Here is a 56,637-nt window from a genome sequence, read left to right on the forward strand (position 1 = left end):
GTACTTCTCGCGAAGTTCGGCCCGCTGATCAGCGCGCCCGGTCGGCCACCGGGCGCACGGCGTGCGTGGATTCGGCGTCCTCGTTCAGCCCGATCCACGCGTTGCCGAAGTTCACGGCATAGAAGTGCTGATCGGCCTCGCTGCCGGAGCCCGACCAGAACTTGATGGGCGGCGTATCGGGGAAGCGCGCCGCGTCGATGGTGGGAATGGTGGTTTCGCCTACGCACCAGCGTGGCAGGGTCACGGGAGACTGCTCGGGGCTCAGTGCGAGCGTGAAGCTCTCGTCCACCAGTCCGTGGTCGCAGCGCCGCAGGGCGGCCAGTTCCCCGATGGTCGGCAGCCGCCACTGGGTGATGCCCTCATGGCCTTGGGTATTGAGCGCGTGAACGCGTGCCTGGGCATCCATCAGGCCCAGCCTCTCGGGCTCGCCCACACAACGTTCGCCCTTCGAGGTCTGGCCCACGGCGCAGCGCAGCCATCGCAACCCGGTGGTGGCATCGGTGACGACAGCCGCCGACTCAGGGCGGGTCGTGGGTGAAACGGCTTGTTCGTTGCAACCGCCGAGCAGCAACAGGGTCATCAAAGCAGCCGCCGACGACCAAGGCTTCGCATCGCGCATTCAAAATCCTCCATGACATATAGGTTCTTGGCGGATTTTCCACTCTAGGAGGTGGCACCGGCTTCGCTCAGCCGCGCCCGGCCCGCAATTGCTTCGCCTGTCAGAGCAGCCGCGGAGAGCCGTCATCCGACTGTCATAGATACGAAACGTTAAAAACATAACATAAGTACACATCTATCCAGCAGGCGCCGTTTTCCATGCCCGAAACCTCCGAGTATTTGAGCGATTTCCGGCCGCGTTTTCGCCAGCCCAGCGCGGCGGATCTCTGCACGGAAGTGCCGTGCATGACGACCGAGGAGACGAACGAGAAGGTGATGGAGGTTTTCAACCGGCACCGCGACCTCGTCAGCCTGCCGGTGGTGGAGCAGAACCAGCCGATCGGCCTGATCAACCGGAACATCTTCCTGTCGCAGATGAGCAAGCCGTTCCGCGTCGAGCTGTATGGCCGCAAGAGTTGCATCGCCTTCATGGACAAGGACCCGCTGATCGTCGATGCGGCGCTGGACCTGGAAGCGTTGACCTTCAAGACCGTGGCGCACGGCGAGAAGGCCCTGTCCGACGGCTTCATCATCACGCGCGACGGCGAGTTCGCCGGCGTCGGCAACGGCTTGCAGCTCATGCGCCTGGTGGCGGACCTGCAGGTGTCGCGCAACCGCCAGATCATGCACAGCATCGAATACGCCAGCGTGATCCAGCGCTCCACCCTGCGCAGCTCGCTCGACGCCCTGTCGCGCGCCTGTCCCGAGGCCCACCTGGTGTGGGAGCCGCGCGACGTGGTCGGCGGCGATTTCTACCAGTTCAGCACCGCGGCGGACGGCTGGTTCGCCACCGTGGCCGACTGCACGGGGCACGGCGTTCCCGGCGCCTTCATGACGCTGATCGCCTCCACCAACCTGAATCAGGCCATCGAGCAGCACGGGCCGCGCGACCCCGCCCTCCTGCTGGGCAACGTGAATCGCAGTATCAAACATATGCTGGGCCAGATGGACGGGCAGGACGCAACGCCCGGCTCGGACGACGGCATGGACGCCGCGTGCTTCTGGTTCGAGCCCGCGCATGGCCGGCTGGTGTTTGCCGGCGCCCGGCTGTCGCTGTTCCTGCTGCGCCCCGGCGCCGATGCCGTGGAACTGGTCGAGGGGCAGCGCAAGGGCGTGGGCTACATGGACACCGAGTTCGACTTCGGCTGGACCAACCAGGAACTGCACCTGCCCCAGGGCAGCCTTGTCTTCGTGAGCACCGACGGGCTGATCGACCAGGTCGGCGGCCCCCGCGCCATCGCACTGGGCAAGCGTCGCGTGCGCGAACTGCTGCTCGAGCAGCGCGGGCGCACGGCCGCGCAAGTCAATCAGGCGGTGCTGGACGCCCTGCGGGCCTGGCAAGGCGAGCACCACCGCCGCGACGACCTGACCTTTTTCTGTTTCCGCACCTGACACGGGAATTCACCCATGCCCTTCCCCCCGATCGCCGACAAGTACGGTTCCTTCTTCAACGTGGCGCGCCAACACCAGGTCATCTTCTATTACGTGGGCTACTTCTCCCAGCACATCGTGGCCGCCATGTCCGACGCCGTGAAGCTGCAGCTCGAGGTGGCCGGCGTGGCCGGCCCGACACGGCGCAAGCTGTTCTCCTCGTTCGTCGAGATGGCACAGAACATCATTCACTACTCGGCCGATACACTCACGGCCGCGAGCCTGGACAGCGGCGAGTTGCGCCACGGCTCGGTCTGCATCCGCCGCGAGAGCGACGGCGGCTTTCTACTGCTGTGCGCCAACCCCGTCGAGCCCGCGATCGCCGATGCGTTGCGCGAGAAGCTGGAGACGCTGCGCAGCATGACGCTGGAAGAGATCAAGCAGGCCTACCGCCAGACGCTGCGCGAAGAAACGCCCGAAGGCAGCAAAGGCGCGGGCATGGGACTTCTCACGGTCGCTCGCGACGCCCGCGAGCCGCTGGAGTTCGATTTCGACGCTGCCGACAGCGCCGGTGGCTCCCCGGTGTTCTACCTGAAGGCGGCGATCTAAACCGCCCAAGCCCGGCAACGAATCGAGATTACAGATGGAAAACCTCTACATCGCCCCGACGCCCAGTTCCCCCCAGGTGGACTTCAAGTTCGACGCTCGGACACTCAGCCTGCGGGGCGAGTCCTATCCCGAAAACGCCGCCGCCTTCTATGGCGAGGTGATTGCGCGACTCAAGGAATACCTGGCCCAGCAAAGCGGCACCCAGATCGAGGTCAATATCGCATTGGCCTACTTCAACAGCTCCAGCACCAAGATGCTGTTCAACCTGATCGCGGCGCTCAACGACGCGGTGGAGGCCGGCAACCGGGTGAACCTGAACTGGTACCACGACGAGGACGACGACACCATCCTCGAATTCGGCCAGGAGCTCAGCGAAGACTTTCCCGCGATCGACTTCGCGAGCCATCCCGTGAAGCCGGCCTGAATGGACACCGCCGCACCGCCGGATCTGTTCGACGCCGAGAGCCGGGCGCTGCAAGCCGCGCGCGCCGCCTACGACGCCAGCGCCACGACGCAGTCCGAACCCTGCCGGCAGGCGCTGGGCGAACTGCTCACGGCCTACGAACGGCTCCTGCGCGAAACGCGCCGGCTGGTGCGCCGCAGTGACCGGGCCGAATTCGACATGAACCAGCTGAACCTGCGCCTGCAGGACCTGGCGGCCGAGCTCGAATACCGCGCCACGCACGATCCGCTGACCGGCGTGCTCAACCGGGCGGCCATCATCGAGCTCGTGAACAGCCATTTTCGGACGGTGACATCGCACTGATCGTGCTGGACATCGATCACTTCAAGCGCATCAACGACAGCTTCGGCCACCCCACGGGAGACCGCGTCATCCAGGCCGTGGTGAGCTGCCTCAAGCAAGAGGTGCCGACGACGGCGCAGATCGGCCGTGTCGGCGGCGAGGAATTCACCGTGGTGCTGCCAGGGCAAGGCGGCGATGCCAGCGGACAGGTCGCGCAGGCGCTGCGGCGTGCCATCGAGGCGTATGCATTCGATCTGCCCGACGGCAGCGGCGTCACGGCCAGCTTCGGCGTGTGCTGGTCGCCGCGCGGCAGCAACTTCGACAGCGCCTACGGTCTGGCCGACGAAGCCCTGTATGTCGCCAAGCGCGGCGGACGCAACCAGGTCGCGCTCGCATCCGGCCACGCGCAACCCGCATGAGGCGCGAGGCTGAGCCGGGCCGGTCGGCCCGCGCGAAGGGCCGGGCGCCCGACTGGCGCGTGCTGGTCGTGGACCAGGACGCCGACGTGCATGCGGCAGCGCGCGCCGCGCTGCAGGGCCTCACGCTGTTCGAACGCCCCCTGGTGTTCGTGCATGCCTACTCGGGCGAGGAAGCGCGCGCGCTCGTGCTGCGCGAGCACGACCTGGCCGTGGTCATCCTGGACGTGGTGACGGAAAGCACGAAAGCCGGGCTGGACCTGGTGGACTTCATCCGCCACACCGCCGGCCTGCGCAACACGCGCATCGTGCTGCGCACGGGCGGACCGGGCCATGTGCCGGCGCTGGACACGCTGCTGCGCTATGACATCAACGACTACCGGACCAAGGCCGAGCTCACGCAGGACCGCCTGCTGGCCATGGTCGTCACGGCCGTGCGCTCCTACAAGCAGCTGTGCGCCATCGAGGCCAACAGCCGCAGCCTGGAGCTCATCGTGCGCTCCAGCGCCTCGCTGCTCGAAGAGACCGATCTGCGCGCCTTTGCCCGCAGCATCATCACCCAGCTCATCGCGCTGCTCGGCGCGGCCGGGGACGGCCTGGTCTGTGCACCGGGCATGCAGCCGGCCAGCCCGTACCGCGTGGTGGCGGCGGCCGGCCGGTTCACCGGCCTGGTCGATCTGCCGCTGGATGCGCTGCCCGAATTGCCCGAGCTCTCCGGGCTGCACCTGTTGCGCCGCGCGCTCTCGCTCGGCTGCAACGTCTATGGCGAGGACGGCGGCGTGGCCCTGCACATCGGCCGCAAGGACGATCAGGACATGGCCGTCTTCATCGACACCACCGGGCTGCGCGGCACTGTCGACCGGCAGCTGCTGGACGTGTTCTGCGTCAACCTCAGCACGCTGCTGCACAGCCGAGGGCTGCTGGAGCGGTTGCACGAATACGCCTACTACGACCCGCTCGTGCGACTGCCCAACCGGACCCACTTCGTCGAAAAGGTCGACGACTGCGCACGGCAGGGCATGCGGGACCACATCCTGGCGCTGGTCGACATCGACGACTTCAGCGCCACCAACGACGTCATGGGCCACCGCTTCGGCGACCGCCTGCTGGAGACCGTGGCCCGGCGCCTGGCCGATGCATTGCCGGCCGAAGTCGTGCTGGCCCGCCTGGGCGCCGACACCTTCGGCGTGCTCGGACCCGTCGGCCAGGTGTCGCCGACGCAATTGCTGGAATGCGTGCGCCAGCCGCTGGCCGTCGACGGCGTGCCGCACAAGGTCTCGCTGACCTGCGGCTACGTCTTGCTTCCGGAAGACGCACAGGCTGGCGTCGATCTGGTCAAGGACGCCACGATTGCCTTGAAGCGCGCCAAGCGCGACCACCGCGGCCAGCACCTGCAGTACTCCGGGCACATGGGCACCGAGGCCCGCGCTCGCGCCTTGCTGCTGTCCAATTTGCGTGCCGCCATCGACAACGCGCAGCTGTTCCTGGTCTATCAGCCGCAAATCGACCTGAACACCCGCGCGCTGGTGGGCCTGGAAGCCCTGCTGCGCTGGCGCGCCGATGACGGCAATCTGGTGCCGCCGGACCGGTTCATTCCGGTGGCCGAGCATTCCGGCCTGATCGTGGCGCTCGGGCAATGGGTGTTGTCCACGGCCTGCATGACCATGCGCGAGCTGCTGGATGCGGGCTGCGCGCCGCTGCGCATGGCCGTCAACGTCTCGACCGTGCAGTTGCGGGACCCGGGGTTCTTCGAGACCGTGCGCGCGGCGTTGTCGCACAGCCGGCTCCAGGGCAGCCACCTGGAACTGGAGATCACCGAATCCGTCGCCGTGCTGCCCACGCAACTGCTGGAGTCCACTTTGACCGCCTTGCGGGCCGAGGGCATTTCCATTGCCATCGACGACTTCGGCACCGGCTATTCATCGCTGAGCTATCTGGAGCGGCTGCCGCTGGACCGCATCAAGATCGACGGCACTTTCGTGCGCCAGCTCAGCGAGACGCAAGGGCACGCATCGCCGAAATGGTCGTGCAACTGGGCCGCAAGCTCGGCCTGCACGTGCTGGCCGAAGGCATCGAGGACGATGCCGCCTGGCAAGCGCTGCTGGCCATGGACTGCAACGAAGGCCAGGGCTACTGCATTGCTCCGCCCATGGACAAGGACAGTTTGTTCCGCTGGCTTCAGCAGCGGGCCGATCGGCGCGAGGGCATCGCGCTTCACAGCGGGCTGGACGGGGCCTGATCGATGAGGGCGGCCTGCGGACCACACGCCCTCGCGCTGTCGAACCATGAGATCTGCGTGCCACGCGTCTTCACGACAGATCTGTCAGTCCACCGGGCCACGACTGTGCACTGTGAAGAACTCGCAAGATGCGAACGCCATCTTCTTCGACCCGATACGCCACGATGTATGGCGTGCGACGAATGACAAGTTCGCGGGTTCCTTCGATGCGCCCCGGACGCCCGCCCTCTGGAAACTGCAGCAGCACCAATACCTGCGTGGCAATGCGCTCATCTACCGAGATTGCCGCGCGTGAGTCATCTTTCTCGATGAAATCGAATATTCGCTCGCGGTCATCCATCGCCAGCGGCGACCACTCAAGCCTCACGCGCCACCTTCACCGGCCTTGAGCTGCGCGGCCGCACGACGCTTGGCGAAATGCGCCTCGACTTTTTCATGAGGAATACCCGGGCGAGGGTCGTCCAAGGCCTCCTGGACCTTGGCCCGGAACCAGGCGTCATACGCCGCGGGATCGACGGTCAGGCCCGCCGGCAACGCGCCCTCTTTTGCCACGCGCGTCAAAACGATCCTCATCACATCCGACACGCTAAGACCGATGTTGTCGAGCACAGCAGTCGCGCGCTCCTTGATTTCGGCGTCGATGCGGGTCTGCACCAATGCGTTTGCGGCCATGGCGGCCCTCCTGGTCAGAAAACAATCGATCAATTGTAATTCAATTGAATGACAAATGAGCTGCTCACGGTGCGGGCACGGAGGCGTGTGCAGTCGGCCGCCATGCCGCGAAGGTTCAAGCGTCGAGCCTAGCCTCTGCAGGGGCTGCAGGCGGATCGGCACGCCCCGTGCGTGCAAACGCGCTGGGAGAGAGCCCCACGGAACGACTGAAGGCAGCACTGAACGCGCTTGCCGATTGGTAGCCGACTGCATGAGCGACCTCGCCGAGCGAGAGTCCGTCATGCCACAGCATGTCCTTAGCCAGGGCCATGCGCCATCGCAGCACGTACTCCATCGGTGGCGCGCCAAGAATTTGTGTGAAGCGCGCGGCAAAGGCCGCGCGCGACATGCCGACCTTGCTCGCGAGATCCTCGATGGTCCAGCGCCGCGCGACGTCCTCATGAATCAGTCGCAGCGCATTCGCCATGCGCGGATCGGCCAGGCCCGCCAGGAGTCCTGAAATCGGCGCTGCGTCCTGCGCGGGTTGCCAGCGCAGCGCTTCGATCAGCATGATCTCGACAAGGCGCGTCAGGATGGCGTCGCCACCGGGTCTCGGCGTCATGCTCTCTTCGCCGATGGCGCGCGCAATCCAGCTCAAACGCGCCGCCCCGCTGTCCGCCGCCTTGATGTGGACCACCATGGGCAGAAGCCCCACCAGCAGCGGAGCGCTCGTCGGGTCGAACAGGAAGTAGCCGCCGAGCATCCTCACCGCCGCCTCGTCCTCCTGGGTGCCATGTCGGACCTCTCCCGCCGGACTCGCCTCCGCGATACGCATGGCGGGGCGATCCATTGCCTCGAGGTCGCTCCCCATGCGCAAACCCGGCGTTGCGGGCAGCAATACGTAGTCCCCCGGTTCCATGAGAAAGGGATCTGCCGAGTCCAGCCTCAGCCAGCATGAGCCTTGCACCATCAGGCAGAAGCTGGGCTGCCCGTAGCTCGGATATTGCACCGCCCAACTGCCCGCGCCACTGACGAACTTGGACAGCACCGTTTGGGGTCGCAGCAAGGCCACGATGGAAGCCAGTGGGTCCGCATTTAGACGATCTCGCATGAAATCCAGATTATGCGATATGGATCGTCTTGGTCAAGCGCCCTAGCATCGACCCATCTTGAAAGGAAGACGAACATGAAAACGGTACTGATCACGGGCTGCTCCTCAGGTTACGGCAAGGCCACGGCAGCGCATTTCCTGGCGCTGGGTTGGAACGTCATCGCGACGATGCGCAAGCCCGACCCGGCGCTTCTGGGAGCGTCTTCGGAGCGGTTGCGCGTGGTCCGGCTCGACGTGACGAACGACGAGAGCATCGCGCATGCAGTAGACCAAGGCATCGCGGCCTTCGGCCAGATCGACGTGCTGGTCAACAACGCCGGCATCGGCTTGTTCTCGGCCTTCGAGGTCACGCCCAAGGAAACCATCCGCGAGCTGTTCGAGACCAACACCTTCGGCGTAATGGCCATGAGCCAGGCCGTGATTCCCCACATGCGCGAGCGCGGCGAAGGCGCCATCGTCAACGTGACGTCCAGCGTCTGCTTCGCGGGGATGCCGCTGGTTGCACCCTATGCCGCCAGCAAGTTCGCGATCGAAGGGTTCACCGAAGCGCTGTTCTTCGAGCTGGAGTCCATCGGCGTGCACGTGCGGCTCGTCGAGCCGGGCTACGGCCCCGGTACCGCCTTCACGGCCAATGGCATGGACCGCATGGACGGGTTGATCTCGCCGCCGTACCAGGCCTATGCAGGACAACTCCTGGCGCAGTTCAAAGTCGCTGGCGCGGTGACGACGCCGAATCAGGTCGCGGCGGCCGTGTTCGCGGCCGCCACGGAAACGTCGGAAAAGCTGCGATTTCCCGCGGGCCCCGACAGCACCCACCTGGCCGATGCGCGCTGGAACAGCACCGACGAGCAGTTCCTTGCGGGAATGCGGTCGATGCTGCGGATGAAGGCTTAGCCGCGCGTCATCGGCTCCGCCCCCTCAAAGGTCTTCGCTTCCCAGCAGCATCTCGTTGATGCCCTTGCCCACTTCCACCACGGGAAGACGTTCTCCGTCGGATCGATCCGGAAATCGAGAAGCACGGTGCGGTCGCGCATGGCCCGGGCTTCCTGCAGTGCGGCTTCGATATCGGTCGGGCGTTCGACCAGCATGCCGACATGGCCGTAGGCTTCGGCGAGCTTCACGAAGTCCGGCAAAGCGTCGAGATAGCTGTGGCTGTACCGGCCCTCGTGGCTGATCTGCTGTTGCTGCCGGACCATCCCGAGATAGCGGTTGTTCAGAAGAACGATCTTGATCGGCGTGTCGTACTGCAGGCAGGTCGACAGTTCCTTGGTGCTCATCTGCACGGAGCCGTCGCCCACGATGCAAAAGACCTCGCTGTCGGGTCTTCCCATCTTCACGCCCATCGCGTAAGGGATCCCAACGCCCATGGTGCCAAGCCCACCTGAATTGATCCAGCGCCGCGGTTCCTCGAAGCGGAAGTACTGCGCGGCCCACATCTGATGCTGTCCGACATCCGACGCGATGTAGACATCGTCATCGCGGGTGATCCTGCAAAGCGTCTCTATGACGCGCTGCGGCTTGATGACGAACGTGTTGTCGCGATCGTAGTCAAGACAGCGTCGGGCGCGCCAGATCGCGATCGCCGACCACCACTCGGCCATGTCCTGCGCCGCGGGCCGAGCCGTTGAAGCATCGAGCAAGCAGAGGAGTTCCACGAGAACGGTCTTGACGTCGCCGACGATGGGAATGTCCACCTTCACGCGCTTGGCAATGCTCGAGGGATCGATGTCGATGTGAATGATCTGGCGCCTGCTCTGCGCGAAGTGCGCCACGTTGCCGATGACCCGGTCATCGAAGCGCGCCCCGATGGCCAGCAGCACGTCGCAGTCCTGCATGGCGTTGTTGGCCTCCCAGGTGCCGTGCATCCCCAGCATCCCCAGAAATTTGGGATCCGAGGCCGGGTATGCGCCCAGGCCCATGAGCGTGCTGGTGACCGGAAAGCCCAGCCGATCCACCAGCGTGCGCAGTTCATCGCAGGCGCCACTGAGAAGCACGCCTCCGCCGGTATAGATGTAGGGACGCCTGGCGCTCAGAAGCAGCTGCAGGGCCTTGCGGATCTGACCGCCGTGTCCTTGCATCGTGGGCTTGTACGACCGCATTTCCAGCGCCTGCGGATAGCCCGCATGGACGATCCTGCTGGCCGACACGTCCTTCGGGAAATCCACCACCACGGGGCCGGGACGGCCGCTGCGTGCGATGTGAAACGCCTTCTTCAGCGTCTGCGCGATGTCCCGTGGGTCCTTGATCAGGAAGTTGTGCTTCACGATCGGGCGAGTGATGCCGACCGTGTCGCACTCCTGGAACGCGTCCTGCCCGATGGCGGGGGTCGGCACCTGGCCGCTGATGACGACCATCGGAATCGAGTCCAGGTAGGCCGTCGCGATGCCGGTCACGGCATTGGTCAAGCCGGGGCCGGATGTGACGAGCGCCACGCCGACGTGGCCGGTGGCGCGCGCATAGCCGTCGGCCGCATGCACGGCCGATTGTTCGTGCCGGACCAGGACATGCTGGACCTGCTGCTGCTTGTGCAGGGCGTCGTACACATGAAGTACGGCGCCGCCGGGGTAGCCCCACAGGCAGGTGACACCTTCTGCCTGAAGGCATCGGATGAGGATTTCAGAGCCCGTGAGCTCTTCGCTGGATGCATCGAGTGAAACCGATGCGGCGGAGGTTGCGCCGGGCAATGCCGCGGCTGCCGGGGGATGCCCGGCGGGAGAGTTTTTCATGGTCTACCTTTGTGAATTTCTCTAACGAAATACCTCGGGTGCCCCTTCCCCCGACCCTTGTGAGGTGGTGTTGGGACCTTGGACCCAGCGGCCATGGACGCAATGCTTGCTGCGTCGGGCCGGGATCTGTTTGCCGTTGAAGTGCAGCGGCGATTATCTCCGCATCGGGTGCTACAGCCGCTGCAGGACGGCCGAGACGGCCTGTTCGGGAAATGCCCCCGTCCCGCGAAGCAGGTTGACGGTGAATACCGTCCGGCCCAGCTCCTGCCATGGAACATTGAGTGCAAAGGACAGATCGAGCGCTTCCAGTTTCCTGTAATCCGCGAAGGACGCGCGGAACTCGGCGCTGGTTTGCGACCTGAATGCCTGACCGCCAAAATCACGCGATCGGCCCACGGGCTTCCCATCAGGCGCTTGATGCCCCCGCTGGGATAGTTCACCTCGTCGGTCGAGAAGTGGCGTCTGACCAGGTTCTCGTGCCAGTCCACTTCAAGCACCGTCAGCAGGTCGAAGTTCACGCGCAACGCCAGGCGCTTCGCGAACAGCGTCCAGTCCCGTTGAACCGTCACGCGTGGCTCGCAAGCGGAGTCGAGCCGGCGTCCGGTTCGCTGGTGGTTTTCCCGACTCGCGCCGCGACGCTGGCGCCGCGAGAGCTTTCTGGTTGACGCTCTGGAACACGCCTTCCGGCTTGAGCTGCATGATCACGATCAGACTGACTGCGATGACCAGCTCACGCAACGAGGCGACCTGCACGGCCGTCAGTCCTGGAATGACTGCTGCGATGAAGCGCGTCGACTCCAGCAAGGCAACGACGGCAAGCGACCCTGCGAGTGCCCCCACCACGCGTGTACCCACCGGCGGTGGCCGCAAGGAAGATGTAGATCGTCAGCAGCGGAACGAATCCGTCGGGGGCGATGTAGCTGGTGAGATGGGCATAGATGCCTCCCGCCAGGCCCGACAGCGCGGCGCCGACGAAGAAGGTCTTGAGCTTGAGTTGCAGCACGGGCTTGCCCGCGACCGCGGCCACCTGCTCGTCGTCTCGCACGGCCCTGAGCGCGCGTCCATACGGCGACCTGAACAAGCGGACAAGGCCGAACGCCGCGGCCGCGACAATCGCCCAGACCAGCAGAAGGTAGAACCAGGGGTGGATGGCGCCAAGCTCCGCCTTCAGCGGCGACCGGATGCCCGAGAGCCCGTCGCTGCCGCCGGTGAGCCATTTCTCGTTGGTCGCGACAAGCCGGATGACTTCGGCAAAGCCCAGCGAGACGATCGCCAGGTAGTCGCCACGCAACGGCCGCGTCAGGTACGACAACACGACCCCCACCGCACCGGCCATCAGCGCCGCGCACATGAGCGAGATACCGATCGGAATGCCGGCGTTCGACAGCAGGGCGGAGGCGTACGCACCGACGGCGTAGAAGCCGACGAGGCCGAGATTCACCATGCCGCCCTGCCCCCAGATCGTGACCAGTCCGAGGGACAACAGAGCGTAGATGCCGGCCAGCGTGGCCATGAAGACAAGGTAAGAGGTCACTTGCGAACTCCCGATGCTCCGGCGAACAAGCCGCTTGGACGAATCAACAGCACCAGCAGGATCGCGGCGAAGGCCGTCGCCGACTGGTAGACGGGAGAAATGACCAGAAGCGAAACCTCGCTGACCATGCCGATCAAGAGCGCCCCCAGCACCGCCCCGGTGAGGCTCGTCAGCCCACCGAGCACGCTCGCCGAGAAGATGATCAGCAAGAGACGCGAACCTGTGGAAGGGTCCACGCTGGTGTCGATGGCCAGCAAGGCGCCGCCGATGCCGGCCAACCCCATGCCGATGAAGGTGGCCAGGTTCGACAGCCTTGTCGGGTCGATGCCCTTGAGACGGGCCAGGTCGGCGTTGTCCGCCACGGCCCGCATGGCCTTGCCCACGCGCGTCACGGTGAAGAACGCCGCCAGCACCACCGCGATCGCCAGAGCGATGCCGAGGTTGTGCACCTGCTGCGGCCCCACCCGGATGCCCGCGAACTGCACATCGCGTGCAATGGGCATCTCGAAGCTGTTCAGGTCGCTGCCGAAGCCGAAGCGCAGCGCGTTCTCCAGTGCAAGGTTCAATGCGATGGACACGATGGCCACCATCAGCGGTGTATGCGCCGAGATCTTGCGGCGCATGGGAACGAGCGCGAGACGGTCGCCCACCACCCCCACCAGCCCGGCCAACGCGAACGCCGCCACCAGCACGGGAACAAGCGGCCAGTGCAGATGGGTGTTGACCAGCCAGCCTCCGTAGGCGCCCACCGTCATCTGCGCGGCAATGCTGAAGTTGATGAACCCGAGCACGCTGAAGATGAGCGTCAGGCCCAGGGCGGGAAGGGCGACGACCGCCCCCATCACCAGGCCGTTGACCAGGTGCTGAACAAGATCGGAGAACATCTGGATCCTTCGGTTCGGGTCAAGCGACCTTTGTCACGACGAGCTTGCCCTTCTGGATCTGCTCGTAGCGAAAGAAGACGCCCTTGACATCACCGTTGTCGGCGAAGTCGAGCGGCCCGCTGGCACCGTCGAAGTTGATGCGGCCGCCGGCACCCAGCAGCTTGAGCCCTTCGGCGGCACTGTCGACCACCTTGGCCTGCGTCGATTGGGAGATGCCGCGCAGGTGGTCCCGCACCGTGGTTCCGTTGGCCTCGGCCGTCGGCGCGCTGGCGAGCGCAAGAGCGACAAGCATCACGTGGTCGTAGACTTGGCAGGAATAGCTGTCGAGCGCCTCGAGCTTCATCCTGGCCACCAGGCGCTTGTAGGCACCTGCGGTCACCGACGCCGAAGGAACCAGCGAATACGCGCCTTCTGCGACCTCGGCGGGCACGGCCTCCACGAGCTTCTGGTTGATCCCGAACGAGAAGCCGATGCGCTTGCCGTCGTAGCCGGCACGGTAGAGGTCTTTCAATACCACCGAGGTGTCGGGAACGTAGCCGCCAAGCACGATCACATCCGGCCGGGTGCGCAACGCCTGGTCGACCTCGGAGCGATAGCTGGACTTCTTGTCTTCGTAGATCAGGCCGGCACCCGCGCCGCCGGCCCGTGTGAAGATCCCCGAGATGATGTCGATGTACGACTGCGCGAACGGCGTTTGCGGCCCCATGAAGAACATCTTCCTGCAGCCGAGTTCGATGCCGAGGTCACCCACCCGCGTGCCCTGCAGTGTCACCGTGGGCGAGGTCCGGAAGACATAGCCCTGGTGCGGCAGCTTCGTGATGCTGTCCGCGCCCGAGGAGGTGGCCAGGACCGTCTTGCTCTCCCAGCACAGCGGCGCGATGGCCGAAGTCACGGACGATGCATAGGACCCGCCGATAGCGACCACGCGATCGACGTCGATCAGCTTGCGCGCAGCGCACCGCGGCTTCCGGGTTGCTCTGATCGTCTTCGATGACGACTTCCAGACGGCGTCCGTTCACCCCTCCGGCCGCGTTGACCTCCTCCGCGGCGATCTGCGCGGCACGGCTCATGGTCGCACCGAACTGGCTGGTGGCGCCGGTCAGGGGGATCAGGATTCCGATCCTGATCGGCTCCTTGTTCTGCGCCCACAGCACGGGGTGCGCAACACCGAGGGCCACCGCGGCGCCGGTGGAAAGAAAAGATCTTCTGCTAGTCATGGCCATGCTCCAAGGAAGTTGAATCAGTGATGAATCGGTGCGCCGCCGAGGAACAGGTGACGGATCTCGTCATCCGCCAGCAGCTCGCTGGCCTTCGTGTCCCTGAGCTTTCTCCCGGCGACAAGCACGATCCCGCGCGTGCCGTACTCCAGAGCCAGCAGGGCGTTCTGCTCGACCATCAGAATCGCAAGGCCCTGGGCGGCCAGCTCGCGGATCAGGTCGAACACTTCGTCGGCCGCGGCCGGCGACAGCCCGGCCGTCGGTTCATCGAGCAGGAGCACGGTCGGCTGCGTCATCAGGGCAATCGCCATCGCCAACACCTGCCGCTGGCCTCCGGACAGGTTGCCGGCCTTGTGCTTCAGGCGCGGCTTGAGCAGCGGGAAGCGTTCGAGCTGCGCCTCGATTCGCGACCTGGCCTGCGCACGCACCAGGTAGCCTCCCATCTCGAGGTTCTCCTGACCGTCAGGCTCTGGAAGACGTTGCGCTCCTGAGGCACGAAGCTCAGCCCCTGTGCACAGGCTTCCTGCGCGCTGCCCGACAGGAGATGACGGCCATCGATCTGCACATGGCCGGTCTTGGGCTTGAGCAACCCGGCGACGAGCTTCAGGAAGGTCGACTTGCCAGCCCCGTTGGGGCCGATGATCACGGCAAGGTCACGCGCCCGCACCTCGAGATCGATGCCCTTGACGATCTCGTCCGCACTGCCGTAGCCGCCGCGGATGTCGCGCACGTTCAGCGTCGTCATGTGCGGCTCCTTCCAAGATACGAGGACTGGACACGCGGGTCCGACGTGACCTGGTCGAAGCTGCCGTGCATCAGGTACTTGCCCTGCGCCATCACGACGACTTCTTCGCAGAGCCGTTGAATGAGCGCCATCTCGTGTTCGATCAGGAGGATCGCGATGCCTTCGGCCTTCACGATTTCGAGCTGATCCGCGATCTCGCCGACAAGCGTCGGATTGACTCCGGCCATGGGTTCGTCGAGCAGGATCATGTCGGGCTCGGCGAGCAGCGCGCGCCCGATCTCCAGCAGCTTCTTCTGGCCGCCCGAGAGCGCGGGCACGAGGTTGTCCAGCACGTGATCCAGACGGAGCCTTCGCGCCATGGCCCAGGCTTTTTCCCGAAGATCTTCCTCGCGTGCGCGGACCGCCGCGCCGCCGAGAAGACCGGCAAGAAAACCTTCTCCGCGCTGCCGCGGGCCATAGAGCATCAGGTGCTCGAAGACGGTCATCCGCGGACAGCCGCGCGCGAGCTGGAAGGTCCTGATCAGACCCGATCGCGAAATGCCCTCGGGCCGCAACCCGGTGATGTTCTTGCCCTTGAACGCGATTCGCCCCGACGCATGCGGCAGCAAACCCGTGATGGCATTGAAGAGCGTCGTCTTGCCGGCACCGTTGGGGCCGATCAAGCCGGTGGTCTTGCCGCGCGAGACATTGAAGGTCGCACCGTCCAGTGCATGGAGTCCGCCGAACGTGGCACGCACGTTCGAGATTTCAAGGAGTGCATCCATGTCAATGCGCCAGCGAGGTGCTCGCACGTACCGGCAGTTCATTCTTGACGAACTTCCCGTCCTTCAGGATGGCGGCGATTCCCTCGCCCTGCCCCGTCAGCACACCGATGTCGCGCAGCGGGTTGCCCCGCACGACCAGCAGATCGGCGATTGCGCCAGGCCGCACCACACCCAGCTTGCCGGCATGCTGCACGATCTCCGCGGCCACGGTCGTGGCGCTGCGCAGCGCCTCCAGATTCCCGACGATCTCTGCGCGCACGCGCAGCTCCTCGCTCTGGTGGCGATGCGACTCGCCCAGCAGGTCGCTGCCGTAGCCCATCTTCACGCCGTTGCGGTGAAGCAGCGCAACCGCCTGCCGGCCTGCCTGGCGCACATCGTCCACTTTGGCGATCGACTCCACAGGCAGCCCGAGCGAGGCGCCTTCGAGCGAAAGCATGTCGAAAGTGATCAGCGTCGGCACGACGAAGACGCCCTTCTCCTTCAGCAGCACGGCCGTCGCCTCGTCCACCAGATTGCCGTGCTCGATGGTTCGGACACCGGCTTCCACCGCACGCCGGATGGCGTGCGGTGTGTAGGCATGCGCCATCACGTAGGTCTGCCACGCGGTGGCCTCTTCGACGATGGCCCGCAGTTCGTCCATCGAGTAGCCGGTGTTTCCGATGGGATCGTTCGGCGAGGTCACGCCGCCGCTGGCCATCACCTTAATCTGGGTTGCCCCTTTGGTCAGCTCTTCCCGCGCGGCGCGGCGCACCTCGTCGACACCGTCCACGACGCGCCCGATGTTGCCGATGCGGAACGAACATGCGCAGGACTCGAGCTGGTCGCTGCGTGCACGGAAGTCGCCGTGCCCGCCGGTTTGCGAGTGCCTTGCCGGACGTGAAGAGCCGGGGCGATTCGATCAACCCGTCTCTGGCGGCCTGGCCCAGGGCCCAGTCGCCACCGCCCGCGTCGCGCACGCTGGTGAAGCCGCGCATCAGCATCCCCTTGAGGATCGGCAGCGACCGGATGATGCCCAAGGCGTTGGGCAGCCGTGCCGCGAGTCCCAGGTTGACCGAGGAAGCCGTGACATGGACATGGCAATCGATCAGACCGGGCATCAACGTCAGGCCATCGAGGTCGTAGACGGCTTCGGCCGCCCTCGGCCGGGCAAGCCGCGCCCCGACCTCCGCCACCTGGCCGTCGACAACGACGACGTCCATGCCATCGACCAGCTCACCCTGTTCGAGATCCAGGAGGTTCGCATTCCGCAGAACGAATATCGACATGAAAATTTCCGCCCAAAACACCTAATACGATAGGAGTCTAGGAGTCGTATACTCCTACGACAATAGGTGTCGAGCACCTAAGTGTTTTTTCCTAGGGAGTTTTCATCGATGCGCAATAAGGCACCCGACAAGAACGCGGCGATCGACTACCACCGCGCCTTTCAAGATGCGCCCGTCGGCCAGGCGCTGGGACGCGACCGGCTGATCGTTGCCTGCAACCGCGCCTTCGCCGCCATCTTTCGAGCGCAGGTCGACGACCTCATCGGTACGTCGTTCGAGCGGCTCTACCCCACGCAGACGCACTTCGAGCAGACGGGCGATCGCATCGCCCCGGTGCTCGCCAAGCACCGCACGTTCTCCGACGACCGGGTGATGCGCCGGCTCGACGGAGAACTCTTTTGGGTGCACGTGAGCGGGTTCACGTACACACCGGAAGATCCGCATCACGACACGCTCTGGGCTTTCACCGACCTGTCCACCGGACGCAAGGTGAACTCGGCGCTGCGCGGCTCCATGACGCCTCGCGAGCGCGATATCGCGGCCCTGCTGATCGAGGGAAAGACAGGCAAGGAAGTGGCGCGGGCACTGAACATCAGCCCGCGCACGGTGGACATCTACAAGACACGCTTGCTGCGCAAGTACAGCGTGAGCAGCACGCCTGACCTGGTGAAGCGCCTGCTCGCCGGCTAGGCGTCAAGCCTGCTCGGCCAGATACAGCCGCACTCCGAACTGGAGACGGAAGCGCCCTTCGACGCAGTCCAGGTCCAGCTTGGTCAGTTCGCTCAGGCGCCCCAGGCGGTAGCGCAACGTGCTGATGTGCACGTCGAGGCGATCGGCGGCGCGCTGCAGGTTGAACCCCTCGTCCGTCAATGCGATGGCGGTATCGATCAAGGCTTGCCCGCGCCTGTCCGCTTCCAGCGCGCCGAACAGCCGCTGGATGAAGACCCGCCGCGCGGCCGCATCGCCGGCCAGCACGCGAGGGAACATCGCTTCATCGAAGAAGTGGACGCGCCCGGGCTTGGTGTGCGGCATGAGGTCGGCCATCTCCAGTCCCGCCGAATGCATGCCTGCGACACCCTGGTGAACCTCGCTCACGCCCATCGCGCAGTGGCCATGGGAGATGCTTGACCAGAGCCATTCGATGTCCACTTCGTGCGGCACGAGCGCATGGATCTGGTTGGCCGACAGGCTGATGAGCGGCTGCGCCCCCTTCTGGCGAAGCGCCCGCGCGACCTGCCCTGCGAGTTGCTCGCGACGCCCCAGGCCTTCGCTCGAAAGCGGGTTGGGCTCATCCAGCAGGATCGTCGCCAGGCGGTAGGACTGCTCAGGGTCCCAGCCGAGCAAACGGGCGCGCTCGATGACGCTCGGCGTTTCGTCAAAACGCCCTTCCAGCAACGCGGCGACAAGCGCATAGCCAAGGCGCGCCTCGTGGGCCGACAGCTCGCGCTGATGCGCGATCTGCAAGGCAGCCACGATGCTCGCCTGCTCCACGGCACGCAGATCGATCTCGCTGAGCGGCGGCACGCCTTCGGCCACCAGAACGTAGCCGAGGCCGCCATTGCGATTGCGTACCGCACAGCCCACCACACTCTGGGCTGTCGTTGCCAGTCGCGACGGGCGCGGATGCCAGCGGATGGCGCGCGTCTGCGCATCCATCGCCTTGATGCCGCCGCCCGCGGACAGCGCCTGGAAGATACCCGGCTCGAAAGCCGGCGACGCATGGCCGCCCTGCTCCACGATGTGGCCTGCCAGCAGACCGCCCTCGGTGGCGTGAATCTGCACCGAGCGCTCCAGAACCTGGCCGAGCACGCGTGCCACGTCCTGCAGGCTGTCGCCTGTTGCCGCGGCCTCGGTGAGCTGGCGGTGGATCTGCGCCGACTTCGCCAGGGCGCGGCTCTGGCGGTCCACGAGTTCACGATGCACGTATTGCGTGATCGAACTGAACGGCACCTCCCAGGGCAGCTCGATGAGCGGCAGGTGCGCCCGGTTCGCGGCGGCAATGGTTTCGGCCGCGAAATGCTCGACGAAGTTGGGAACCGCCAGCACCACGCCGCAAGCCCCCTTGGCCGCGAGCTTGCCGATCAGCACGGCGGCGTCCTTGTCGCCCTTCGGCCAGTTGTAGCCGGTGCTCAGAAGCAGATGGCCCGGCTCCACCCATTCCTCGATGTCCGGGTGATCCACCACCTGAACCCACGAAATGTCCCTTGCCAGGTGCGCCGAAGCCGCCACCACGGTCCCCACCTGAAGGGGGGATGTGCGAAAGGCTTCATCGAGTTGCATGGGTCAAATTCTACGAATCAACGGAGAACCTGGATATCGATTCCCATCTTTCCTTCATATCCGAAGACCGCCATCGCTCTTAAATTTGCCCCATGCCCTCATCGCACATCGAGAGTCTTTCTGTCTTGGTCGGCGCCGCGAATTGCCTGGTCGAGGAAGAAAGCACGCACCCCTTCACGACCGACTACCGCGGCGTGTTCCACGGAAAGGCGCTCGCCGTCGTGCGTCCGGCCGATACGGCCGAAGTCAGCCGCGTGGTCGCGTACTGCCACGCCCACGCCATTCCGGTCGTGCCTCAGGGCGGCAACACCTCGTTGCTCGGAGGTTCGGTCCCGGACGGGGCCGGCAAAAGCATCGTGCTCAGCCTGTCACGCATGAACCGCATCCGCTCGGTGGATGCCGTGAACGACACCATGGTCGTCGAGGCCGGCGTGACTTTGCATCAGGCGCGGATGAAGGCCGAGGAGGTGCGCAAGCTCTTCCCCTTGCGCATCGGATCCGAAGGCAGCTGCCAGATCGGCGGAAACATCTCGACCAATGCAGGCGGTACAGCGGTCCTGCGATACGGCAACATGCGCGATCTCGTTCTCGGCATCGAGGCCGTGTTGCCCGACGGGAACGTCTGGCATGGGCTGCGCGCCCTGCGAAAAGACAACACCGGCTACGACCTGAAGCAGCTGTTCATCGGCGCCGAGGGCACGCTCGGCATCGTCACCGCCGCCGTCCTCAAGCTGATGCCCCAGCCGCGCTCCGTCTGCACCGCCTTCCTGGCGTTCGATACAACGGAGATCGCGCTTGGCTTCTTCATGGAATTGCGCAAGTGCATCGGTCAGGATGTGACTGCCTACGAACTGATTTCGCAGCCCGCGCTCGACCTGGTTCTGAACCATCTGCCCGATTCGCGAGCGCCTCTTTCCGTGTCCGCCGAGTGGTACGTGCTCGTCGAGATGGCCTCGGGTCGATCGCAAGAGGAACTCGAGAGCGATTTCTATGGCGCCGTGCAGGTCGGTCTGGAAAACGGCAGCGTCCGCGACGCGGCAGTGGCGGCAACGCAGGCGCACGCCGCCGATTTCTGGCGGATCCGGGAGGAAATATCGGATGCCCAGACGCGCGCAGGCGGAAGCGTTCGCTGCGACATCTCCGTGCCGCTTTCGAAGATGCCGGAGTTCATCGCACAAGCCTCGGCCGGCGTACTCGCCCTGGAGCCGCACACGCGCATGGTGGTCTACGGACACGTTGGCGACGGCAACGTGCATTTCAACCCGCTGCGACCCGCCTGCGAAACGGCCGCTCGATACCTGGCCCGCGCCAGCCGGCCGATCACGCACATCGTGGACGAGATCGCCATGGCCATGAACGGTTCGATCTCCGCCGAGCACGGCGTCGGCGCGGCCAAGCGGGACGAGTTGCTGAGCGTGAAGTCTCGCGTCGAGCTCGAGATGGCATGGCGCATCAAGCGCGCCTTCGATCCCGGCAACCTGTTCAACCCGGGGAAGTTCCTTCCTCGACTGGATGCCATGAAAGAGGCCGCGCCTTGACCGCCATCGGCCCCGGCACCGCGATTTTCCAGACACTTTCAACGAGGACTTCCATGCACATGTCAGACCATTTCGCCGAACTCACCGAGATCGACCGTCGTCACTGGCTTCATCCCGTTGCCCCGCTGCGGCAGCACGAGAAGCGGGGCGCGACCATCTGGCAGGCGGCCGACCGCATTCATCTGATCGACGCCACCGGCCACCGGGTGCAGGATGCGTTCTCGGGCCTGTGGTGCGTCAACGTCGGCTACGGGCATGAATCGATCGTGCAGGCCGCCGCCGAGCAGATGCGCCGACTTCCGTATGCCACGGGCTACTTCCATTTCGCGAACGAGCAGGCCATCCGCCTTGCAGGCCGCCTGACGGCGCTGGCACCGGCGGGGCTGACCCATGTGCTTTTCGGCCAAGGCGGCTCCGACGCCATCGACACCGCCATCCGCGCCGTCCGCTATTACTTCAATGCGACCGGCAGACCGAACAAGAAGCACTTCATCGGCCTGGAGCGCGGCTTTCACGGAAGCTCCGCGGTCGGCAGCGGGTTGACGGCGTTGCCGCTTTTTCACCGCTTCTTCGACGTGCCGGCGCCGCAGCAGCACCACATTCCTTCGCCCTACCCCTACCGGCACGCGGACGGGCCCGACCCGGCGGCGGTGCTCGCGAGCACGGTGCGCGCTGCGTGACAAGGTGGCCGCGCTCGGTGCCGACAACGTGGCGGCGTTCGTCTGCGAGCCGATACAGGGCTCCGGCGGTGTGATCATTCCGCCACCGGGCTTTCTGGCCGCCATGCGCAAGGCGTGCGACGAACTGGGAATCCTGCTGATCGTCGACGAGGTCATCACCGGCTTCGGCCGCACGGGGCCCATGTTCGCCTGCGCTTCCGAGGGTGTGACGCCGGACGTGCTCACGCTCGCCAAGGGGTTGACCGCCGGCTACGCGCCGATGAGCGCGACCCTGATCTCGCAGGAGCTCTACCAGGGCATCGCCGACGGTGGCAGCGACGGGACTGCGTTCGGCCATGGCCAGACCTATGCCGGCCACCCAGTCAGCGCCGCCGTGGCCAATGCGGTGCTCGACCTGTACACGGACGGCGGCCTGCTCGAAAACGGCCAGCGTGTCGGCCAGTATTTCGAAGCGAAGCTGAAAGATCTCGAGTCCCTGCCGTGCGTGGGCGAGGTCCGTGTGCGCGGCCTGCTCGGGGCCGTGGAACGGCGTTGGTGCATGGATACTGCGCAGGCGTTCTGTTAGGCTCGCGGCCCTGATAAAAAGACCGCCTCCCGCCACATGCCCAACAAATTCAACGCCGATCACCGCCATCATATTCCGAAGATGCGGCACTTCGTGCGTAACTGGCCCGAATATGAATCGGGACTTCGCAACCGTGGCAGCCTGACGTTCTGGGTTACCCCGCAGGCGATGCAACTCTGGCCAGCCCAAGCGCGCAGCACACCAGGCGGGCAGTCCATCTATTCGAATCAGGCCATCCAAACCAGCCTGATGCTGCGCCTGGTATTTGGCCAAGCCCTGCGACAAACCGAGGGTTTGATGAGGTCGATTTTCCAGCTTCTCGAGATTGATCTGAAGGCCCCCGACCACACTACCTTGAGTCGCCGAAGCATGACCCTCAAGGCTTTGCCACGCCAGTGCGCGCTGCCCGCCGGGCCGCTGCATTTGTTGATCGACAGCACCGGGCTGAAGCTGTTTGGCGCAGGCGAATGGCTGCAGAAAAAGCACGGACAAAAGTCGCGGCGTAGCTGGAGAAAGCTGCACTTGGCAGTGGACGCCAGCACGGGGCACATCGAGGCGTCGGTCTTGACTGGCCAGGATGTCGATGACCCATCTCAGGTTGGTCCACTGCTTGATCAGATCGAGCACGAAGTCGCCTCTGTTACCGCCGACGGCGCCTATGACGGCGAGCCAACCTACGAGCGGATTGCCCAACGCGATACGCAAATCGACGTCATTATTCCACCGCGCGTTACCGCCCAGCCCAGCGCGCAATTCGAGGCAGCGCCGACCACACGCGACAACCACCTGTTGATGATTCAAAGCTTGGGACGGCTGGAGTGGCAAGAGGCCTATGGCTACGGCAAACGTGCGCTGGTGGAAACCACGATGGGTCGCTTCAAGGCCATCATCGGGCCAAAGTTGCGTGCCCGTGATCCACGTGGCCAGCAGGCCGAGGCAAATGCTGCGGTGGCGGTGCTCAACCGCATGCTGAGCGCTGGACGCCCGAACTCCGTCCGCACTTCAGCAGCTGCCGTCTAAGCCCCTGCGGGGTTGGGGTAACCCCGGTCCCAGCGGTATCCATGCACCAACGCCCTGCGGCACGCCAAATACGAAGGCATCCTGGACGGCAATCCAGCCATCACCGTTTTGCACGGTGAAGCGCGTTTCAAGGACGACCAGAGCCTGGTCGTCCGTTTGAACGAGGGTGGCGAGCGCGAGGTAACGTTCGACCGCTGCCTGGTCGCCACCGGTGCCAGTCCGGCCGTGCCGCCGATTCCGGGCCTGAAAGAGTCACCCTACTGGACTTCCACCGAAGCGCTTGTCAGCGACACCATTCCCGCACGCCTGGCCGTGATCGGTTCGTCGGTGGTGGCGTTGGAACTGGCGCAAGCCTTTGCCCGGCTCGGCAGCCAGGTCACGATCCTGGCACGCAGCACCTTGTTCTTCCGGGAAGACCCGGCCATCGGCGAGGCCGTGACAGCCGCTTTCCGCGCCGAGGGCATCGAGGTGCTGGAGCACACGCAAGCCAGCCAGGTCGCCCATGTGAACGGCGAATTCGTGCTGACCACCGGACACGGTGAATTGCGCGCTGACAAGTTGCTGGTTGCCACCGGTCGGGCACCGAATACGCGCAGCCTCGCGCTGGACGCGGCGGGGGTCACTGTCAATGCGCAAGGGGCCATCGTTATCGACCAAGGCATGCGCACGAGCAACCCGAACATCTACGCGGCCGGCGACTGCACCGACCAGCCGCAGTTCGTCTACGTGGCAGCGGCCGCCGGCACCCGTGCCGCGATCAACATGACCGGCGGCGACGCAGCCCTCAATCTGACCGCGATGCCGGCAGTGGTGTTCACCGACCCGCAAGTCGCCACCGTGGGCTACAGCGAGGCGGAAGCGCACCACGATGGCATCGAGACCGACAGTCGCACGCTGACACTCGACAACGTTCCGCGAGCGCTTGCCAACTTCGACACACGCGGCTTCATCAAGCTGGTCATCGAGGAAGGTAGCGGACGGCTCATCGGCGTGCAGGCGGTGGCCCCGGAAGCGGGCGAACTGATCCAGACGGCGGTGCTCGCCATCCGCAACCGCATGACGGTGCAGGAACTGGCCGACCAGTTGTTCCCTACCTGACAATGGTCGAGGGTTGAAGCTTGCGGCGCAGACCTTCAACAAGGACGTGAAGCAGCTTTCCTGCTGCGCTGGATAAAAAAAGGAGGTTTTCAATGAGCGCCTACACCGTGTCCCGGCTGGCCCTTGATGCCGGGGTGAGCGTGCATATCGTGCGCGACTACCTGCTGCGCGGATTGCTGCGTCCGGTGGCGTGCACCCCGGGCGGCTATGGCCTGTTCGATGATGCCGCCTTGCAACGGCTGTGCTTCGTGCGGGCGGCCTTCGAGGCGGGCATCGGCCTGGACGCGCTGGCGCGGCTGTGCCGGGCGCTGGATGCTGCGGACGGCGATGAAGCGGCCGCGCAGCTTGCCGTTCTGCGCCAGTTCGTCGAGCGTCGGCGCGAAGCGTTGGCCGATCTGGAGGTGCAGTTGGCCACCATGCCGACCGAGCCGGCACAGCACGCGGAGAGTCTGCCATGAACAGCCCCGAGCGCTTGCCGTCCGAGACGCACAAACCGATCACCGGCTACCTGTGGGGCGCGCTGGCCGTGCTCACCTGTCCCTGCCATTTGCCGATTCTCGCCATTGTGCTGGCCGGCACGACGGCCGGCGCGTTCATCGGAGAGTACTGGGGTATCGCAGCCCTCACGCTGACCGGTTTGTTCGTCCTGTCTGTGACACGACTGCTGCGGGCCTTCAAAGATCGATCATGAGCGCTTCCCATTGAGACAAACCACGCTGTCGCTACGTTGCCTCATGCGGCATCAAATTCGGCTGAGTAGCTTCTCGCCATCTGGACGTAGCTCACCCTTGGGTGAAACATGCCGATACAGGGTCTGCCGCGTGACGCCAAGTTCCTGGCACAGGTCGCCGACCTTGGTCTCTGGCTGACCCATTGCCGCCATCGCCAGCCGCAGCTTGGCGGCGGTCATCTTGAACGGCCGGCCGCCTTTCCGCCCGCGCGCGCCGAGGCTAGGCCGGCAATCGTGCGCTCCGCGATCAACTCGCGCTCGAACTCGGCCAGGGCGGCGAAGATGCCAAAGACCAGCTTGCCGGCGGCGGTCGTGGTGTCGATGGCCGCGCCGTGCCCGGTTAATACCTTCAAGCCGATGCCGCGCCCAGTCAGGTCGTGCACGGTGTTGATGAGATGTCGCAGGTCGCGTCCGAGCCGATCCAGTTTCCACACGACCAGTGTGTCGCCAGTTCGCAACGCCTTCAGGCAGCTCGTCAAGCCGGGCCGATCCTCGCGCATGCCGGATGCCTGGTCCTCGTAAAGATGTACTGGATCGACCCCGGCGGCAATCAGCGCGTCGCGCTGCAAATCGGTAGCCTGGGAGCCGTCCGCCTTCGATACCCGCATGTAGCCTATCAGCATGTCGTACCTGTCACATATACGTTCGATTATGTGACAGTGTGCGCCGGAAAGTTAAGGTCGTCAAAATTTGTCACTTAACCCGTCATTCTGTCTAAGACATGCAAAGGATCCGTCAGGCTCATAATGTGACAGAAATTCCGTGGCGATGCCTTCCTTCGCGAAGGTGGCGCGCAACTGTTCCAGGAAGCGGGGTCGCGCCGACCATAGGAAGCCAACGCGAACAGCGAGCGTGCCGTCTCGGGGTTGTGCCGCGCTTCAATGATGGCCTCGTCGATGGCCTGGACTGCACGCTGCCAGTGATTGATGGGTTCGGGCTTCGGCGCTTTCGTCGGCAGGCCACTGGTGAACCCTGTTTGGGGCTCGGACCAGAACAGCTTTGCCTGCTCGCCTGGCGGGCTTATGTACCTCACCTCAATCAAGCTGATTGCCGTTGCCGCCGCCTCCAGCATCTGCAACCGTACTGCCGGATTCAGGGTTTCATACGGTCGCCACAGACTTTGCCCAGCACGCAGCGGATGCCCGCAGCCTTCCCAGACTTGGCGGAGATACCCCGCGTAGGTTCCGCACGCCGAAAGCGGTGTGTTCAGCTCATCGAGCAGCGTGCGTAGCAGCCGAAACCACAATCCGGCATGGATGCGTCGGCGCGGCAGCTCCAGGTGACCGGTCGTCAGTGCCTGCCAGGTACGCTGGTCCATCGCCGCAATCGCGTCGCTGGCGGTGCGCGGTTCGGCGTCGGCGTTCTCCCAGCCTAGAAACCGCCCTGGCACGCCCCAATAGGATTCCAGCCGGCAGCCATGCAGCGGGCAGCTCAGCATCAGGGGCAGCTTCCACGCGAGCAGTACGGCTTGGTTCTCCGGATCGTTCAGGCATAGCGGACAGGCGCGGTGTATCGGCTGGCTGGGCAGCCAGGCACGCCAGCTCGTGATGGATCGCGTCTTACGGCGGTGTGTCGGCAGCAACACCGAGCTGGAACGCATAGGTCTCCAATGCATCTGGAATCTGATCATCAAGGCTGTCCAGTAGCCAAGGCACCCAGCCGGCAAAGCTCATGCAACGCAGCCGGTTCAGTTCGATGCGGCGTTGGTGCATGGATACCGCTGGGACCGGGGTTACCCCAACCCGCAGGGGCTTAGACGGCAGCTGCTGAAGTGCGGACGGAGTTCGGGCGTCCAGCGCTCAGCATGCGGTTGAGCACCGCCACCGCAGCATTTGCCTCGGCCTGCTGGCCACGTGGATCACGGGCACGCAACTTTGGCCCGATGATGGCCTTGAAGCGACCCATCGTGGTTTCCACCAGCGCACGTTTGCCGTAGCCATAGGCCTCTTGCCACTCCAGCCGTCCCAAGCTTTGAATCATCAACAGGTGGTTGTCGCGTGTGGTCGGCGCTGCCTCGAATTGCGCGCTGGGCTGGGCGGTAACGCGCGGTGGAATAATGACGTCGATTTGCGTATCGCGTTGGGCAATCCGCTCGTAGGTTGGCTCGCCGTCATAGGCGCCGTCGGCGGTAACAGAGGCGACTTCGTGCTCGATCTGATCAAGCAGTGGACCAACCTGAGATGGGTCATCGACATCCTGGCCAGTCAAGACCGACGCCTCGATGTGCCCCGTGCTGGCGTCCACTGCCAAGTGCAGCTTTCTCCAGCTACGCCGCGACTTTTGTCCGTGCTTTTTCTGCAGCCATTCGCCTGCGCCAAACAGCTTCAGCCCGGTGCTGTCGATCAACAAATGCAGCGGCCCGGCGGGCAGCGCGCACTGGCGTGGCAAAGCCTTGAGGGTCATGCTTCGGCGACTCAAGGTAGTGTGGTCGGGGGCCTTCAGATCAATCTCGAGAAGCTGGAAAATCGACCTCATCAAACCCTCGGTTTGTCGCAGGGCTTGGCCAAATACCAGGCGCAGCATCAGGCTGGTTTGGATGGCCTGATTCGAATAGATGGACTGCCCGCCTGGTGTGCTGCGCGCTTGGGCTGGCCAGAGTTGCATCGCCTGCGGGGTAACCCAGAACGTCAGGCTGCCACGGTTGCGAAGTCCCGATTCATATTCGGGCCAGTTACGCACGAAGTGCCGCATCTTCGGAATATGATGGCGGTGATCGGCGTTGAATTTGTTGGGCATGTGGCGGGAGGCGGTCTTTTTATCAGGGCCGCGAGCCTAACAGAACGCCTGCGCAGTATCCATGCACCAACGCCGATGCGAGATCCAGCGGCGGCCGTCATCGTTGGATGTGGCGATGGTCGACCGTGGCCAGGACGTGGCCAGCCTCGCCGGAAGTGACGATGCTGCAGCTCGACGTGCGCGAGCTGGTGCGCGGTACTGCCTCGCCGGAAGTGGCGATGCTCGAGAAAAAAAGCCGCCTCGATCTCGGGCGGCTCCAGGGGGCAGGGGGCGATCACCGCTTGCAATGCACCAGGTCGTCGTTCACCCACGCACTTTCGACCAGGCCGTTTTCGCGCAGCTCGTCGCACGCTTCGCCTACCTGCTCGCGCCACTTCTTCGGCCGGGTGGAATCCGAGCCGCACATCAGCCGGAACGTCTCCAGCTTGAGCGGGTACGGCTCCTTGTGGGTGGCGAAGTAGTCGAACATGCGCCGCGCGGTGGGCGACAGCTTGCGGTACTTCTCCCACACGAATTTCGTGTAGTGGTCGCCGGCGAACAGCACCACGATTTCGGCGTCGATCTCGACCTGGCAGCGCGACGTGCGCTTGCCGCGATCCAGGACGCGGAAGCGCCGGATCAGCGACACCGATTCGAGCCGGCCGATGCGTTGGGATGAGAACTGCATGGCCGACGCCTGGAGCCGCGTCAGGCATTCCTCGGCCCTTGTGTAGTACCGACCGTTGATTGACCAGTCCAAGTCCTGGCAAAGCTCGTAGAACGTGAAGGAAACCGGCTCTCCGAGCGCGGTGCGCTTCGCGTACTCCAGCACCTGGGCGAATACCAGCTCGTCGTCGTCGGCGCGCAGCTCGATCCCGGTGTAGGTGATCTCCACGTCTTTGTTGACGTGGTAGATCGACTGGCCTTGCAGCGCGGCGCGCGGCACCTTCTTGTTGCGGACGGTGAAGATCGCCGACCGCCCGAAGTCGTTGGGCAGTGCCCGCATGTGATCCGGCCAGGAGCCAGGTCGAACAGCGAGCTGCATGTCCTTGATCTGCTGCTTCGTGTGCTTGAGCAAGGCCGTCTGCTTGGCCTCGCTGACCTTCTCGGCCAGCTCACCGCCGGCCGTTCGCTTCTTGGTCGCCATCGCACTACTCCGTTTGTCCTGGGCCAGCGCGCCGATCTGCTCGGCCATCTTGTTCACGGCGGTGCGCGGTTCGGGCGGCAGGCCCATCGTGCGCGCAAGCTCGGCCGATTCCTGCGCCATGCGCTCGGATCGCTCGACGGCGGCACTTGCGGCGTCGGTAGCTTCGGCGGCAAAGCCGCCTCGTTGTCGCCGGCCGTGGCCGGCAGCTCGAAGAGGAACCGGCGGGGCGGAAGGCCCCGCCGGCGCTGCCCGAGTCCCTGCGAGCGGCGGCGGTACGGGCGGCAAGGTCGGTGGCGTCGGCTTCGCTAAGCCCGCCCTCGATGAGCTTGCGCCTGTATTCCTGCTCGTTGAACTCGTTCTGCATCTAATCTCCCTCTAGCATACTGCCCGGCCGTGGCCGGGCCTGGCCTTACTGGCCGCCGCCTGGCGCTTTGGTGTCCAGGTATTCGATTTCCTCGGCGATGAAATCGAACCCGTATTCGGTCTTGCCGTCCTTCTCGTACTTCGTCGGCTCGATGCGGCCCTGGACGAACACCTTGGAGCCTTTGCCCAGGTACTTGCCCGCGTTCTCGGCCAGGCCGCCGAACGACTTGATGCGGAAGAAGTCCGTCTGCTCCTGCTTCGCACCGGCTGCGTTGCGCCACACGCGATTGACAGCCAGGTCGAAAACGGCGCGGGCGCTGTTTTCGCTATGGCGAACGTCGGTATCGCGGGTAAGATTACCGATAAACTGGAACAGGTTGTGGCTCATTCGTCATGCTCCTTTCGCTAATGGAGTCGTCAGTTTAGCTAAACCTGCGTCCGTGGTCAAGAACTTTAGCGGCTAAAATTTTCTGCCGCCCGCACCGAGAAGGCATACGGGCCTTGTACAACTACATCTTCTTCACGAACGTGCTCCGGCTGCTCGATGAGCGGCACATGACGAAAAAGGAGCTATCGAACAGGTCGGGGGTTTCGATCTCCTTCCTGTCCGATCTCACTACTGGCAAAGCCAACCCCTCCCTAAAGGTGATGGAGGACATTGCGCAGGCCCTTGAAACTCCCCTGCCGCTCCTGCTTGAATCGACCGACCTGGACAAAGAAGCCCTTGACACCCTGGCCGGCGGCAAGGCACCCCGAAGCCTGCCGCCAGGCTTCGAGCGCGTGGCGGCCGTGCTGCCAGAACACCAGGCGTTCATCGTCAAGAAGTGGGGCGAAGCGACAAGGAAGAAACTTAGAGGGAGTTGACGCCAGGATGTGAGAAGGGAAGGGAAGCGGCGCGGAACTGAGCCACAAGAGCCAGCCAAGTTTTAGCCGCTAAAGCCCGCCGGGGTGGCTCAACCCCCGGACAACCCATAACGCAAACGCCACGGGTTCGGCGCGAGGGCGCACGGAGCATGCGCCGCGTTGTCGCCTCTTTCGCCCCTGCAATCCGCGATGCAACGTCGCGGCCGAAGTCACCCTTGTGCGCTTCGGTGTTGCGGTCGAAATTAGTTCGGTATATCGTATGAACCTGTGTAGAATGCGCGAAACGCAACGGCATACAGGGCATACGGAATGACCGACCAGAAACCAGAACACAACAGCATCAAGGAACGGGCGAAGAAGAAGCTCGAACGCGACATGGGGCCGGAGCTGCTGGCCGCCCTCAACGATCCCAAGACCGTTGAAATCATGCTCAACGCGGACGGCAAGCTCTGGCTCGAACGCCTGGGCGAGCCGATGAAGTGCATCGGCACGCTGCGCGTCGCGCAGGCGCAAGCCATCATCGAAACCATCGCGGGCTACCACGGCAAGGAAGTCACGCGCTCCAAGCCGATCCTGGAAGGCGAGCTGCCCCTTGATGGCAGTCGCTTCGCCGGCCAGCTCCCGCCGGTTGTGCCCGCACCCACCTTCGCCATTCGGAAGAAGGCCGTCGCCATCTTCACGCTCGATCAGTACGTCGAACGCGGAATCATGACCGCGCCGCAGCGCAGGCATTGATTGCAGTGGTGCGCGCGCACCGGAACATCCTTGTGATCGGCGGCACCGGCTCGGGCAAGACCACGCTGGTGAACGCGATCATCAACGAGATGGTGATTCAAGACCCGACCGAGCGGGTTTTCATCATCGAGGACACCGGCGAAATCCAGTGCGCCGCCGAGAACTACGTCCAGTACCACACCAGCATCGACGTGAACATGACGGCGCTGCTGAAAACCACCCTCCGCATGCGCCCCGACCGAATCCTGGTCGGCGAGGTGCGCGGCCCCGAAGCCCTTGATCTGTTGATGGCCTGGAACACCGGGCACGAAGGAGGTGCTGCAACCCTGCACGCAAACAACGCCAAAGCTGGATTGGATCGGCTCGCCATGCTCATCAGCATGCACCCCGATTCCCCGAAACCCATTGAACCGCTTATCGGCGAGGCGGTTCACGTGGTTGTTCATATCGCCCGCGTCGAAGGCTCGCGGCGCATCCAGGAAATCTTGGAGGTTTCCGGGTTCGCCAACGGCCAGTACATCACCAAAACCCTCTGACTAGGAGTTACGACCAATGCAAGCAACCTTCCCGGCATTCCGCCTCAACCGCAACGCCCTGTTCTACATGGGCCTCTTCGCCCTCCTGGCGTTCTTCCTGCTGGCCCCCCAGCACGCATTCGCCTCCGAGGGCACCGGCGGCTCTCTGCCGTATGAGAGCTGGCTGACCAACCTCCGCAACTCCGTCACCGGCCCGGTGGCCTTCGCGCTGTCGATCATCGGCATCGTGGTCGCCCGGCGGCATCCTGATCTTCGGCGGCGAACTCAACGGCTTCTTCCGCACGTTGATCTTCATCGTCCTGGTCATGGCCCTGCTGGTCGGCGCGCAGAACATGATGAGCACGTTCTTCGGCCGTGGCGCGGAAATCGCCGCCCTGACCGATGGCGCGCTGCACCAGGTCAAGGTCGCCGCGCTGGACGTGGCCGGCTTCCCCGGCGAAGCCGTCATGCGCTGGGCCGAGCGCGGCCACATCGCGGGGTAAGTCATGGCTCTGCGCGCGATCCCCATCCGTAGGGCCGGCAACCGAGAAAACCTGTTCATGGGCGGGGATCGTGAGCTGGTGATGTTCTCGGGCCTGCTGGCCGGCGCGCTGATTTTCAGCGCCCAAGAAGTGAGGGCAACGGTGTTCGGCATCGCCTTGTGGTTCGGCGCGCTCTTCGCGCTGCGCCTCATGGCGAAGGCCGATCCGAAGCTGCGACACGTGTACCTGCGGCACCGCCGGTACAAGCCGTACTACCCGGCTCGCAGCACGCCCTTCCGTGACAACACGCCGAGTCAAGGGAAGCAATACAAATGATCGAAGCAATCGCAATTGCCATTGCTGTGCTCGGTGCGGTTCTGTTGCTCATCCTCTTTGCCCGCATCCGGGCTGTCGATGCCGAGCTGAAGCTCAAGAAGCATCGCGCCAAGGATGCCGGCCTGGCCGATCTGCTCAATTACGCCGCCGTGGTCGATGACGGCGTGATCGTGGGCAAGAACGGCTCCTTTATGGCCGCCTGGCTGTACAAGGGTGATGACAACGCCAGCAGCACCGAGGAACAGCGGGAAATGGTGTCGTTCCGCATCAACCAGGCCCTGGCGGGCCTGGGGAACGGCTGGATGGTGCATGTCGATGCTGTGCGTCGGCCTGCGCCGAACTACTCGGAGCGGGGCGTGTCATCGTTCCCCGACTCCGTTTCCTTCGCCATTGACGAGGAACGCCGGCGCTTGTTCGAGGGCCTGGGCGCGATGTTCGAGGGCTACTTTGTCCTGACCGTCACGTGGTTCCCGCCAGTGCTGGCCCAGCGCAAGTTTGTCGAACTCATGTTCGATGACGATGCGGTGGCTCCCGACCATACGGCGCGCACTACGGGCCTGATTGCGCAGTTCAAGCGCGAGATCACCAGCCTGGAATCGCGCCTGTCCTCGGCGGTCAAGATGACGCGCCTGCGCGGCCAAAAAGTCGTGTCGGAAGAGGGCAGGGAAGTCACGCACGATGACTTCCTGAGCTGGTTGCAGTTCTGCGTGACGGGCCTCCATCACCCGGTCATGCTGCCCAGCAATCCGATGTACCTCGATGCGGTAATCGGCGGGCAAGAGCTGTGGGGCGGCGTCGTGCCCAAGATCGGGCGCAAGTTCATCCAGGTGGTCGCCATCGAAGGCTTCCCCTTGGAGTCAACGCCTGGGGTGCTCTCGGCCCTGGCCGAGCTGCCCAGCGAATACCGCTGGTCGAGCCGCTTCATCTTCATGGATCAGCACGAGTCCTTGAAGCACCTGGACAAGTTCCGCAAGAAGTGGAAGCAGAAGATTCGCGGCTTCTTCGATCAGGTGTTCAACACGAATACCGGCTCGATCAACCAGGACGCGGCCGCGATGGTCGGCGACGCCGAGGCGGCCATCGCCGAGGTCAACAGCGGCTTGGTGGCGGCCGGCTACTACACCAGCGTAGTCGTGCTGATGGACGAGGATCGGGAGCGCCTGGCGGCCTCCGCGCTCCTGGTCGAGAAGGCCGTCAACCGCCTGGCCTTCGCGGCCCGTATCGAGACGATCAACACGCTCGATGCGTACCTGGGCAGCTTGCCCGGCCACGGCGTCGAGAACGTGCGCCGGCCGCTCATCAACACGATGAACCTGGCCGACCTGCTGCCGACAAGCTCGATCTGGACGGGCAGCGCCACGGCTCCGTGCCCGATGTACCCGCCGCTGTCGCCGGCGCTCATGCACTGCGTGACGGTGGGCGCTACGCCGTTCCGCCTGAACCTGCACGTGCGCGACCTGGGCCACACCTTCATGTTCGGCCCGACCGGCGCAGGCAAATCGACGCACCTGGGCATCATCGCCGCGCAGCTCCGTCGCTACGCCGGCATGTCGATCTACGCCTTCGACAAGGGCATGTCGATGTACCCACTCGCGGCCGGCATCCGCGCGGCCACGAAGGGCAAGAGCGGCCTGCATTTCACGGTGGCCGCCGACGATGACCGCCTGGCGTTCTGCCCGCTCCAGTTCCTCGAAACGAAGGGGGATAGGGCCTGGGCGATGGAGTGGATCGACACCATCCTGGCGTTGAACGGCGTCAACACCACGCCGGCGCAGCGCAACGAGATCGGCAACGCGATCATGAGCATGCACGCCAGCGGCGCGCGCACGCTCTCCGAGTTCTCGGTGACGATTCAGGACGAGGCGATCCGCGAGGCCATCAAGCAGTACACGGTGGACGGCTCGATGGGCCACCTGCTCGACGCCGAAGAGGACGGCCTGTCGCTGTCCGACTTCACGGTGTTCGAGATCGAAGAGCTGATGAACCTGGGCGAGAAGTTCGCGCTGCCGGTGCTGCTCTACCTGTTCCGCCGCATCGAGCGCGCACTGAAAGGCCAGCCCTCCGTCATCATCCTGGACGAAGCCTGGTTGATGCTGGGCCACCGCGTTCCGCGCCAAGATCAGGAATGGCTCAAGGTGCTGCGCAAGGCCAACTGCCTTGTGCTGATGGCGACGCAAAGCCTCTCCGACGCGGCCAACTCGGGCATCTTGGACGTGATCGTGGAATCGACCGCGACCAAGATTTTCCTGCCTAACGTCTACGCCAGGGATGAGGACACATCGGCGCTCTATCGCCGTATGGGCCTCAACGCGCGTCAGATCGAAATCCTGGCGACTGCCATTCCGAAGCGTCAGTACTACTACGTCTCGGAGAACGGCCGCCGTCTCTATGACCTTGCCCTGGGGCCGATGGCCCTGGCCTTCGTCGGTGCGTCCGACAAGGAATCGGTCGCCACCATCAAGAGCCTCGAAGCCAAGTTCGGCCACGAATGGGTGCATGAGTGGCTGGCCGGCCGTGGGCTGAATCTCAACGACTACCTGGAGGCCGCATGAGCATCGCCGACACCCTCAAGGGCTTGATCTTCAAGAAGCCCGCCAACTCCGCCGAGCCGCGCGATCCGCGCCGCTCGAAGGAACCGCTCGCCGGCGGCCGCCGTGCGGGCGAGGCCGAGAACCCTACCTGGCCGCGCGCCGCACCTGGAACGATCACGTGGGCGGCGTCGTCTCGCAGCGCCAAACCTGGCAGGTGATAGGCATCCTGTCGCTGTTGATCGCGCTGGCCGGCGTGGGTGGCGTGATCCACATCGGCAGCCAGTCGAAGTTCATCCCCTACGTGGTCGAGGTGGACAAGCTGGGCCAGACGGTGGCCGCCGGCCCGGTGCAGGCCGCAGGGAAGGCCGATCCGCGTGTCATCCACGCCGCCGTTGCGGACTGGATGAGCTGCGCGCGCATGGTGTCGCCTGACGTGGCCTTGCAGCGCAAGTGCGTGTTCAAGGCGTACTCGATGCTCGCCCCCAACGATCCGGCGACGCCAAAGATGAACGAGTGGTTGAACGGCACGCCCGATTCCAGCCCGTTCAAGCGCGCCGAGAAGGAAATGGTCAGCGTCGAGATCAAGACCGTCATCCCGCAAACGCCCGACACCTGGCAAGTCGAGTGGGTGGAAACCACGCGCGACCGCCAAGGCACGCTGAAAGGTCAGCCCGTCACCTGGCGCGCGCTCGTGACTACCTACATCGCCGAGGTCACGCCCAACACCACCGATGAGCAACTGCGGAACAACCCGTTGAGCATCTACGTGCGTGATTACTCCTGGTCCCGCATCCAATGAATTCGAGGTCATCCACCATGAAGAAAACCCTCTCCGCTTTGATCGTGGGCGCTGCTGTGGCGGTGCCCTCCCTGGCTCTGGCCGCCCCTGGCGACGACATTGCCGACAAGTATTTCAACAAGACCAACCCGACGCTGACCGCTCAAGAGCGCGCGGCGCTCGCCATCGCCAAACGGTGGGAAGCGGGGTCGGCGACCGGCATCAAGCCGGTGGCCGGCTCGGGCGGTGCCATCAAGTTCGTGTACGGCGCGCAGCAGCCGAGCATCGTTGCGCGGTGCTCCAGGTGTGCGACGTGGCCTTGCAGCCCGGCGAACAAGTGAACTCGATCAACCTGGGCGACACGGCCAGGTGGACGGTGGAACCGGCCATCACCGGCAGCGGCGCGACCGAGGTTCAGCACCTCATCATCAAGCCGATGGACGTGGGCCTCGAAACCAGCCTGGTTGTGACCACGAACCGCCGCAGCTACCACTTCCGCCTGCGCTCGCATCGCACCGAGTACATGCCGCAAGTCTCGTTCACGTACCCCGAGGAAGCGCAAGCCAAGTGGGACGCGATCCAGCGCCGCGAGAAGCAGGAACGCACCGACAACACCCTGCCGGCGACGGGCGAGTACCTGGGCGATCTCTCGTTCGACTATGAGCTGTCCGGGTCGGCGAGCTGGAAGCCTGTGCGCGTCTACAACGATGGCCGCAAGACCATCATCGAAATGCCCGGCACGATGCAGCAGACCGAAGCGCCGACGCTCCTGGTCGTGCGCAAAGAGGGCGGCTTGTTCACCGACGACGAAACGGTGCTGGTCAATTACCGCGTGCAGGGCAATCGCTACATCGTGGACACGGTGTTTGACCACGCGATCCTGATTGCCGGTGTTGGCAGTAGCCAAGACCGCGTGACCATCAGCCGGAGGAAGTGACCATGCGCAAGATCGTCTCTCTCGCGCTCGCCCTCGCCCTGGGCCTCGGCGGCTGCGCAACCACCAGCCAGTACGGCAACTTCGTCCAGTCGGCCGCGCTCGATCAGCAGAAGCTCGCCACCGACGCGGTGCAGCAGCTCGCCACGCTGTACGCGCCGGCGCGCACGCGCCTGGAGCTGCAACAGCCGACGCCCGATCCGTTCGGCCAGGCGCTCGTCAAGTCGCTGCGCGACAAGGGCTATGCCCTCCTGGAGTACGCCCCGGCCGGCGCTTCCACGCAGGCCCCGGCCTCGGCGGCATCGCAGGCGAGCGCACCGGCCACCACGGCCGCGTCGGGCGGCCTGCCGTTGCGCTACGTGCTCGACCAGGCTGGCGACTCGAACCTGTACCGCCTGACCTTGATGGTCGGCAATCAATCCATCACCCGCCCTTACCTGGCGCAAAACGGCACGTTCGCGCCGGCCGGGTACTGGGTGCGCAAGGAGTGACGCCATGACAGAAAACGCCGATCAGATGGCACCTGACGCTTCGCCTGGCGAAGTGTCCAAGAAGGCGGGCGTCCGTCGCGTCAACAACATGCCCATGTACATCCTCGGCGGCGTCCTGCTGTCGTTCGTGCTGGTCATGGCCCTGGTCGCGGCGGATCGCGCGGCCAAGCAGAACGCGCCGGCGGACGGCCCCAAGGAGAAGGCCGGCAACACGTCGATGTTCGCCAAGGAGATCGCAGGCGACAAGACCGGCGGCTTGATCGAGCCGGCAAGCCCGCTCAAGGTGCCCGACATGCCGACCGGCCCGGCGTCGGCTCCGCTGGAGATCGCGCGGCCGTCCAACCCGGACGCGCCGCCGGCCGCCGGCCAACCCCGGCAACCCGGGCCAGCCGGTGAACGACGACGAGGCCCAGCGCATCCGCATGGCGAAGATGCAGATGTTCGGCGAAGCCGTGAAGGCCAAGACCACCGTGCGCGTGGATGCCCCGCGTAGCAACGGCTCCGCGCCGGGTGGCCCGAGCACCTACACCGGCACGCCGCAGACGCGCGATGAAATGCTGAACCGCATCGCAGCGGTGCAGCAGCAAATCGACGCGCAGCGCAGCAACGATCCGACCGCCGCCTATCAAGCACGCCTGGCGCAGATTCGCGGCATGGGCGTCGGTGGTGGCGGCGCGGCTCCGGCCGCCGGCGGCATGGGCGCGGGCGGTGCGCCGCAGCTCCTGCAAACCTCGACCAGCGGCGGCGGGCGCAACAGCATGGCGCAGTTCGGCCAAGGTGGGCAGGGCGACCGCTGGAAGCTGGATTCGCAGCCGGAAGCGCCGCGCACACCGTTCGAGCTGCGCGCGGGCTTCGTCGTGCCGGCCACGCTCATTTCGGGCATCAACTCCGATCTGCCGGGCCAAATCATGGCCCAGGTCGCGCAGGACGTGTACGACACACCGACCGGCAAGCACCTGTTGATCCCGCAGGGATCGCGCCTCGTCGGCTCGTATTCGAGCGACGTGGCCTACGGCCAAGCGCGTGCTGGTTGCGTGGCAACGCATCGTGTTCCCCGATGGCAAGGCGATGGACATTGGCGCGATGCCAGGCGCGGACAGCGCGGGATACGCGGGCTTCCACGACCAGGTGAACAACCACTATGTGCGCCTGTTCGGCTCGGCCTTCCTCATGTCCGGCGTGACAGCAGGCATCACCTACAGCCAACGCCAGAACCAGGCCACAAACACCTATGGCGCACCGAGCGCCAGCAGTGCCCTAAGCGAAGCCCTCGGCCAGCAGCTCGGCCAGGTTACGGCGCAACTCATCGCCAAGAACCTGAGCATTTCGCCGACGCTGGAAATTCGGCCGGGGTATCGCTTCAACGTCGTGGTCACGAAGGACATGACGTTTTCAAGCCGTACCGTTCCTTCGATTACTAACGCCATAGGAGAAAAGCACCATGAAGCCGAAGTTTTTAGCCGCTAAATTGGCCCTCGTCATTGCTGTTTCGAGCACGCTGGCGGTCACACCTGTGCAGGCTGGCATCCCCGTCATCGACGGCACCAACCTGTCGCAGAACATCATGACGGCCATCGAATCGGTGGCCCAGACGCTCAAGCAAATTGAGCAGTACAGCACCCAGCTCCAGCAGTATCAAAACCAACTCCAGAACACGATGGCCCCGGCCGCGTATATCTGGGATCAGGCGCAATCGACCATCAACGGGTTGATGAACGCGGTCAACACGCTGGATTACTACAAGACCCAACTCGGCAGCCTGGACAGCTACATCGGCAAGTTCCAGGACGTGAACTACTACAAGAACTCGCCGTGCTTTACGGCGGCAGGGTGCTCCGACGCGGAACGCGCAGCACTTCGGAATGTGGCCCAGCTCGCGAGCGAGTCGCAGAAGAAGGCCAACGATGCCTTGTTCAAGGGCCTCGATAGGCAGCAAACGAATCTCACGGCCGATGCAGCGACGTTGCAGCGTCTTCAATCGGCAGCGCAGGGCGCGCAGGGCCAAATGCAGGCCATCGGCTACGCCAACCAGCTCGCCAGCCAGCAGGCCAACCAGCTCTTGCAGATTCGTGGCCTGCTGATCGCGCAGCAGAACGCGATGGCAACCAAGATGCAGGCCGACGCCGACAAGGAAGCCCAGCAGGCGGCAGCGGCCGCACAACTGCGCCAGGGCAGCTACCGGGCCAGCCCGGCGCGCACCTGGTAAGGGGGATTCATGAAAGCAATCAAGGCTCTGTCCTTGGCCTCGGCCGCCCTCGTGGCGGCCTTGGTCGCCGGCTGCGACAACAAGCCGGCCACGGCCCCCATGCCGGAAGTGAACGACGAGAACTGCAAGCCCGAGAACATCGCCAAGATCGAGGACAAGGGCGTCCAGCAGGCTTTTTCGTCGCTGTGCTTGCGTCGTGGTGGGGATTTCAAGCCCAGCCCGAAACGCGAATGGTGAGGTGCTGACGATGAGAATGCCAGCCAATCTAAAAACCCTCGCCCTGCCGCTGTTCGTCTGGCTGGCGTTCTTCGCGGTCGATGCCCACGCGGCCATCGACAACGCCGGCGTGTTCGATAGCGTGCTGGATCGCTACCAGGCCGCCGCGAGCGGCTGGGCCGGTGTCATCACCACGGCCGCAACCTGGCTCTTCTGGACGCTGGTTGTGATCTCGATGGTCTGGACGTTCGGCATGATGGCCTTGCGCAAGGCCGACATTGGCGAGTTCTTCGCGGAGTTCGTCCGCTTCACGATCTTTACCGGCTTCTTCTGGTGGGCGCTAACCAACGGCCCTAACTTCGCCTCGTCCATCTATGCGTCGTTGCGGCAGCTCGCCGGCAACGCGACGGGCCTGGGCAATGCTCTGTCGCCCTCGGGCATCGTGGACGTGGGCTTTGCGATCTTCGACAAGGTGATGGATCAGTCCTCGGTGTGGTCGCCGGTGGACAGCATGGCCGGCATCCTCATGGCCGTGGCGATCCTGGTCATCCTGGCCCTGGTCGGTGTGAATATGCTTCTGCTGCTCGCGTCGGGCTGGGTGCTCGCCTACGGCGGCGTGTTCTTCCTCGGCTTCGGTGGTTCGCGCTGGACTTCCGACATGGCGATCAACTACTACAAGGTCGTCCTGGGCGTGGCCGCGCAGCTCTTCGCAATGGTGCTCCTGGTGGGCATCGGCAAGACCTTCCTCGATGACTACTACTCGCGCATGAGCGCCGGCATCAGCCTCAAGGAAATGGGCGTGATGCTGATCGTCGTCATCATCCTCTTGGCGTTGGTCAACAAGATTCCGCCGCTCATCGCCGGGATCATCACCGGCGCGAGCGTGGGCGGTGCCGGCATCGGCCAGTTCGGTGCAGGTGCTGCGTTGGGTGCCGCAGGCATGGCAGCAGCAGCGGCCGCGACCGGCGGCGCCGCTCTGGCCGCCGGCGCAGCCTCGGCCGCCGGTGGTGCCTCTGCCGTCATGGCCGCCTTCTCGAAGGCCAATGAGAACGTGTCGGCAGGCACGGACGTTATGTCGGCCTTCTCGGGCGGCGGCAGCTCGGGCGGCGGTGCGGGCGGCGGCGGCGACGCCGGCACCGGCAGCACGCCCTTCGCTCAGGCTGCGGGCTTTAGCGGCAGCTCCGGCGGTGGCTCTTCGTCGGGTGGCGGCAGCCCCTCGACCGGCAGCAGCTCGGGCAGCTCGAAGGGCGGCGATAAGGGCGGCGGCAAAGCCGACGCCGGCGGCCAGGGCAGCAGCTCGACGGCCAGCACCGGCAGCAGTGCCGACAAGGCCGCCAAGAACGAACCCAAGCCCGCCGGCGGGGCAGGGCAAGGGCAGCAGGCCGCACCGGGCAGCACCGGCCCCGGCTTGCTCGCATCGGCCGCATCGGCCCTCGGCACGGCCGGCCGCATCGCCGCCGACGCCGGCGCGAACTTGGCGAAGGGAACCGCCGATGTTGCCAAGGCCAAAGCCGCGAGCCTGCGCGAAGCCGCAGCCGAGCGGATCGCCGACACCACTGGCGGAAAGATCGCCGCCGCGATCAAGGCGCAAGGAAGCGGCACGGCCGAGAACATCGACGTGCCCGACCAGCAGCCCGCGCCGAGCTTCGGCGACAACAGCCTGGCAGGCGGCCCTGCCGATGCCGATCCCGAGTCCGAAGTAGCTGCGTTCGCCAACCGCGAGCAAGGCCGCGACGGCACAACTGCGTAACCAAGGAGAGTCCAACCATGAAGAAGAAACTGTTTGCCCTGGCCGCCCTCGTGGCAGCCCTCGGATCGACCGCCGGCACGGCCAGCGCGCAAGACGTGCTGACCGGCGACACGCGCCTGGCCTGCGAGGCGATCCTGTGCCTGTCGTCGGGCACGCGCCCGAGCGAATGCACGCCGTCGCTGTCGCGGTACTTCAACATCACGAAGCGCAAGCTGTCGGACACGATCCGCGCCCGCCTGAACTTCCTCCAGCTTTGCCCGGTGGCGAGCCAGACGCCGGAAATGCAGTCGCTCGTGTCGGCGATCTCGCGCGGCGCTGGCCGTTGCGACGCGCAGTCGCTGAACTCGACGTTGGTGATGTGGACGGGCGGCTACGACGATGGGCGCACGTACATCAGCAACCAGTTGCCTGACTACTGCGGGGCCTACACCGGCCACGCCTACACCGACTTCGCCAGCAGCGGCACGCTGCCGCGCTATGTCGGGACGCCAGAGCAGGGGCGGGTATTGGGTCGAAGCGCGCGACTATGACCGCGCCTTGGCCGAGTACAACGAACGCATCCGGCGCGAGGACGAAGAGCGCCGCCGTCAGTCCTGGCTGAACTGAGGGAGGGGAGGGCATGCCGTTCTTCGCCGATCTGCCGCCGCAGCTCCAGGAGCGCGTCGTCTGCTCGATCTCGGCCGCCGTCAAGTACGAGGTGCCGGTCAACATCGTGTTGGCCGTCGCCGAGAAAGAGCGGCAAGCCGGGCCAGTGGGTGCGCAACTCGAATGGCACGCATGACGTTGGCCCGATGCAGTTCAACACCGCGTACCTGGGCGACCTGGCCCGATACGGCATCACGGCGAACGATGTGGCGGCTGCCGGCTGCTACTCGTTCGACCTGGCCGCCTGGCGGCTGCGGATGCACATCCGCAACGACAAGGGCGACCTCTGGACGAAGGCGGCGAACTACCACTCGCGCACGCCGCAGTACAACGCGGTGTACCGGGCCGACTTGATGCGCAAGGCGTCGAAGTGGGCCGATTGGCTCGAAGCTCGGTTCGTCACGCTTGACGTGACGAAGGCCGGGGCCACGCCCTCGACGCCCAGCCAGCCCGCGACGGTGGCCCAGCGGGCGACGCCGGCGGCCAGGCCGGCACCAGCACCCCAGCAGGCCGCCCCAGCGGCCGCAGCAGCTCGCAGCGTGTCGGTGGCCGGCTACGTGCCCCGCACGGTGTCTTTCAACACTTCACGCGAGGGGTCGGCCGAGTAGGCCGGCTCTTCCGATTTAGCGGCTAAACATGGACAAATTCCACGCCTTCATGATGCGGTACACGCTGGGCGTCGGCCGGTTGCTTCAAGCCTATTGCAAGTGGGCGGAAGGGCAGGCCAGAACCAGCTCGATTTGCTTCTGCTGGGCCTCGGCCCGATCTTCGCCTTGGGCCTTCTGCTGTGGGCGCTGCCGGCGTGGATCGGCAAGCCCATCGCCTTCGTGCTCTCACTGCCAGCGCTCTACATCATCTTCCTGGTGCTGCGCGCCTACGCGATTCGCGGGGGCCGGCGCTGATGAAGGCCCTGCGGATTCCTGATGGAACCGTCGAAGCGTTGAAGTGGCTCGCACTGGTTCTCATGACCGGCGATCACGTCAACAAGTACCTGTTCAACGCGACGCTGCCGGTGCTGTTCGAGGCCGGCCGCGTGGCGCTCCCCCTTTTCGTGTTCGTCCTGGCCTACAACCTGGCCCGGCCGGGCACGCTCGAACGCGGCGTGTACGGCCGCACCATGTCGCGCCTGGCGATGTTCGGCGCGCTGGCCTCCGTGCCCTTCGTGGCCCTCGGCGGCCTGTACGCCGGTTGGTGGCCGCTCAACGTGATGTTCACGCTGCTGGTCGTCACGGCCACGGCTTACCTGGTCGAACGTGGCGGCAAGCTGCACCTGGCGGCCGCCGGCGTGGTGTTCCTGGTCGGCGGCAGCTCGGTCGAATATTGGTGGCCGGCCGTGGCTTTCGGCCTGGCGGTGTGGTCGTACACGCGCCGGCCGAGCTGGGCCGCCGCGGCGGTCGCGGTGCTGGCCTGCGCGGCCCTGTGGTTCGTCAATCGCAACCTGTGGGCCTTGGCAGCCCTGCCGGTGCTCTTCCTGGCCTCGCGGGTGGATGTGCGCGTGCCGCGCCTGCGCTGGGCCTTCTACGCCTATTACCCGCTGCACCTGGCCTCGCTCTGGTTGATCCGCATCCCCATGAGCAAGGCCGGCTACCTGTTCTTCTGATTGGAGTCCTGCCCCATGCGAAAACCCGTTCTTCTGGCCCTCTCTCTGGCGTTCCTGGTCAGCGCGCAAAGCGCACTGGCCGCCGGCGACGCCGGCAACTTCGGCACGCCGATCAAGTCCGGCGTATCGGTGTCCTTCCCCGACAGCAGCGCGACATTCCAGCCGACGCCAGAGGCCCTGGAGCTGCTGGCCGACGCTAGGAATGCGGCGATCATCTACATCAGCGGGCGCACCAGCACACTACGGCCCAGCGCGGCCGATGAGGCCCTTGCACTACGCCGTGCGCTCTCGGCCAGGTCGTACTTGGTGGCGCGCGGCGTCTCGCCGCTCAAGATCATGGTGAACTTCGCATCGGCCGCCGATTTCGTGGCAGACAACTCGACGGCCGAGGGCCGGCGCGAGAACCAGCGCGTGGACATTGAGGTGGTCTACATCCCCACCTACTGAGCGATCCGGCATCGCCATTCCTGGCGGTGCTGCAGGTCGCTCCAGCAGCTTCGCATCGTCGGCTCTGACGATGCAGGCCCGGCCGGCTTCCCTTGACAGCATCGCCATTTCTGACGATGCTTGTCGTTTTCAGAAGGCGACTGCACGAAATATCAGGAGTCGGCTGCACTGCCAGAACTGGCCGCCTGCAAGGCAGCGTAGAGAGCGGTTTTTCCTACCTTGAGGCGTGCGGCGGCCTCGCGGACATTCAAGCCGTTGGCGACAAGCTCCCGCGCTCGTTGCAACTTGTCGGCAGTGACAACCGGCTTGCGTCCGCCTTTGCGCCCGCGTGCGGCGGCAGCGGTCAACCCGGCCTTGGTGCGCTCGCGGATCAGGTCGCGCTCGAACTGGCCCAGCGCACCGAACACATGGAAGATGAGCCGTCCGCCCGGCGTGGTGGTGTCGATGTTTTCAGTCAACGAGCGGAAGCCGACGCCCCGTGCTTCCAGCTTGCCGACCGTCTCAATCAGGTGCGGCAGGGAGCGGCCAAGCCGATCCAGCCGCCAGACGACCAGCACATCGCCATCGCGCAGATAAGCCAGCGCATCGGCCAAGCCGGGCCGGTCTGCCTTGGCCCCGGATGCCGTGTCCTCGAAAACCCGTTCGCAGCCTGCATTGCGCAGCGCATCCGTCTGCAAGGCGGTGTCCTGTTCCGCCGTCGATACCCGCGCATAGCCGATGAGTGCCATTTCCGCCCATTTGTCCGTTATACCGTCCGCCTATCTTATTGTCCGTCATCCCGTTGCGCAAGATGTTTTCGGACAGGCGTCCGGTTTGGCCGCCTAATGATCGTTTGGCGGACAAGGCGACTGGCATCAGCCGAACAGCTCGCTATGGGAGCCAAGCCGCGCCAGTCGCAGGGTGTCGGCGTCGGACTTGCGGTAGATCAGCAGCAGGTCGGGCTTGATGTGGCATTCGCGGTAGCCCGCCCAATCGCCGGAAAGATCGTGGTCGCGGTATCGCACATCCAGGGGCTGATCGGTCGCCAGCGCGACCAGAACCGGCAGGTCATCATTCGTGCAGCGGACTCCTGATACTGTTCGTTCAATAGAGGGGTCGTCTCAGAAAACGGAAAATAAAGCACGCTAAGCCGGTTGCAGCGGCCGTAGCGGCCTGAACTTGCCCGCGCCGATCTTGGCGCTGCTGCGCCAGAGGTAATCGCCGGTCAGGTTGATGTGCTCCCAGCCGAGCGGCGACAGGTACTGCAACAGGCCGTCATCGACGGCTTGACCGTGGCCACGCAAGGCGTTCGCGGCCCGTTCCAGATAAACCGTGTTCCACAGCACGATGGCTGCCGTCACCAGGTTGAGGCCGCTGGCCCGGTAGCGTTGCTGCTCGAAACTGCGGTCGCGGATTTCGCCCAGGCGGTTGAAGAACACGGCACGGGCCAGCGCGTTGCGGGCCTCGCCCTTGTTCAGTCCGGCATGCACACGGCGGCGCAGCTCGACGCTTTGCAACCAGTCTAGGATGAACAGCGTGCGCTCGATGCGGCCCAACTCGCGCAGGGCGACGGCCAGACCATTCTGGCGCGGATAGCTGCCGAGCTTGCGCAGCATCAGCGAGGCCGTCACCGTGCCTTGTTTGATCGACGTGGCCAGCCGCAGGATTTCATCCCAATGGGCGCGGACGTGCTTGATGTTGAGCGTGCCGCCGATCATCGGTTTCAATGTCTCGTAGGCGGCATCGCCCTTTGGAATGTAGAGCTTGGTGTCGCCCAGGTCACGGATGCGCGGCGCGAAGCGGAAGCCCAGCAGGTGCATCAGCGCGAAGACGTGATCGGTGAAGCCCGCCGTGTCGGTGTAGTGCTCCTCGATGCGCAGGTCGGATTCGTGGTACAGCAGGCCGTCGAGCACGTAGGTCGAGTCGCGCACGCCGACATTCACCACCTTGGTGTGGAACGGCGCGTACTGGTCGGAGATGTGGGTGTAGAACGTCCGCCCTGGGCTGCTGCCGTATTTTGGGTTGATGTGGCCGGTACTCTCGGCCTTGCTGCCGGTGCGGAAGTTCTGGCCGTCCGATGACGACGTGGTGCCGTCGCCCCAGTGCTCGGCGAAGGGATGCCGGAACTGCGCGTTGACCAGCTCGGCCAGCGCCGCCCGTAGGTTTCGTCGCGGATGTGCCAGGCTTGCAGCCAGGCCAGCTTGGCGTAGGTTGTGCCGGGGCAGGACTCTGCCATCTTGGTCAGGCCCAGGTTGATCGCGTCGGCGAGGATCGTGGTCAGCAGCAGGTTCTTGTCCTTGGCCAGGTCGCCCGATTTCAGATGCGCGAAGTGCCGGGTGAAGCCCGTCCATTCGTCCACCTCCAGCAGCAATTCGGTGATCTTGACGTGCGGCAGGGCCATTGCGGTCTGGTCGATCAGGGCCTGCGCGGTGTCGGGCACCGCCGCGTCGAGTGGCGTGATCTTCAGTCCCGATTCGGTGATGATGGCATCCGGCAACTCGTTGGCCAGCGCCATGCGGTTTACGGTGGTGAGCTGCGTTTCCAGCAGCGTCAGCCGTTCATGCAGGTACTGGTCGCAATCGGTGGCCACAGCCAGCGGCAATTCGCTGGCCTGCTTGAGGCTGGCAAATTTCGCTGGCGGCACCAGGTAGTCCTCGAAATCCTTGAACTGGCGGGAGCCTTGCACCCAGATGTCGCCGGAGCGCAGTGCGTTCTTCATCTCCGACAGCGCGCACAGTTCGTAGTAACGCCGGTCGATTCCGGCGTCGGTCATCACCAGCTTTTGCCAGCGCGGCTTGATGAAATCGGTTGGCGCATCGGCGGGCACCTTGCGGGCGTTGTCGCTGTTCATGTTGCGCAGCACTTCGATAGCGTCGAGCACGTCCTGGCGGCGGGCGCGGCCCGCAGCGAGCACGGCGAGGAATTCCGGCGCGTAGCGGCGCAGCGTGGCATAGCTCTCGCCGATGCGGTGCAGGAAATCGAAGTCCTCGGGCTGCGCGAGTTTCTGCGCCTCGGTGACGCTCTCGGCGAAGGCATCCCAGGACATGACGGCTTCGATGGCGGCGAACGGATCGCGGCCGGCTTGCTTGGCCTCGATCAGCGCCTGGCCGATGCGTCCGAATAGCCGCACCTTGGCATTGATCGCCTTGCCGGATGCCTGGAACTGCTGCTGATGTTTGTTCTTGGCGGCGTTGAACAGTTTGCCCAGAATGCGGTCGTGCAGGTCGATGATTTCGTCAGTGACGGTCGCCATGCCTTCGATGGTGAGCGCAACCAGAGTCGCGTAGCGGCGCTGCGGCTCGAACTTGGCCAGGTCGGCTGGCGTCATCTGGCCACCCTCGCGGGCGATCTTGAGCAGCCGGTTCTGGTGCACCGACCGCTCGATGCCGGAGGGCAGGTCGAGCGCCTGCCACGCCTTGAGGCGTTCGATGTGTTCCAGCATGTGCCGCGAGTTCGGTTTGACCGGGGATTGCCGCAGCCAGGCCAGCCAGGTCGTCTTGCCGTTGTCGCGGCGCTTGAGCAGATCGTCGAGGCGACGGCGATGCATGTCCGATAGCGGTTCGGCCAAGGCGTCGTAGATGCGCCGGTTGGCGCGGGTGATCGCCTCGGCGCTCGCCCGCTCGACGGCGTTGAGCAGGCAGAATGACCGACTGCCGCCGCAGGTGCTCGATGAAGGCGCTTGCCAGCACAATGCCCTTGTCGGTTTGCATGGCCAGCTCGGTCAGCGTGTGGACGGCCTGCCGGTAGTGGCTCATGGTGAAGGGCCGGAAACCGAAGACGGTTTGCAGCTCGATCAGGTGCTCACGCCGGGTCTGCTCCCGCTGTCCGTACTTGCCCCAGCTTTCGATGCTGACCTTGAGCTGGTCGGCGACCAGTTTCAGCAAGGGCGGGAACGGCGGTTCATCAACGCCCAGTATGACGCCCGGAAAGCGTAGGTAGCAAAGCTGCACCGCGAAGCCCAGCCGATTGGCCGGGCCGCGCCGCTGCCGGATGATGGAGAGGTCGCTTTCGCTGAACGTGTAGTGACGGATCAACTCATCCTTGGTGTCCGGCAACGCCAGCAGGCTTTCGCGCTCGGCGGCGGAGAGGATCGAACGGCGGGGCATGCGGTTTCCTTCTTCTTGAAAACGTAGGTTTGTGACAAGCCCGCCAAGGCAACCGGCGCGGCTGTCATTTTCAGAAGACGACTGCACCATTCAGCGCGGTTTGAAGCCTCTTGTGCATACGGCTCCTGACAGCCAGATATCAGGACTCCTCTGCACGAAACTCGTCTATGCTCAATACTCGTGTGCACCAAAGCGAGATGAGCATGGCGACCGATACCGCACCGATTACCGAGCACGGCGTGGCCACCCTGCCAGAACAGGCATGGGAGCGTGCGCGTCGTCGCGCGGAGATCATTGGGCCGTTGGCGCAGTCGGAGACGGTTGGGCATGAAGCGGCCGACGCGGCAGCCCAGGCATTGGGGCTGTCCCGGCGGCAGGTCTACGTCCTGATCCGCCGTGCCCGGCTAGGATCGGGGCTGGTCACTGACTTGGCTCTTGGGCAGTCGAGCGGTGGCAAAGGTAAAGGCCGCTTGCCGGAGTCGGTCGAACGAATCATCCGCGAGTTACTGCAAAAGCGCTTCCTGACCAAGCAGAAGCGTAGCTTGGCGGCGTTCCACCGCGAAGTTGTGCGGGCGTGCAAGCTGCAAAAGCTGCGGGTGCCGGCGCGCAACACGGTGGCTCTGCGGATCGCCGGCCTCGATCCGCGCGAGGTCACTCACCGCCGGGAAGGACAAGATGCCGCCCGCGACCTGCAAGGTGTTGGTGGTGTTCCGCCACCCGTCTCCGCGCCGCTGGAGCAGGTGCAGATCGACCACACAGTCATCGACCTGATCGTGGTGGACGAGCGCGACCGGCAACCGATTGGCCGTCCATACCTGACCCTCGCCATCGACGTATTCACCCGCTGCGTGGTTGGCATGGTCGTTACGCTGGAAGCCCCGTCCGCCGTCTCGGTCGGCTTGCTGGTGCATGCCGCCTGCGACAAGCGCCCTTGGTTGGAAGGGTTGAACGTAGAGATGGATTGGCCGATGAGCGGCAAGCCCAGACTGCTCTACTTGGACAACGCGGCTGAGTTCAAGAGCGAGGCGCTGCGCCGTGGCTGCGAGCAGCATGGCATCCGGTTGGACTATCGCCCGCTCGGGCAGCCGCACTACGGCGGTATCGTGGAACGGATCATCGGCACGGCGATGCAGATGATCCACGACGAATTGCCGGGGACGACCTTCTCCAATCCTGACCAGCGCGGGGAATACGCCTCCGAGAAGATGGCCGCCCTGACACTGCGCGAGCTGGAGCGCTGGCTCACATTGGCGGTCGGCACCTATCACGGCTCCGTGCACAACGGCCTGCTCAACCGCCGGCCGCGCGCTGGGCCGAAGCTATCACGCGGACCGGCGTGCCAACCGTCATCACTCGCGCTACGGCTTTTCTGGTCGATTTTCTGCCCATCATCCGCCGCACGCTGACCCGCACCGGCTTCGTCATCGACCACATCCACTACTACGCCGATGCGCTCAAGCCGTGGATAGCTCGGCGGGACCGCTTGCCTGCGTTCCTGATCCGGCGCGACCCGCGCGACATCAGCCGCATATGGGTGCTGGAACCAGAGGGCAGCACTACCTGGAAATTCCCTACCGTACCTTGTCGCACCCGGCTGTCACCCTATGGGAACAACGGCAGGCGCTGGCGAAATTACGGCAGCAAGGGCGCGAACAGGTGGATGAGTCAGCGCTGTTCCGCATGATCGGCCAGATGCGAGAAATCGTGACCACCGCGCAGAAAGCTACGCGCAAGGCGCGGCGCGACGCGGATCGACGCCAGCATCTCAAGGCAACGGCACCGCCTGTCAAAACCACGCCACCACCAGATGCGGACATGGCTGACCCACAGGCCGACAACCAGCCGCCGGCCAAACCGTTCGACCAGATTGAGGAGTGGTAGCCGTGGACGAATATCCCATCATCGACTTGTCACACCTGCTGCCAGCGGCACAGGGGCTGGCTCGGCTGCCGGCGGACGAGCGCATCCAGCGCCTTCGCGCCGACCGCTGGATCGGCTATCCGCGCGCGGTCGAGGCGCTGAACCGGCTGGAAACCCTGTATGCGTGGCCAAACAAGCAACGCATGCCCAACCTGCTGCTGGTCGGCCCGACCAACAACGGCAAGTCGATGATCGTCGAGAAGTTCCGGCGCACGCATCCGGCCAGCGCCGACGCCGACCAGGAGCACATTCCGGTACTGGTCGTGCAGATGCCATCCGAACCGTCGGTAATCCGCTTCTACGTCGCGCTGCTCGCGGCGATGGGTGCGCCATTGCGACCGCGCCCACGGCTGCCAGAAATGGAACAACTGGCGCTGGCACTGCTGCGCAAGGTCGGCGTGCGCATGCTGGTGATCGACGAGTTGCACAACGTCCTGGCCGGTAACAGCGTCAACCGCCGGGAATTTCTCAATCTCCTGCGCTTCCTCGGCAATGAACTGCGCATCCCACTGGTCGGGGTCGGCACGCGCGACGCCTACCTGGTCATCCGCTCCGATGACCAGTTGGAAAATCGCTTCGAGCCGATGATGCTGCCGGTATGGGAGGCCAACGACGATTGCTGCTCACTGCTGGCCAGCTTCGCCGCTTCGCTTCCACTGCGGCGCCCCTCGTCGATTGCCACGCTGGACATGGCCCGCTACCTGCTCACACGCAGCGAAGGCACCATCGGCGAACTGACGCACTTGCTGATGGCGGCAGCCCTCGCCGCCGTGGAGAGCGGCGAGGAAGCGATCAACCATCGCACGCTGAGCATGGCCGATTACACCGGCCCCAGCGAGCGGCGTCGGCAATTCGAGCGGGAACTGATGTGAAGCCAGCGCCACGCTGGCCACTGCATCCGGCTCCCAGGAAGGTGAAGCCTTGTCTTCGTGGCTCAACCGCGTGGCCCTTTGCTATCACATAGAGGTGTCCGAGCTGCTGGAGCACGATCTTGGTCACGGTCAGGTTGATGACCTGGACACCGCGCCACCACTGGCGCTGCTGGCGATGCTTTCCCAGCGGAGCGGCATCGAACTGAACCGGCTGCGTTGCATGAGCTTTGCCGGCTGGGTGCCTTGGCTACTGGACAGCCTTGATGATCAGATTCCAGATGCATTGGAGACCTATGCGTTCCAGCTCTCGGTGTTGCTGCCGACACACCGCCGTAAGACGCGATCCATCACGAGCTGGCGTGCCTGGCTGCCCAGCCAGCCGATACACCGCGCCTGTCCGCTATGCCTGAACGATCCGGAGAACCAAGCCGTACTGCTCGCGTGGAAGCTGCCCTGATGCTGAGCTGCCCGCTGCATGGCTGCCGGCTGGAATCCTATTGGGGCGTGCCAGGGCGGTTTCTAGGCTGGGAGAACGCCGACGCCGAACCGCGCACCGCCAGCGACGCGATTGCGGCGATGGACCAGCGTACCTGGCAGGCACTGACGACCGGTCACCTGGAGCTGCCGCGCCGACGCATCCATGCCGGATTGTGGTTTCGGCTGCTACGCACGCTGCTCGATGAGCTGAACACACCGCTTTCGGCGTGCGGAACCTACGCGGGGTATCTCCGCCAAGTCTGGGAAGGCTGCGGGCATCCGCTGCGTGCTGGGCAAAGTCTGTGGCGACCGTATGAAACCCTGAATCCGGCAGTACGGTTGCAGATGCTGGAGGCGGCGGCAACGGCAATCAGCTTGATTGAGGTGAGGTACATAAGCCCGCCAGGCGAGCAGGCAAAGCTGTTCTGGTCCGAGCCCCAAACAGGGTTCACCAGTGGCCTGCCGACGAAAGCGCCGAAGCCCGAACCCATCAATCACTGGCAGCGTGCAGTCAGGCCATCGACGAGGCCATCATTGAAGCGCGGCACAACCCCGAGACGGCACGCTCGCTGTTCGCGTTGGCTTCCTATGGTCGGCGCGACCCGCTTCCCTGGAACAGTTGCGCGCCACCTTCGCGAAGGAAGGCATCGCCACGGAATTTCTGTCACATTATGAGCCTGACGGATCCTTTGCATGTCTTAGACAGAATGACGGGTTAAGTGACAAATTTTGACGACCTTAACTTTCCGGCGCACACTGTCACATAATCGAACGTATATGTGACAGGTACGACATGCTGATAGGCTACATGCGGGTATCGAAGGCGGACGGCTCCCAGGCTACCGATTTGCAGCGCGACGCGCTGATTGCCGCCGGGGTCGATCCAGTACATCTTTACGAGGACCAGGCATCCGGCATGCGCGAGGATCGGCCCGGCTTGACGAGCTGCCTGAAGGCGTTGCGAACTGGCGACACACTGGTCGTGTGGAAACTGGATCGGCTCGGACGCGACCTGCGACATCTCATCAACACCGTGCACGACCTGACTGGGCGCGGCATCGGCGAAGGTATTAACCGGGCACGGCGCGGCCATCGACACCACGACCGCCGCCGGCAAGCTGGTCTTTGGCATCTTCGCCGCCCTGGCCGAGTTCGAGCGCGAGTTGATCGCGGAGCGCACGATTGCCGGCCTAGCCTCGGCCCGCGCGCGCGGGCGGAAAGGCGGCCGGCCGTTCAAGATGACCGCCGCCAAGCTGCGGCTGGCGATGGCGGCAATGGGTCAGCCAGAGACCAAGGTCGGCGACCTGTGCCAGGAACTTGGCGTCACGCGGCAGACCCTGTATCGGCATGTTTCACCCAAGGGTGAGCTACGTCCAGATGGCGAGCTACTCAGCCGAATTTGATGCGGCATGAGGCAACGTAGCGACAGCGTGGTTTGTCTCAATGGGAAGCGCTCATGATCGATCTTTGAAGGCCCGCAGCAGTCGTGTCACAGACAGGACGAACAAACCGGTCAGCGTGAGGGCTGCGATACCCCAGTACTCTCCGATGAACGCGCCGGCCGTCGTGCCGGCCAGCACAATGGCGAGAATCGGCAAATGGCAGGGACAGGTGAGCACGGCCAGCGCGCCCCACAGGTAGCCGGTGATCGGTTTGTGCGTCTCGGACGGCAAGCGCTCGGGGCTGTTCATGGCAGACTCTCCGCGTGCTGTGCCGGCTCGGTCGGCATGGTGGCCAACTGCACCTCCAGATCGGCCAACGCTTCGCGCCGACGCTCGACGAACTGGCGCAGAACGGCAAGCTGCGCGGCCGCTTCATCGCCGTCCGCAGCATCCAGCGCCCGGCACAGCCGCGCCAGCGCGTCCAGGCCGATGCCCGCCTCGAAGGCCGCCCGCACGAAGCACAGCCGTTGCAAGGCGGCATCATCGAACAGGCCATAGCCGCCCGGGGTGCACGCCACCGGACGCAGCAATCCGCGCAGCAGGTAGTCGCGCACGATATGCACGCTCACCCCGGCATCAAGGGCCAGCCGGGACACGGTGTAGGCGCTCATTGAAAACCTCCTTTTTTTATCCAGCGCAGCAGGAAAGCTGCTTCACGTCCTTGTTGAAGGTCTGCGCCGCAAGCTTCAACCCCTCGACCATTGTCAGGTAGGGGAACAACTGGTCGGCCAGTTCCTGCACCGTCATGCGGTTGCGGATGGCGAGCACCGCCGTCTGGATCAGTTCGCCCGCTTCCGGGGCCACCGCCTGCACGCCGATGAGCCGTCCGCTACCTTCCTCGATGACCAGCTTGATGAAGCCGCGTGTGTCGAAGTTGGCAAGCGCTCGCGGAACGTTGTCGAGTGTCAGCGTGCGACTGTCGGTCTCGATGCCATCGTGGTGCGCTTCCGCCTCGCTGTAGCCCACGGTGGCGACTTGCGGGTCGGTGAACACCACTGCCGGCATCGCGGTCAGATTGAGGGCTGCGTCGCCGCCGGTCATGTTGATCGCGGCACGGGTGCCGGCGGCCGCTGCCACGTAGACGAACTGCGGCTGGTCGGTGCAGTCGCCGGCCGCGTAGATGTTCAGGTTGCTCGTGCGCATGCCTTGGTCGATAACGATGGCCTTGCGCATTGACAGTGACCCCGCCGCGTCCAGCGCGAGGCTGCGCGTATTCGGTGCCCGACCGGTGGCAACCAGCAACTTGTCAGCGCGCAATTCACCGTGTCCGGTGGTCAGCACGAATTCGCCGTTCACATGGGCGACCTGGCTGGCTTGCGTGTGCTCCAGCACCTCGATGCCCTCGGCGCGGAAAGCGGCTGTCACGGCCTCGCCGATGGCCGGGTCTTCCCGGAAGAACAAGGTGCTGCGTGCCAGGATCGTGACCTGGCTGCCGAGCCGGGCAAAGGCTTGCGCCAGTTCCAACGCCACCACCGACGAACCGATCACGGCCAGGCGTGCGGGAATGGTGTCGCTGACAAGCGCTTCGGTGGAAGTCCAGTAGGGTGACTCTTTCAGGCCCGGAATCGGCGGCACGGCCGGACTGGCACCGGTGGCGACCAGGCAGCGGTCGAACGTTACCTCGCGCTCGCCACCCTCGTTCAAACGGACGACCAGGCTCTGGTCGTCCTTGAAACGCGCTTCACCGTGCAAAACGGTGATGGCTGGATTGCCGTCCAGGATGCCTTCGTATTTGGCGTGCCGCAGTTCATCGACACGGGCCTGCTGCTGGGCCAGCAGTTTGCTGCGGTCAATCGCAGGCACAGTTGCCGCAATACCGCCGTCGAACGGACTTTCCCGGCGCAGATGGGCAATATGGGCAGCGCGGATCATGATCTTGGACGGCACACAGCCGATATTGACGCAGGTGCCGCCGATGGTGCCGCGTTCGATCAGCGTGACCGTCGCGCCTTGCTCGACGGCCTTCAGCGCCGCCGCCATCGCGGCCCCGCCGCTGCCAATGATGGCGATATGCAAACCGGCGCCCTCAAGTGCATCACGGATTTTTGGTTCATCTTTGAAATCACCAACCCGGATCGAGCCTTGATAACCCAATGCGGCGATGGCGGCCAGCAGTTGGTTGTGGCTCACGGCGGTGTCTGCCATGACTTGCGCGCGGCTTTCTGGATAGGACACCACAGCGGCATTCACGCCGGGAATCTTTTCCAAAGCATCTTTGACATGGGTGGCGCAGGATGTGCAGGTCATGCCATTCACGGTGATTTCGGTCATTTTTACTCCATTGAATTTCGGGGTGCAGCAGGCATCGGCTTGGCGTTTTCGTTGGATGGCGTAGATGGTCAAGCCGATGAAAATCGCCAGCGCAGGCAGCAGCACATAGTCCAGATAGCCGGTCAGCGCGGACAAGCCGACCACACCGAGCAAAATGACCAGAACAGGGTGAAGCAACACAGCGCCACGAGGGTTGTGCCAATGATGCTGACCCGCAGCAGTGTCTTCGGGTCTTTCATGATCAGTTCTTGACTGATGATGGGTAGCCCGCATCCTCGGTAGCCTTGGTCAGTTTCTGCACGCTGGTCTTGGCATCATCGAAGGTGACCACCGCTTCGCGCGTCTCGAAGGTCACGTCAACTTTACTGACGCCATCGACCTTGGAAATCGCCTTCTTGACAGTGATCGGACAGGCCGAGCAGGTCATGCCCGGTACGGACAGCGTAACGGTCTGGGTGGCGGCCACACGGGGCAACAACGGCAGCGAGGGCAAGGGCGGAAAGCAGCTTTTTCATGGTGAACTCCTGTGATCAATAGAAAAATGGCACGACGTAGGAAATCCGAGCGCGACCAAAACCAGCACGGCCACGCCCCAGAAAATGAGCTTGTAAGTAGCTCGCACTTGGGGAATCGCGCAAACCTCACCCGGTTTGCAGGCGGCTGACGGCCGGTAGATGCGCCGCCAGGCGAAGAACAACGCCACCAGCGCCACGCCGATAAAGATGGGGCGATAGGGTTCCAACACCGTCAAGTTGCCGATCCAAGCGCCGCTGAACCCCAAGGCGATCAGAACCAGCGGCCCGGGCAGCAAGCCGAGGCGAGGATGGCGGCCAGCCCGCCAGTGAAGAGCGCGCCGCGCCCGTTTTGAGGTTCAGACATACGTTTGTCCTTTCGAATCTGAATTGGATAGCTTAAGCTTACTTCCGTAGTTATGTACGGAGTCAAGCGATATGGAAAACAATTTGGAGAACCTGACCATTGGCGTTTTCGCCAGGACGGCCGGGGTCAATGTGGAGACCATCCGGTTCTATCAGCGCAGGGCTTGCTCCCGGAACCGGACAAGCCTTACGGCAGCATTCGCCGCTATGGCGAGACGGATGTAACGCGGGTGCGCTTCGTGAAATCAGCCCAGCGGTTGGGCTTCAGCCTGGATGAGATCGCCGAGCTGCTGCGGCTGGAGGATGGCACCCATTGCGAGGAAGCCAGCAGCCTGGCCGAGCACAAGCTCAAGGACGTGCGCGAGAGGATGGCTGACCTGGCGCGCATGGAGGCCGTGCTGTCTGATTTGGTGTGCGCCTGCCATGCGCGGAAGGGAACGTTTCCTGCCCGCTGATTGCGTCACTGCAAGGGAAGAAAGAACCGCGCAGTGCGGACGCGGTGTAGCCCGAGGAACTACGCCTTAGCGTGCTTTATTTTCCGTTTTCTGAGGCGACTCCAACGTCAGAAAAGACCGTGCGGTCGACTTTTGATATTTCGTGCTGTCGCCTTCTGAAAGTGACAGCGGCCGTCCTTGCCCATCGACCAGACGCTGCTGACCTGGTTTTCCAGCAAGGGCAGGTGGGCGCTCAGCGCATCCGGCGATGCACTGGCCAGCGCCGTGCGTTCGCGAGTTCGCCAGCGCTGATGCCAGAGCTTCTTGTCCTCGCGCTCGCTGCGGCGTCGTGTGCCCAACGATGGGTGTCTTGCGGCGGCTGCGACTCATAACGTGTCTGTCTCCCAGAACATTCAGGACTGATCCCAGGCGTCGATGGTCAAGACCAGATCGGCAGGACAGGCGGCCACACGGTCGGCATGCACTTCGACCTTTCCCATCCAGCCGGGCGGCTGGGCGTATTCCTCGCTTTCGTCGATACCGAAAATCCAGACGCCATCCTTGGACGGCTGGATGCCGCCGCCCTCAATCAGCGGCAGCACGTCGGCAGCGCGAGCGGTGTAGCGGTTTGGGTAGCCGCCTCCGGCGAGCTTGGCAG

At 64.5% G+C, this 56,637-nt stretch carries 44 protein-coding genes and 23 pseudogenes (2 of these 67 cut by a window edge); 38 read left to right on the plus strand and 29 right to left on the minus strand.

Annotation, left to right across the window (positions count from 1 at the left end):
* On the plus strand, positions 1–28 hold the 3' portion of the coding sequence (locus tag L3V85_RS36610) for a ketopantoate reductase family protein (protein WP_237677429.1). The gene continues 1,013 nt to the left of window position 1, outside the view; the window shows 28 of its 1,041 coding nt (coding positions 1,014–1,041); its start codon lies off the left edge, out of view; it ends in the stop codon at positions 26–28.
* Here the strand turns inward: L3V85_RS36610 and L3V85_RS36615 are convergent, their stop codons facing one another.
* Positions 29–580, minus strand: a complete 552-nt coding sequence (locus L3V85_RS36615) for a DUF1566 domain-containing protein (protein ID WP_237677430.1) — start codon at positions 578–580, stop codon at positions 29–31. It lies immediately after the preceding gene.
* 236 nt (positions 581–816) lie between these two features.
* On the opposite strand from L3V85_RS36615, the gene L3V85_RS36620 reads away from it, so the two are divergent.
* The 5 genes and pseudogenes from L3V85_RS36620 (at position 817) to L3V85_RS36640 (ending at position 6,037) form a co-directional block, all read left to right on the plus strand.
* Positions 817–2,049 carry a SpoIIE family protein phosphatase gene (locus L3V85_RS36620; protein WP_237677431.1) on the plus strand — a complete coding sequence of 411 codons (1,233 nt, stop codon included), beginning with the start codon at positions 817–819 and terminating at the stop codon, positions 2,047–2,049.
* Positions 2,050–2,064: 15 nt separating this feature from the next.
* Positions 2,065–2,637, plus strand: a complete 573-nt coding sequence (locus L3V85_RS36625) for a SiaB family protein kinase (RefSeq protein WP_237677432.1) — start codon at positions 2,065–2,067, stop codon at positions 2,635–2,637.
* Between the two features lie 34 nt (positions 2,638–2,671).
* Positions 2,672–3,061 carry a DUF1987 domain-containing protein gene (locus L3V85_RS36630; protein WP_237677433.1) on the plus strand — a complete coding sequence of 130 codons (390 nt, stop codon included), beginning with the start codon at positions 2,672–2,674 and terminating at the stop codon, positions 3,059–3,061.
* Positions 3,062–3,801: pseudogene (locus L3V85_RS36635) on the plus strand (GGDEF domain-containing protein).
* 416 nt (positions 3,802–4,217) lie between these two features.
* A pseudogene (locus L3V85_RS36640) lies at positions 4,218–6,037 on the plus strand (putative bifunctional diguanylate cyclase/phosphodiesterase).
* Positions 6,038–6,107: 70 nt separating this feature from the next.
* Here L3V85_RS36640 and L3V85_RS36645 read toward each other — a convergent pair.
* The 3 genes from L3V85_RS36645 to L3V85_RS36655 all read right to left on the minus strand — a co-directional run bounded on the left by L3V85_RS36645 (position 6,108) and on the right by L3V85_RS36655 (position 7,799).
* Entirely contained in the window at positions 6,108–6,404 is a 297-nt protein-coding gene (locus L3V85_RS36645) for a type II toxin-antitoxin system RelE/ParE family toxin (RefSeq protein ID WP_237677434.1), read from the minus strand.
* Positions 6,401–6,709: a type II toxin-antitoxin system RelB/DinJ family antitoxin gene (locus L3V85_RS36650; RefSeq protein WP_237677435.1), complete on the minus strand. Its 309-nt coding sequence runs from the start codon at positions 6,707–6,709 to the stop codon at positions 6,401–6,403. The genes L3V85_RS36645 and L3V85_RS36650 overlap by 4 nt, the downstream gene beginning before the upstream one ends.
* A 115-nt stretch (positions 6,710–6,824) precedes the next feature.
* Complete coding sequence (locus L3V85_RS36655; protein ID WP_272934592.1) at positions 6,825–7,799, minus strand: AraC family transcriptional regulator; 975 nt, start codon at positions 7,797–7,799, stop codon at positions 6,825–6,827.
* Between the two features lie 75 nt (positions 7,800–7,874).
* Here L3V85_RS36655 and L3V85_RS36660 point away from each other — a divergent pair, with 75 nt between their 5' ends.
* The gene (locus L3V85_RS36660) at positions 7,875–8,693 is read left to right on the plus strand and encodes an SDR family oxidoreductase (protein WP_237677437.1); all 819 of its coding nucleotides are present in this window, start codon (positions 7,875–7,877) and stop codon (positions 8,691–8,693) included.
* A gap of 24 nt (positions 8,694–8,717) precedes the next feature.
* Here L3V85_RS36660 and L3V85_RS36665 read toward each other — a convergent pair.
* The 9 genes and pseudogenes from L3V85_RS36665 to L3V85_RS36715 all read right to left on the minus strand — a co-directional run bounded on the left by L3V85_RS36665 (position 8,718) and on the right by L3V85_RS36715 (position 16,934).
* Positions 8,718–10,525, minus strand: a pseudogene (locus L3V85_RS36665) (acetolactate synthase 3 catalytic subunit).
* Between the two features lie 171 nt (positions 10,526–10,696).
* Positions 10,697–10,921, minus strand: coding sequence for a hypothetical protein (locus tag L3V85_RS36670; RefSeq protein ID WP_237677438.1), 225 nt, complete (start codon positions 10,919–10,921; stop codon positions 10,697–10,699).
* A 93-nt stretch (positions 10,922–11,014) separates the two neighbouring features.
* Complete coding sequence (locus L3V85_RS36675) at positions 11,015–11,278, minus strand: hypothetical protein (protein ID WP_237677439.1); 264 nt, start codon at positions 11,276–11,278, stop codon at positions 11,015–11,017.
* A complete protein-coding gene (locus L3V85_RS36680; protein ID WP_237677440.1) occupies positions 11,256–12,038 on the minus strand; it encodes a branched-chain amino acid ABC transporter permease in 783 nt (260 codons plus the stop codon). Before L3V85_RS36680 ends, L3V85_RS36675 begins: the two co-directional genes overlap by 23 nt.
* Positions 12,039–12,055: 17 nt before the next feature.
* Positions 12,056–12,943, minus strand: coding sequence for a branched-chain amino acid ABC transporter permease (locus L3V85_RS36685; RefSeq protein WP_237677441.1), 888 nt, complete (start codon positions 12,941–12,943; stop codon positions 12,056–12,058).
* A 22-nt stretch (positions 12,944–12,965) separates the two neighbouring features.
* A pseudogene (locus tag L3V85_RS36690) lies at positions 12,966–14,111 on the minus strand (ABC transporter substrate-binding protein); the annotation flags it as partial.
* Positions 14,112–14,183: 72 nt separating this feature from the next.
* Positions 14,184–14,905: pseudogene (locus L3V85_RS37585) on the minus strand (ABC transporter ATP-binding protein).
* Positions 14,902–15,669 (minus strand): ABC transporter ATP-binding protein, encoded by a 768-nt coding sequence (locus L3V85_RS36710; RefSeq protein WP_237677445.1) that lies wholly within the window; start codon positions 15,667–15,669, stop codon positions 14,902–14,904. Before L3V85_RS36710 ends, L3V85_RS37585 begins: the two are co-directional and overlap by 4 nt.
* A 1-nt stretch (position 15,670) precedes the next feature.
* Positions 15,671–16,934, minus strand: a pseudogene (locus L3V85_RS36715) (amidohydrolase family protein).
* 108 nt (positions 16,935–17,042) lie between these two features.
* On the opposite strand from L3V85_RS36715, the gene L3V85_RS36720 reads away from it, so the two are divergent.
* Positions 17,043–17,624 (plus strand): PAS and helix-turn-helix domain-containing protein, encoded by a 582-nt coding sequence (locus L3V85_RS36720; RefSeq protein WP_237677446.1) that lies wholly within the window; start codon positions 17,043–17,045, stop codon positions 17,622–17,624.
* 3 nt (positions 17,625–17,627) lie between these two features.
* On the opposite strand, the gene L3V85_RS36725 is transcribed toward L3V85_RS36720, so the two are convergent.
* On the minus strand, positions 17,628–19,214 hold the full coding sequence (locus L3V85_RS36725) for a PucR family transcriptional regulator (protein WP_237677447.1): 1,587 nt from the start codon (positions 19,212–19,214) through the stop codon (positions 17,628–17,630).
* A gap of 92 nt (positions 19,215–19,306) precedes the next feature.
* Between L3V85_RS36725 and L3V85_RS36730 the strand changes: the two genes are divergently transcribed.
* From L3V85_RS36730 to merE (L3V85_RS36755), 6 genes and pseudogenes are all read left to right on the plus strand, one after another.
* Positions 19,307–20,752, plus strand: coding sequence for an FAD-binding oxidoreductase (locus L3V85_RS36730; RefSeq protein WP_237677448.1), 1,446 nt, complete (start codon positions 19,307–19,309; stop codon positions 20,750–20,752).
* Positions 20,753–20,811: 59 nt separating this feature from the next.
* Positions 20,812–21,958, plus strand: a pseudogene (locus L3V85_RS36735) (aminotransferase class III-fold pyridoxal phosphate-dependent enzyme); the annotation flags it as partial.
* Between the two features lie 75 nt (positions 21,959–22,033).
* The gene (locus L3V85_RS36740; RefSeq protein WP_237676703.1) at positions 22,034–23,017 is read left to right on the plus strand and encodes an IS5 family transposase; all 984 of its coding nucleotides are present in this window, start codon (positions 22,034–22,036) and stop codon (positions 23,015–23,017) included.
* A 51-nt stretch (positions 23,018–23,068) separates the two neighbouring features.
* Positions 23,069–24,191: pseudogene (gene merA, locus L3V85_RS36745) on the plus strand (mercury(II) reductase); the annotation flags it as partial.
* A 16-nt stretch (positions 24,192–24,207) separates the two neighbouring features.
* Positions 24,208–24,573: a mercury resistance co-regulator MerD gene (gene merD / locus L3V85_RS36750; RefSeq protein ID WP_003465059.1), complete on the plus strand. Its 366-nt coding sequence runs from the start codon at positions 24,208–24,210 to the stop codon at positions 24,571–24,573.
* Positions 24,570–24,806, plus strand: coding sequence for a broad-spectrum mercury transporter MerE (gene merE / locus L3V85_RS36755; protein ID WP_001087809.1), 237 nt, complete (start codon positions 24,570–24,572; stop codon positions 24,804–24,806). Before merD (L3V85_RS36750) ends, merE (L3V85_RS36755) begins: the two co-directional genes overlap by 4 nt.
* A gap of 51 nt (positions 24,807–24,857) precedes the next feature.
* On the opposite strand, the pseudogene L3V85_RS36760 reads toward merE (L3V85_RS36755), so the two are convergent.
* From L3V85_RS36760 to L3V85_RS36780, 5 genes and pseudogenes are all read right to left on the minus strand, one after another.
* Positions 24,858–25,468, minus strand: a pseudogene (locus L3V85_RS36760) (recombinase family protein).
* 60 nt (positions 25,469–25,528) lie between these two features.
* Positions 25,529–26,557: pseudogene (locus L3V85_RS36765) on the minus strand (TniQ family protein); the annotation flags it as partial.
* Positions 26,558–26,597: 40 nt separating this feature from the next.
* The gene (locus L3V85_RS36770; RefSeq protein WP_237676703.1) at positions 26,598–27,581 is read right to left on the minus strand and encodes an IS5 family transposase; all 984 of its coding nucleotides are present in this window, start codon (positions 27,579–27,581) and stop codon (positions 26,598–26,600) included.
* 274 nt (positions 27,582–27,855) lie between these two features.
* Positions 27,856–28,827, minus strand: a complete 972-nt coding sequence (gene trfA, locus L3V85_RS36775) for a plasmid replication initiator TrfA (RefSeq protein ID WP_237677449.1) — start codon at positions 28,825–28,827, stop codon at positions 27,856–27,858.
* A 289-nt stretch (positions 28,828–29,116) separates the two neighbouring features.
* Positions 29,117–29,458, minus strand: coding sequence for a single-stranded DNA-binding protein (locus L3V85_RS36780; protein ID WP_000019167.1), 342 nt, complete (start codon positions 29,456–29,458; stop codon positions 29,117–29,119).
* Positions 29,459–29,571: 113 nt separating this feature from the next.
* Between L3V85_RS36780 and L3V85_RS36785 the strand changes: the two genes are divergently transcribed.
* The 19 genes and pseudogenes from L3V85_RS36785 (at position 29,572) to L3V85_RS36885 (ending at position 43,600) form a co-directional block, all read left to right on the plus strand.
* On the plus strand, positions 29,572–29,934 hold the full coding sequence (locus tag L3V85_RS36785; RefSeq protein WP_011137961.1) for a transcriptional regulator: 363 nt from the start codon (positions 29,572–29,574) through the stop codon (positions 29,932–29,934).
* Positions 29,935–30,243: 309 nt separating this feature from the next.
* Positions 30,244–30,669 (plus strand): hypothetical protein, encoded by a 426-nt coding sequence (locus tag L3V85_RS36790; protein ID WP_237677450.1) that lies wholly within the window; start codon positions 30,244–30,246, stop codon positions 30,667–30,669.
* Positions 30,636–31,205: pseudogene (locus L3V85_RS36795) on the plus strand (ATPase, T2SS/T4P/T4SS family); the annotation flags it as partial. The gene L3V85_RS36790 and the pseudogene L3V85_RS36795, both read left to right, overlap by 34 nt.
* Before the next feature lie 16 nt (positions 31,206–31,221).
* A pseudogene (trbC, locus tag L3V85_RS37485) lies at positions 31,222–31,687 on the plus strand (conjugal transfer system pilin TrbC).
* 3 nt (positions 31,688–31,690) lie between these two features.
* Positions 31,691–32,002 (plus strand): conjugal transfer protein TrbD, encoded by a 312-nt coding sequence (locus L3V85_RS36805; RefSeq protein ID WP_001207961.1) that lies wholly within the window; start codon positions 31,691–31,693, stop codon positions 32,000–32,002.
* A complete protein-coding gene (locus L3V85_RS36810; RefSeq protein ID WP_237677451.1) occupies positions 31,999–34,554 on the plus strand; it encodes a VirB4 family type IV secretion/conjugal transfer ATPase in 2,556 nt (851 codons plus the stop codon). Before L3V85_RS36805 ends, L3V85_RS36810 begins: the two co-directional genes overlap by 4 nt.
* Positions 34,551–34,751: a hypothetical protein gene (locus L3V85_RS36815; RefSeq protein WP_237677452.1), complete on the plus strand. Its 201-nt coding sequence runs from the start codon at positions 34,551–34,553 to the stop codon at positions 34,749–34,751. Before L3V85_RS36810 ends, L3V85_RS36815 begins: the two co-directional genes overlap by 4 nt.
* Positions 34,712–35,332, plus strand: coding sequence for a conjugal transfer protein TrbF (locus L3V85_RS36820; protein WP_001665054.1), 621 nt, complete (start codon positions 34,712–34,714; stop codon positions 35,330–35,332). The genes L3V85_RS36815 and L3V85_RS36820 overlap by 40 nt, the downstream gene beginning before the upstream one ends.
* 17 nt (positions 35,333–35,349) lie before the next feature.
* Positions 35,350–36,248, plus strand: a pseudogene (gene trbG / locus L3V85_RS36825) (P-type conjugative transfer protein TrbG).
* A gap of 2 nt (positions 36,249–36,250) precedes the next feature.
* The gene (locus tag L3V85_RS36830) at positions 36,251–36,736 is read left to right on the plus strand and encodes a conjugal transfer protein TrbH (protein WP_237680719.1); all 486 of its coding nucleotides are present in this window, start codon (positions 36,251–36,253) and stop codon (positions 36,734–36,736) included.
* A gap of 4 nt (positions 36,737–36,740) precedes the next feature.
* Positions 36,741–38,157 (plus strand): annotated as a pseudogene (locus L3V85_RS37490) (TrbI/VirB10 family protein).
* Between the two features lie 20 nt (positions 38,158–38,177).
* A complete protein-coding gene (gene trbJ, locus L3V85_RS36845) occupies positions 38,178–38,942 on the plus strand; it encodes a P-type conjugative transfer protein TrbJ (protein ID WP_010890135.1) in 765 nt (254 codons plus the stop codon).
* 9 nt (positions 38,943–38,951) lie between these two features.
* Positions 38,952–39,179 (plus strand): entry exclusion lipoprotein TrbK, encoded by a 228-nt coding sequence (gene trbK / locus L3V85_RS36850; RefSeq protein WP_000644148.1) that lies wholly within the window; start codon positions 38,952–38,954, stop codon positions 39,177–39,179.
* A gap of 10 nt (positions 39,180–39,189) precedes the next feature.
* A complete protein-coding gene (trbL, locus tag L3V85_RS36855) occupies positions 39,190–40,908 on the plus strand; it encodes a P-type conjugative transfer protein TrbL (RefSeq protein ID WP_011114051.1) in 1,719 nt (572 codons plus the stop codon).
* A 17-nt stretch (positions 40,909–40,925) separates the two neighbouring features.
* Complete coding sequence (locus L3V85_RS36860) at positions 40,926–41,438, plus strand: TrbM/KikA/MpfK family conjugal transfer protein (RefSeq protein WP_237677454.1); 513 nt, start codon at positions 40,926–40,928, stop codon at positions 41,436–41,438.
* An 89-nt stretch (positions 41,439–41,527) separates the two neighbouring features.
* Positions 41,528–42,161 (plus strand): annotated as a pseudogene (locus L3V85_RS36870) (transglycosylase SLT domain-containing protein).
* A gap of 99 nt (positions 42,162–42,260) precedes the next feature.
* A complete protein-coding gene (locus tag L3V85_RS36875) occupies positions 42,261–42,455 on the plus strand; it encodes a hypothetical protein (RefSeq protein WP_237677457.1) in 195 nt (64 codons plus the stop codon).
* A complete protein-coding gene (locus L3V85_RS36880) occupies positions 42,455–43,153 on the plus strand; it encodes a TraX family protein (protein WP_011114053.1) in 699 nt (232 codons plus the stop codon). The genes L3V85_RS36875 and L3V85_RS36880 overlap by 1 nt, the downstream gene beginning before the upstream one ends.
* A 15-nt stretch (positions 43,154–43,168) precedes the next feature.
* Positions 43,169–43,600, plus strand: coding sequence for an OmpA family protein (locus tag L3V85_RS36885; RefSeq protein WP_001665065.1), 432 nt, complete (start codon positions 43,169–43,171; stop codon positions 43,598–43,600).
* Between the two features lie 152 nt (positions 43,601–43,752).
* Here L3V85_RS36885 and L3V85_RS36890 read toward each other — a convergent pair whose 3' ends face one another.
* The 3 genes and pseudogenes from L3V85_RS36890 to L3V85_RS36900 form a co-directional block, all read right to left on the minus strand.
* Complete coding sequence (locus L3V85_RS36890; protein WP_001173919.1) at positions 43,753–44,328, minus strand: recombinase family protein; 576 nt, start codon at positions 44,326–44,328, stop codon at positions 43,753–43,755.
* A gap of 126 nt (positions 44,329–44,454) precedes the next feature.
* The gene (locus L3V85_RS36895; RefSeq protein ID WP_237680720.1) at positions 44,455–44,688 is read right to left on the minus strand and encodes a type II toxin-antitoxin system YafQ family toxin; all 234 of its coding nucleotides are present in this window, start codon (positions 44,686–44,688) and stop codon (positions 44,455–44,457) included.
* A gap of 36 nt (positions 44,689–44,724) precedes the next feature.
* Positions 44,725–47,685: pseudogene (locus tag L3V85_RS36900) on the minus strand (Tn3 family transposase).
* Positions 47,686–47,888: 203 nt separating this feature from the next.
* Here L3V85_RS36900 and L3V85_RS36905 point away from each other — a divergent pair.
* From L3V85_RS36905 to L3V85_RS36920, 4 genes and pseudogenes are all read left to right on the plus strand, one after another.
* A pseudogene (locus L3V85_RS36905) lies at positions 47,889–49,566 on the plus strand (transposase).
* 2 nt (positions 49,567–49,568) lie between these two features.
* On the plus strand, positions 49,569–50,477 hold the full coding sequence (locus tag L3V85_RS36910; RefSeq protein ID WP_011137966.1) for a TniB family NTP-binding protein: 909 nt from the start codon (positions 49,569–49,571) through the stop codon (positions 50,475–50,477).
* Positions 50,474–51,687, plus strand: a pseudogene (locus L3V85_RS36915) (TniQ family protein). Before L3V85_RS36910 ends, L3V85_RS36915 begins: the two are co-directional and overlap by 4 nt.
* A 60-nt stretch (positions 51,688–51,747) precedes the next feature.
* A pseudogene (locus L3V85_RS36920) lies at positions 51,748–52,357 on the plus strand (recombinase family protein).
* 51 nt (positions 52,358–52,408) lie between these two features.
* Here the strand turns inward: L3V85_RS36920 and merE (L3V85_RS36925) are convergent.
* The 5 genes and pseudogenes from merE (L3V85_RS36925) to merT form a co-directional block, all read right to left on the minus strand.
* A complete protein-coding gene (gene merE, locus L3V85_RS36925; RefSeq protein ID WP_001087809.1) occupies positions 52,409–52,645 on the minus strand; it encodes a broad-spectrum mercury transporter MerE in 237 nt (78 codons plus the stop codon).
* The gene (gene merD / locus L3V85_RS36930) at positions 52,642–53,007 is read right to left on the minus strand and encodes a mercury resistance co-regulator MerD (protein ID WP_003465059.1); all 366 of its coding nucleotides are present in this window, start codon (positions 53,005–53,007) and stop codon (positions 52,642–52,644) included. The genes merE (L3V85_RS36925) and merD (L3V85_RS36930) overlap by 4 nt, the downstream gene beginning before the upstream one ends.
* A gap of 16 nt (positions 53,008–53,023) precedes the next feature.
* Complete coding sequence (merA, locus tag L3V85_RS36935; RefSeq protein WP_237677458.1) at positions 53,024–54,802, minus strand: mercury(II) reductase; 1,779 nt, start codon at positions 54,800–54,802, stop codon at positions 53,024–53,026.
* A gap of 106 nt (positions 54,803–54,908) precedes the next feature.
* Positions 54,909–55,182: pseudogene (merP, locus tag L3V85_RS36940) on the minus strand (mercury resistance system periplasmic binding protein MerP).
* Positions 55,183–55,197: 15 nt separating this feature from the next.
* A pseudogene (gene merT / locus L3V85_RS36945) lies at positions 55,198–55,546 on the minus strand (mercuric ion transporter MerT).
* Positions 55,547–55,617: 71 nt separating this feature from the next.
* Between merT and merR the strand changes: the two are divergent.
* Positions 55,618–56,050: pseudogene (gene merR / locus L3V85_RS36950) on the plus strand (Hg(II)-responsive transcriptional regulator).
* Positions 56,051–56,134: 84 nt separating this feature from the next.
* Here merR and L3V85_RS36955 read toward each other — a convergent pair.
* Together L3V85_RS36955 and L3V85_RS36960 are read right to left on the minus strand one after the other, a co-directional pair.
* Positions 56,135–56,369, minus strand: a pseudogene (locus L3V85_RS36955) (hypothetical protein); the annotation flags it as partial.
* 23 nt (positions 56,370–56,392) lie between these two features.
* Positions 56,393–56,637, minus strand: the 3' portion of a protein-coding gene (locus tag L3V85_RS36960; RefSeq protein WP_237677459.1) for a hypothetical protein. It continues 151 nt past the right edge of the window; only the last 245 of its 396 coding nucleotides appear in the window; its start codon lies off the right edge, out of view; the stop codon is at positions 56,393–56,395.

Source organism: Variovorax paradoxus (genome assembly GCF_022009635.1).
Lineage (GTDB): Bacteria > Pseudomonadota > Gammaproteobacteria > Burkholderiales > Burkholderiaceae_C > Variovorax.

Excerpts from the sequence above, each read along its gene's own strand:
- L3V85_RS36770 (WP_237676703.1), bottom strand. The coding sequence starts at position 27,581 with ATGCCCAACAAATTCAACGCCGATCACCGCCATCATATTCCGAAGATG.
- L3V85_RS36740 (WP_237676703.1), top strand. The coding sequence starts at position 22,034 with ATGCCCAACAAATTCAACGCCGATCACCGCCATCATATTCCGAAGATG.
- merD (WP_003465059.1), top strand. The coding sequence starts at position 24,208 with ATGAGCGCCTACACCGTGTCCCGGCTGGCCCTTGATGCCGGGGTGAGC.
- L3V85_RS36720 (WP_237677446.1), top strand. The coding sequence starts at position 17,043 with ATGCGCAATAAGGCACCCGACAAGAACGCGGCGATCGACTACCACCGC.
- L3V85_RS36730 (WP_237677448.1), top strand. The coding sequence starts at position 19,307 with ATGCCCTCATCGCACATCGAGAGTCTTTCTGTCTTGGTCGGCGCCGCG.
- merD (WP_003465059.1), bottom strand. The coding sequence starts at position 53,007 with ATGAGCGCCTACACCGTGTCCCGGCTGGCCCTTGATGCCGGGGTGAGC.
- L3V85_RS36625 (WP_237677432.1), top strand. The coding sequence starts at position 2,065 with ATGCCCTTCCCCCCGATCGCCGACAAGTACGGTTCCTTCTTCAACGTG.
- L3V85_RS36710 (WP_237677445.1), bottom strand. The coding sequence starts at position 15,669 with ATGGATGCACTCCTTGAAATCTCGAACGTGCGTGCCACGTTCGGCGGA.
- L3V85_RS36880 (WP_011114053.1), top strand. The coding sequence starts at position 42,455 with ATGAAGGCCCTGCGGATTCCTGATGGAACCGTCGAAGCGTTGAAGTGG.
- L3V85_RS36860 (WP_237677454.1), top strand. The coding sequence starts at position 40,926 with ATGAAGAAGAAACTGTTTGCCCTGGCCGCCCTCGTGGCAGCCCTCGGA.
- trfA (WP_237677449.1), bottom strand. The coding sequence starts at position 28,827 with ATGGCGCAGGAATCGGCCGAGCTTGCGCGCACGATGGGCCTGCCGCCC.
- L3V85_RS36685 (WP_237677441.1), bottom strand. The coding sequence starts at position 12,943 with ATGTTCTCCGATCTTGTTCAGCACCTGGTCAACGGCCTGGTGATGGGG.
- L3V85_RS36830 (WP_237680719.1), top strand. The coding sequence starts at position 36,251 with ATGCGCAAGATCGTCTCTCTCGCGCTCGCCCTCGCCCTGGGCCTCGGC.
- L3V85_RS36615 (WP_237677430.1), bottom strand. The coding sequence starts at position 580 with ATGACCCTGTTGCTGCTCGGCGGTTGCAACGAACAAGCCGTTTCACCC.
- L3V85_RS36725 (WP_237677447.1), bottom strand. The coding sequence starts at position 19,214 with ATGCAACTCGATGAAGCCTTTCGCACATCCCCCCTTCAGGTGGGGACC.
- L3V85_RS36815 (WP_237677452.1), top strand. The coding sequence starts at position 34,551 with ATGAGCATCGCCGACACCCTCAAGGGCTTGATCTTCAAGAAGCCCGCC.
- merE (WP_001087809.1), bottom strand. The coding sequence starts at position 52,645 with ATGAACAGCCCCGAGCGCTTGCCGTCCGAGACGCACAAACCGATCACC.
- L3V85_RS36680 (WP_237677440.1), bottom strand. The coding sequence starts at position 12,038 with ATGGCCACGCTGGCCGGCATCTACGCTCTGTTGTCCCTCGGACTGGTC.
- L3V85_RS36620 (WP_237677431.1), top strand. The coding sequence starts at position 817 with ATGCCCGAAACCTCCGAGTATTTGAGCGATTTCCGGCCGCGTTTTCGC.
- L3V85_RS36655 (WP_272934592.1), bottom strand. The coding sequence starts at position 7,799 with ATGCGAGATCGTCTAAATGCGGACCCACTGGCTTCCATCGTGGCCTTG.
- L3V85_RS36805 (WP_001207961.1), top strand. The coding sequence starts at position 31,691 with ATGGCTCTGCGCGCGATCCCCATCCGTAGGGCCGGCAACCGAGAAAAC.
- L3V85_RS36780 (WP_000019167.1), bottom strand. The coding sequence starts at position 29,458 with ATGAGCCACAACCTGTTCCAGTTTATCGGTAATCTTACCCGCGATACC.
- L3V85_RS36660 (WP_237677437.1), top strand. The coding sequence starts at position 7,875 with ATGAAAACGGTACTGATCACGGGCTGCTCCTCAGGTTACGGCAAGGCC.
- L3V85_RS36650 (WP_237677435.1), bottom strand. The coding sequence starts at position 6,709 with ATGGCCGCAAACGCATTGGTGCAGACCCGCATCGACGCCGAAATCAAG.
- L3V85_RS36790 (WP_237677450.1), top strand. The coding sequence starts at position 30,244 with ATGACCGACCAGAAACCAGAACACAACAGCATCAAGGAACGGGCGAAG.
- merE (WP_001087809.1), top strand. The coding sequence starts at position 24,570 with ATGAACAGCCCCGAGCGCTTGCCGTCCGAGACGCACAAACCGATCACC.
- trbK (WP_000644148.1), top strand. The coding sequence starts at position 38,952 with ATGAAAGCAATCAAGGCTCTGTCCTTGGCCTCGGCCGCCCTCGTGGCG.
- trbL (WP_011114051.1), top strand. The coding sequence starts at position 39,190 with ATGAGAATGCCAGCCAATCTAAAAACCCTCGCCCTGCCGCTGTTCGTC.
- L3V85_RS36810 (WP_237677451.1), top strand. The coding sequence starts at position 31,999 with ATGATCGAAGCAATCGCAATTGCCATTGCTGTGCTCGGTGCGGTTCTG.
- L3V85_RS36890 (WP_001173919.1), bottom strand. The coding sequence starts at position 44,328 with ATGGCACTCATCGGCTATGCGCGGGTATCGACGGCGGAACAGGACACC.
- trbJ (WP_010890135.1), top strand. The coding sequence starts at position 38,178 with ATGAAGCCGAAGTTTTTAGCCGCTAAATTGGCCCTCGTCATTGCTGTT.
- L3V85_RS36630 (WP_237677433.1), top strand. The coding sequence starts at position 2,672 with ATGGAAAACCTCTACATCGCCCCGACGCCCAGTTCCCCCCAGGTGGAC.
- L3V85_RS36885 (WP_001665065.1), top strand. The coding sequence starts at position 43,169 with ATGCGAAAACCCGTTCTTCTGGCCCTCTCTCTGGCGTTCCTGGTCAGC.